42 protein-coding genes (1 of these 42 running past the window's edge) are annotated in these 43,803 nt (G+C 65.3%); 15 read left to right on the top strand and 27 right to left on the bottom strand.

Annotated elements, in window-relative coordinates:
- Positions 1-130: 130 nt before the first annotated feature.
- From V0R62_RS16660 to V0R62_RS16645, 4 genes are all read right to left on the bottom strand, one after another.
- A complete protein-coding gene (locus tag V0R62_RS16660; RefSeq protein WP_330104522.1) occupies positions 131-1,252 on the bottom strand; it encodes a beta-ketoacyl-ACP synthase III in 1,122 nt (373 codons plus the stop codon).
- A gap of 219 nt (positions 1,253-1,471) precedes the next feature.
- On the bottom strand, positions 1,472-5,377 hold the full coding sequence (hrpA, locus tag V0R62_RS16655) for an ATP-dependent RNA helicase HrpA (protein WP_330104521.1): 3,906 nt from the start codon (positions 5,375-5,377) through the stop codon (positions 1,472-1,474).
- 105 nt (positions 5,378-5,482) lie between these two features.
- Entirely contained in the window at positions 5,483-5,731 is a 249-nt protein-coding gene (locus tag V0R62_RS16650; protein WP_203651406.1) for a hypothetical protein, read from the bottom strand.
- A gap of 12 nt (positions 5,732-5,743) precedes the next feature.
- Positions 5,744-6,091, bottom strand: coding sequence for a hypothetical protein (locus V0R62_RS16645; RefSeq protein ID WP_330104520.1), 348 nt, complete (start codon positions 6,089-6,091; stop codon positions 5,744-5,746).
- 27 nt (positions 6,092-6,118) lie between these two features.
- Here V0R62_RS16645 and V0R62_RS16640 point away from each other — a divergent pair, with 27 nt between their 5' ends.
- The 3 genes from V0R62_RS16640 (at position 6,119) to V0R62_RS16630 (ending at position 9,400) form a co-directional block, all read left to right on the top strand.
- Entirely contained in the window at positions 6,119-6,253 is a 135-nt protein-coding gene (locus V0R62_RS16640) for a hypothetical protein (RefSeq protein ID WP_330104519.1), read from the top strand.
- 445 nt (positions 6,254-6,698) lie between these two features.
- On the top strand, positions 6,699-8,063 hold the full coding sequence (locus tag V0R62_RS16635) for a glutamine synthetase family protein (RefSeq protein WP_330104518.1): 1,365 nt from the start codon (positions 6,699-6,701) through the stop codon (positions 8,061-8,063).
- A gap of 29 nt (positions 8,064-8,092) precedes the next feature.
- Positions 8,093-9,400, top strand: coding sequence for an NAD(P)/FAD-dependent oxidoreductase (locus tag V0R62_RS16630; protein ID WP_110739163.1), 1,308 nt, complete (start codon positions 8,093-8,095; stop codon positions 9,398-9,400).
- A 150-nt stretch (positions 9,401-9,550) separates the two neighbouring features.
- On the opposite strand, the gene fadD1 is transcribed toward V0R62_RS16630, so the two are convergent.
- Positions 9,551-11,248 (bottom strand): long-chain-fatty-acid--CoA ligase FadD1, encoded by a 1,698-nt coding sequence (gene fadD1 / locus V0R62_RS16625; protein ID WP_028693064.1) that lies wholly within the window; start codon positions 11,246-11,248, stop codon positions 9,551-9,553.
- A 323-nt stretch (positions 11,249-11,571) separates the two neighbouring features.
- Positions 11,572-13,260, bottom strand: a complete 1,689-nt coding sequence (gene fadD2 / locus V0R62_RS16620; protein WP_330104517.1) for a long-chain-fatty-acid--CoA ligase FadD2 — start codon at positions 13,258-13,260, stop codon at positions 11,572-11,574.
- Between the two features lie 201 nt (positions 13,261-13,461).
- Here fadD2 and V0R62_RS16615 point away from each other — a divergent pair, with 201 nt between their 5' ends.
- Positions 13,462-14,406 (top strand): alpha/beta hydrolase, encoded by a 945-nt coding sequence (locus tag V0R62_RS16615; protein ID WP_203651396.1) that lies wholly within the window; start codon positions 13,462-13,464, stop codon positions 14,404-14,406.
- Positions 14,407-14,441: 35 nt separating this feature from the next.
- A complete protein-coding gene (locus V0R62_RS16610; protein ID WP_062574831.1) occupies positions 14,442-14,912 on the top strand; it encodes a MaoC family dehydratase in 471 nt (156 codons plus the stop codon).
- 141 nt (positions 14,913-15,053) lie between these two features.
- On the opposite strand, the gene V0R62_RS16605 is transcribed toward V0R62_RS16610, so the two are convergent.
- The 5 genes from V0R62_RS16605 to V0R62_RS16585 form a co-directional block, all read right to left on the bottom strand.
- Positions 15,054-16,292, bottom strand: a complete 1,239-nt coding sequence (locus V0R62_RS16605) for an RNA polymerase sigma factor (protein WP_330104516.1) — start codon at positions 16,290-16,292, stop codon at positions 15,054-15,056.
- A gap of 41 nt (positions 16,293-16,333) precedes the next feature.
- Positions 16,334-16,678 (bottom strand): YciI family protein, encoded by a 345-nt coding sequence (locus V0R62_RS16600; protein ID WP_028693059.1) that lies wholly within the window; start codon positions 16,676-16,678, stop codon positions 16,334-16,336.
- A gap of 42 nt (positions 16,679-16,720) precedes the next feature.
- On the bottom strand, positions 16,721-17,146 hold the full coding sequence (locus V0R62_RS16595) for a YybH family protein (protein WP_330104515.1): 426 nt from the start codon (positions 17,144-17,146) through the stop codon (positions 16,721-16,723).
- 111 nt (positions 17,147-17,257) lie between these two features.
- Positions 17,258-17,899 (bottom strand): LysE family translocator, encoded by a 642-nt coding sequence (locus V0R62_RS16590; RefSeq protein WP_330104514.1) that lies wholly within the window; start codon positions 17,897-17,899, stop codon positions 17,258-17,260.
- A 77-nt stretch (positions 17,900-17,976) separates the two neighbouring features.
- Positions 17,977-18,936 carry a threonine dehydratase gene (locus V0R62_RS16585; protein WP_330104513.1) on the bottom strand — a complete coding sequence of 320 codons (960 nt, stop codon included), beginning with the start codon at positions 18,934-18,936 and terminating at the stop codon, positions 17,977-17,979.
- Between the two features lie 75 nt (positions 18,937-19,011).
- Between V0R62_RS16585 and V0R62_RS16580 the strand changes: the two genes are divergently transcribed.
- Positions 19,012-20,373 (top strand): aminotransferase-like domain-containing protein, encoded by a 1,362-nt coding sequence (locus V0R62_RS16580; protein ID WP_330104512.1) that lies wholly within the window; start codon positions 19,012-19,014, stop codon positions 20,371-20,373.
- A 153-nt stretch (positions 20,374-20,526) separates the two neighbouring features.
- Here the strand turns inward: V0R62_RS16580 and V0R62_RS16575 are convergent, their stop codons facing one another.
- Positions 20,527-20,784: a DUF2790 domain-containing protein gene (locus tag V0R62_RS16575; RefSeq protein ID WP_028693053.1), complete on the bottom strand. Its 258-nt coding sequence runs from the start codon at positions 20,782-20,784 to the stop codon at positions 20,527-20,529.
- A gap of 332 nt (positions 20,785-21,116) precedes the next feature.
- Between V0R62_RS16575 and V0R62_RS16570 the strand changes: the two genes are divergently transcribed.
- The gene (locus V0R62_RS16570) at positions 21,117-21,566 is read left to right on the top strand and encodes a GNAT family N-acetyltransferase (protein WP_330104511.1); all 450 of its coding nucleotides are present in this window, start codon (positions 21,117-21,119) and stop codon (positions 21,564-21,566) included.
- Here V0R62_RS16570 and def read toward each other — a convergent pair.
- From def to V0R62_RS16555, 3 genes are all read right to left on the bottom strand, one after another.
- A complete protein-coding gene (gene def / locus V0R62_RS16565) occupies positions 21,521-22,057 on the bottom strand; it encodes a peptide deformylase (RefSeq protein ID WP_186733041.1) in 537 nt (178 codons plus the stop codon). The genes V0R62_RS16570 and def overlap by 46 nt on opposite strands.
- Positions 22,057-23,013 carry a YihY/virulence factor BrkB family protein gene (locus tag V0R62_RS16560; RefSeq protein ID WP_330104510.1) on the bottom strand — a complete coding sequence of 319 codons (957 nt, stop codon included), beginning with the start codon at positions 23,011-23,013 and terminating at the stop codon, positions 22,057-22,059. Before V0R62_RS16560 ends, def begins: the two co-directional genes overlap by 1 nt.
- Before the next feature lie 164 nt (positions 23,014-23,177).
- On the bottom strand, positions 23,178-23,357 hold the full coding sequence (locus V0R62_RS16555) for a CsbD family protein (RefSeq protein WP_186661155.1): 180 nt from the start codon (positions 23,355-23,357) through the stop codon (positions 23,178-23,180).
- Between the two features lie 212 nt (positions 23,358-23,569).
- On the opposite strand from V0R62_RS16555, the gene V0R62_RS16550 reads away from it, so the two are divergent.
- Positions 23,570-23,950, top strand: a complete 381-nt coding sequence (locus V0R62_RS16550) for a hypothetical protein (RefSeq protein WP_050706820.1) — start codon at positions 23,570-23,572, stop codon at positions 23,948-23,950.
- Here the strand turns inward: V0R62_RS16550 and V0R62_RS16545 are convergent, their stop codons facing one another.
- Entirely contained in the window at positions 23,951-24,787 is an 837-nt protein-coding gene (locus tag V0R62_RS16545; RefSeq protein WP_028693048.1) for a CvfB family protein, read from the bottom strand.
- A 130-nt stretch (positions 24,788-24,917) separates the two neighbouring features.
- On the opposite strand from V0R62_RS16545, the gene V0R62_RS16540 reads away from it, so the two are divergent.
- The gene (locus V0R62_RS16540; protein ID WP_330104509.1) at positions 24,918-25,778 is read left to right on the top strand and encodes a DUF6279 family lipoprotein; all 861 of its coding nucleotides are present in this window, start codon (positions 24,918-24,920) and stop codon (positions 25,776-25,778) included.
- A 188-nt stretch (positions 25,779-25,966) separates the two neighbouring features.
- Here the strand turns inward: V0R62_RS16540 and aceK are convergent, their stop codons facing one another.
- Positions 25,967-27,682: a bifunctional isocitrate dehydrogenase kinase/phosphatase gene (gene aceK / locus V0R62_RS16535; RefSeq protein WP_330104508.1), complete on the bottom strand. Its 1,716-nt coding sequence runs from the start codon at positions 27,680-27,682 to the stop codon at positions 25,967-25,969.
- Positions 27,683-27,815: 133 nt separating this feature from the next.
- On the opposite strand from aceK, the gene V0R62_RS16530 reads away from it, so the two are divergent.
- Complete coding sequence (locus tag V0R62_RS16530) at positions 27,816-28,691, top strand: DMT family transporter (RefSeq protein WP_330104507.1); 876 nt, start codon at positions 27,816-27,818, stop codon at positions 28,689-28,691.
- 39 nt (positions 28,692-28,730) lie between these two features.
- Here V0R62_RS16530 and V0R62_RS16525 read toward each other — a convergent pair whose 3' ends face one another.
- The 3 genes from V0R62_RS16525 to cysK form a co-directional block, all read right to left on the bottom strand.
- Entirely contained in the window at positions 28,731-29,612 is an 882-nt protein-coding gene (locus V0R62_RS16525) for a DMT family transporter (RefSeq protein ID WP_330104506.1), read from the bottom strand.
- A 382-nt stretch (positions 29,613-29,994) separates the two neighbouring features.
- The gene (locus V0R62_RS16520; protein ID WP_011535083.1) at positions 29,995-30,930 is read right to left on the bottom strand and encodes an aspartyl/asparaginyl beta-hydroxylase domain-containing protein; all 936 of its coding nucleotides are present in this window, start codon (positions 30,928-30,930) and stop codon (positions 29,995-29,997) included.
- Between the two features lie 261 nt (positions 30,931-31,191).
- Positions 31,192-32,166 carry a cysteine synthase A gene (cysK, locus tag V0R62_RS16515; RefSeq protein WP_186733049.1) on the bottom strand — a complete coding sequence of 325 codons (975 nt, stop codon included), beginning with the start codon at positions 32,164-32,166 and terminating at the stop codon, positions 31,192-31,194.
- A gap of 295 nt (positions 32,167-32,461) precedes the next feature.
- Between cysK and V0R62_RS16510 the strand changes: the two genes are divergently transcribed.
- Positions 32,462-33,307: an AAA family ATPase gene (locus tag V0R62_RS16510; RefSeq protein ID WP_011535085.1), complete on the top strand. Its 846-nt coding sequence runs from the start codon at positions 32,462-32,464 to the stop codon at positions 33,305-33,307.
- A 13-nt stretch (positions 33,308-33,320) separates the two neighbouring features.
- A complete protein-coding gene (locus V0R62_RS16505) occupies positions 33,321-34,499 on the top strand; it encodes a vWA domain-containing protein (RefSeq protein ID WP_050706827.1) in 1,179 nt (392 codons plus the stop codon).
- Between the two features lie 100 nt (positions 34,500-34,599).
- Here the strand turns inward: V0R62_RS16505 and V0R62_RS16500 are convergent, their stop codons facing one another.
- From V0R62_RS16500 to V0R62_RS16485, 4 genes are read right to left on the bottom strand one after another with little or no spacing between them, the layout of a single operon-like run.
- Positions 34,600-35,538, bottom strand: a complete 939-nt coding sequence (locus V0R62_RS16500; RefSeq protein WP_330104505.1) for a 5-oxoprolinase subunit C family protein — start codon at positions 35,536-35,538, stop codon at positions 34,600-34,602.
- Entirely contained in the window at positions 35,535-36,230 is a 696-nt protein-coding gene (pxpB, locus tag V0R62_RS16495) for a 5-oxoprolinase subunit PxpB (protein ID WP_330104504.1), read from the bottom strand. The genes V0R62_RS16500 and pxpB overlap by 4 nt, the downstream gene beginning before the upstream one ends.
- Positions 36,227-37,006: a 5-oxoprolinase subunit PxpA gene (locus V0R62_RS16490; RefSeq protein WP_198745408.1), complete on the bottom strand. Its 780-nt coding sequence runs from the start codon at positions 37,004-37,006 to the stop codon at positions 36,227-36,229. The genes pxpB and V0R62_RS16490 overlap by 4 nt, the downstream gene beginning before the upstream one ends.
- A gap of 10 nt (positions 37,007-37,016) precedes the next feature.
- A complete protein-coding gene (locus V0R62_RS16485) occupies positions 37,017-38,303 on the bottom strand; it encodes an MFS transporter (RefSeq protein ID WP_330104503.1) in 1,287 nt (428 codons plus the stop codon).
- Between the two features lie 129 nt (positions 38,304-38,432).
- On the opposite strand from V0R62_RS16485, the gene V0R62_RS16480 reads away from it, so the two are divergent.
- Positions 38,433-39,344, top strand: a complete 912-nt coding sequence (locus V0R62_RS16480; RefSeq protein ID WP_186733054.1) for a LysR family transcriptional regulator — start codon at positions 38,433-38,435, stop codon at positions 39,342-39,344.
- 26 nt (positions 39,345-39,370) lie between these two features.
- Here V0R62_RS16480 and V0R62_RS16475 read toward each other — a convergent pair whose 3' ends face one another.
- From V0R62_RS16475 to V0R62_RS16465, 3 genes are read right to left on the bottom strand one after another with little or no spacing between them, the layout of a single operon-like run.
- Positions 39,371-39,892 (bottom strand): DUF2937 family protein, encoded by a 522-nt coding sequence (locus V0R62_RS16475; protein WP_330104502.1) that lies wholly within the window; start codon positions 39,890-39,892, stop codon positions 39,371-39,373.
- 9 nt (positions 39,893-39,901) lie between these two features.
- Positions 39,902-40,675: a class II glutamine amidotransferase gene (locus V0R62_RS16470; RefSeq protein WP_110739193.1), complete on the bottom strand. Its 774-nt coding sequence runs from the start codon at positions 40,673-40,675 to the stop codon at positions 39,902-39,904.
- A gap of 15 nt (positions 40,676-40,690) precedes the next feature.
- Positions 40,691-41,200, bottom strand: coding sequence for an MFS transporter (locus tag V0R62_RS16465; RefSeq protein ID WP_069017007.1), 510 nt, complete (start codon positions 41,198-41,200; stop codon positions 40,691-40,693).
- Positions 41,201-41,324: 124 nt separating this feature from the next.
- On the opposite strand from V0R62_RS16465, the gene V0R62_RS16460 reads away from it, so the two are divergent.
- Complete coding sequence (locus V0R62_RS16460) at positions 41,325-43,367, top strand: S9 family peptidase (protein ID WP_330104501.1); 2,043 nt, start codon at positions 41,325-41,327, stop codon at positions 43,365-43,367.
- A gap of 176 nt (positions 43,368-43,543) precedes the next feature.
- On the top strand, positions 43,544-43,803 hold the 5' portion of the coding sequence (locus V0R62_RS16455) for a cyclic nucleotide-binding domain-containing protein (RefSeq protein WP_186735927.1). 214 nt of this gene lie beyond the right edge of the window; 260 of the gene's 474 nt are visible here — the first part of the coding sequence; the start codon lies at positions 43,544-43,546; its stop codon lies beyond the right edge, outside the window.

Below are 43,803 nucleotides of genomic sequence, written 5' to 3'. Positions count from 1 at the left end.
AGCCCTTTCGCGACACAAGGCCGCTCCTACAGGGGAATGCGTTCTCCTGTAGGAGCGGCCTTGCCGAGGCGTCGGACCGGTCGGAAAGGGCCGCAAAGCGGCCCCAGCGAAAGAGAAGTAAAAGTAGGTATCAGCGTTTACGCAGAACCACACTACCAATCGAATATCCAGCACCAAACGAGCTCAGTACCCCCAGCGAACCCTTGGCCAGGTCATCCTGGTACAGGTGGAAGGCAATCACCGAACCCGCCGAACTGGTGTTGGCATAGCGATCCAGGATCACCGGCGCATCTTCCTCGGCCACTTCACGCCCCAGCAGCTTCTTGACGATCAGGTGGTTCATGCTCAGGTTGGCCTGGTGCAGCCAGAAGCGCTTGACGTCCGACGGCTGCAGGTCGTTCTCGGCCAGGTGCTGGCCGATCAGCTCGGCGACCATCGGGCAGACTTCCTTGAATACCTTGCGGCCTTCCTGCACGAACAGCTTGTCGCGGGCACCGATGCCCTCTTCCGCGGCGCGGTTGAGGAAGCCGAAGTTGTTGCGGATGTTGTTGGAGAACGCCGTCAGCAGCTTGGTGCTGACGATGTCGAACTGGTGCTCGGAGGTGGCCAGGTCGGCACGCTCGACCAGCACCGCGGTGGCGGCGTCGCCGAAGATAAAGTGGCTGTCGCGGTCACGGAAGTTCAGGTGGCCGGTGCAGATCTCCGGGTTGACCACCAGCACGGCGCGCGACTGACCCAGCTGCACGCTGTTGGCGGCGGTCTGGATACCGAAGGTGGCCGACGAGCAGGCCACATTCATGTCGAAGGCGAAGCCCTGGATACCCAGTGCCTGCTGCACTTCGATGGCAATGGCCGGATACGGACGCTGCAGGTTGGAACAGGCGACGATCACCCCGTCGACATCGGCGGCGGTGCGGCCGGCACGCTCCAGGGCCTGGCGGGCGGCGGCCACGCCCATTTCGCAGAGGATCGATTGTTCGTCGTTGGTGCGCTCGGGCAGGCGCGGCTTCATGCGCTGCGGATCGAGAATACCGGCCTTGTCCATGACGAAGCGGCTCTTGATGCCCGAAGCCTTCTCGATGAAAGCGGCGTCGGACAGCGGCGCCGCCTCGACCTCGCCACGCTCGATGGCGGCGGCATTGTCACGGTTGAAACGCTGTGCCCAGGCGTTGAAGGATTCCACCAGTTCTTCGTTGGAAATGCTTTGGGCCGGGGTGTACAGGCCGGTGCCGCTGATGACGACGTTGTGCACGGTCGTTCCTCTGGTCTGGGGCCATCGCCACAAGGCGCTGGCCGGAATAAGGGCAACTTAATGGCACCTTGGTACCAATTTTGAGGCGAGGGCTGCGCCCTCGTTCGCGGCACAAGGCCGCTCCTACAACATCGGTGTTCGCCTGTAGGAGCGGCCTTGTGCCGCGATCGACCGCACAGCGGCCGCAAATTCCACCAAGTTTGCCACAACTTGGGGAGCTTAGGCTTCCACCTGACTCCACTGTTTGCTGAGTCGCTTGTCGGAAACCGCCACCTTCGTCCCCAGTTGCTGGGCAAACAACGACACCCGGTACTCCTCCAGCAGCCAGCGGTACAGGGTCAACTGCTCATCGCGCTTGCCTTCCTGGGCATGCTTGTCGGCGCGCGCCTGGTACTGCGCCCAGCAATTGGCCAGCTCGGCGCTCCACACCCGGTCCTTCTGCACCTGCGAACCCAGCTTCTCCAGGCGCAGTTCAATCGCCTTGAGATAACGCGGCAACTCCTTGAACCAGGCCCCCGGCGTTTCCCGCACGAAGCCCGGGTACACCAGGTTGGCCAGCTGCTGCTTGATGTCGTTGAGGGCCACCGCCTGGCTCAGGTCGATCTTGCCCTTGAAGCGCTTCTGCAAGCCATGCCACAGCTTCAGCACCTCCAGGGTCAGGCGGGCCAGGCGTTCGGCGTGCTCGGTCCAGTTGCCGCGCTTGCGTTCCGCCAGCGAGGCCAGGCCCGCGCCATCACGCGGCAGTGGGTCTTCGCCTTCCAGCACACAGCTGTCGAGGCTGGCCAGGAGGATATCCTCGACCAGTGCCTCGACCCGGCCCAGTTCACGGTACAGCAGCCCCAACTCGGTCAGCCCCGGCAGCTTGCCGCGCAGGAACTTGGCCGGTTCCGCCAGCTGTTGCAGCAACAGGCGCTGCAAGGCGCGACGGTGCTGGAACTCGGCTTCGGCCTGGGTCGAGAAGCGTCCCTCGCGCACCGTGCCGTTGTCCTCGACCAGCGCCGGGTAGACGGTCATCGACAGCCCGGCGATCTTCTGCTGGGCGGTCTGCGCCACCTGCGCGAAGGCCTTGGCCTGTACCGGCTGCTCGGCCTTTTCGCTGCGCGGCAGGGCCAGCGCCGCCTGGCTGGCGGCGGCGAAGCGGGCGGTCAGCTCGGCCAGGTCGCGGCCTTCGCCGAGGAACTTGCCCTGGGCGTCGACCACTTCGATGTTCATGCGCAGATGACCTTCCACCAGCCCGGCCGCCTCCGCCCAGGCCTCGTCCGACACCCGCGCCCCGGTCATGCGCAGCAACTCCTGGCCCAGGGCCTGCGGCAATGCCCCCTGGCCGAACGCCAGGCGCGACAGGGCCGCCTTGACGAAGTCGGGCACCGGCACGAAGTTCTTGCGCAGGGCCTTGGGCAGGTTGCGCACCAGGGCGATGCACTTGGCCTCCAGCAGGCCGGGCACCAACCATTCCAGGCGTTCGCCCGGCAGGTTCGGCAGCAACGGCGCCGGCACCCGCACGGTCACGCCGTCACGCGGGTGGTTCGGCTCGAAGTGATAGCTCAGCGACAGGCGCAGCTCGCCCACCTGCAGGTGGTCCGGATACTGCGCGGCGGTGACCTCGCTGGCCTCGCGGGCGAGCACGTCCTCTTCGCGCATGATCAGCAGGTTCGGATCCTTCTGGCTGTTCATCCGGTACCAGCTGTCGAAGGTCGCGGTCTGATGAATCTCTTCGGGCAGGCGCGCCTCGTAGAAGGCGTACAGCGTCTCCTCGTCGGCCAGAATATCGCGCCGACGGGCCTTGGCTTCCAGCTCGTCGAGCTGCTCGAGCAGGCGCTTGTTGGTCGCCAGGCATTTGGCCCGGGACTGGATCTCGCCACCGACCAGGCCATCGCGGATAAACAGCTCGCGGGAAGTGACCGGGTCGATCGGGCCGAAATGCACCGGCCTGCGACCGACCAGGATCAGCCCGTAGAGGGTGATCTGCTCGTAGGCCACCACCTGGCCGCGCTTCTTCTCCCAGTGCGGTTCGAAGTGGTTCTTCTTGATCAGGTGGGTGGCCAGCGGCTCGATCCAGTCCGGCTCGATCTTGGCCACCATGCGCGCATACAGCTTGGTGGTCTCCACCAGCTCCGCGGCCATCACCCACTGCGGCCGCTTGCGGCCGATGCCCGACGACGGGTGAACCCAGAAACGCCGCTGACGCGCACCCTGGTAGTCGCCCTCCTCGGTCTTCTGGCCGATCTGGCTGAGCAGGCCGCTGAGAATCGCCTTGTGCAGGGGCTGGTAGTCGCAGGCGTCCTTGTTGACTGTCAACTGCAGGTCGCGGCAGATCAGCGCCAGCTGGCGATGGGCGTCGCGCCACTCACGCAGGCGCAGGTAGTTGAGGAAGTTCTTGCGGCACCAGTTGCGCAGCGGGCTGGCGGTCAGCGCCTGGCGCTGCTCCTCGAAACCGCGCCACAGGTTGACCAGCGCGGCGAAGTCGGAATCGACATCCTTCCACTGCGCGTGCGCCTGGTCAGCGGCCTGCTGGCGCTCCGGCGGGCGCTCGCGCGGGTCCTGCACCGACAGCGCGCTGGCGACGATCAGCACTTCCTGCAGGCTGCCCTGGCGGGCGCCTTCGAGCAGCATGCGGCCCAAACGAGGATCGATCGGCAGACGCGCCAGCTGGCGGCCCAGGGGCGTCAGCTGGTTCTCGCGGTTGACCGCCGACAGCTCCTGCAACAGGTTGAAGCCGTCGCTGATGGCCTTGCCATCCGGCGGCTCGATGAACGGGAAGGCGTCGATCGCGCCCAGGCGCAGGTGCAGCATCTGCAGGATCACCGCGGCCAGGTTGGTGCGCAGGATCTCCGGGTCGGTGAACGCCGGCCGGCCGTTGAAATCGTCCTCGCTGTACAGGCGGATGCAGATGCCCGGCTCGACCCGGCCGCAGCGGCCTTTACGCTGGTTGGCGCTGGCCTGGGACACCGCCTCGATGGGCAGGCGCTGGACCTTGGCGCGGTAGCTGTAGCGGCTGATGCGCGCGGTGCCGCTGTCGATCACATAGCGGATGCCCGGCACGGTCAGCGAGGTTTCGGCGACGTTGGTCGCCAGCACCACGCGCCGGCCGCTGTGGGACTGGAAGATCCGCTGCTGCTCGGCCGGCGACAGCCGCGCATACAGCGGCAGGATCTCGGTGTGGCGCAGCTGCGCCTTGCGCAGGATCTCGGCGGCGTCGCGAATCTCGCGCTCGCCGGGCAAGAACACCAGCACATCGCCCGGGCCCTTGCCCTGGCTGCGTTCGTGCTGGGCGATCTCGTCGAGGCTGGCGAGGATCGCCTGGTCGACGGAAAGGTCCTCCTCGACCTGGTTGCCCTCCTCGTCGTGCTCGCTGGTCAGCGGCCGGTACCAGGTCTCCACCGGGTAGGTGCGCCCGGACACCTCGATGATCGGCGCGCCGTCAAAGTGCTTGGAGAAGCGCTCCAGGTCGATGGTCGCCGAGGTGATGATCAGCTTCAGGTCCGGGCGGCGGTGCAGCAGGGTCTTGAGGTAGCCGAGCAGGAAGTCGATGTTCAGGCTGCGCTCATGGGCCTCGTCGACGATGATCGTGTCGTAGCGTTCGAGGAAGCGGTCGTGCTGGGTTTCGGCCAGCAGGATACCGTCGGTCATCAGCTTGACCAGGGTGTTCGAATCGCTCTGGTCCTCGAAGCGCACCTGGTAGCCGACCAGCGCCCCCAACGGCGTGCCCAGCTCCTCCGCGACCCGCGCCGCGACGCTGCGCGCGGCGATCCGCCGGGGCTGGGTGTGGGCGATCAGGCCATGGCTGCCGCGGCCCAGCTCCAGGCAGATCTTTGGCAACTGGGTGGTCTTGCCGGAACCGGTCTCGCCAGCGATCACCAGCACCTGGTGCTCGGCCAGGGCCTTCTTGATCTCGTCGCGCTTGGCGGCGATGGGCAAGTTGTCGTCGTAGCGAATGCTCGGCACGCTCTGCTGGCGCGCGGTGACCTGGGCGCAGGAGGCCTGGACCTTTTCCACCCACTGCGCGAGCTTGCCCTCGTCGGGGCGCTTGCGCAGCTCGTGCAATTGCCGGCGCAACCGATGGCGGTCGGCGATCATGGCGTGGTCGAGGTTCTTCAGCAGTTGGTCGATGGCGTGGTCTGTCATGGGGCTTTTTAATGATGCAGGCGAGTGCTGCTTTTTCATGATCGGCAGGCGTAAGAGGCGGGATTGTCGCAGATTTGCGAAATCGATGCTGCCTGTGCCCGCCGTTCAGTCGCGATCACGCTCGAAATAGCGGGAGCGCTTGAACAACAACGGTGTAGCAATTGCCACGAAAAAAGCTGACCAGCCAATACCATCAAGTTGCAGGAACTGCTCTTCACCCAGTTGATTACAGGCGGTAATCCCCGTGACGTTGAAGACGATATAGAGAAGAAACCTGATGCATCTTGACCGGCATGCCCAGTCGACCAACGTGCCGACCACGAGGGCATAGCAAATACCATAAAGCACCCACATATCCGCTCCCCTTCAGATAATCATCATCAGGCTGCTGGATTGGGGACCAATACCGCCTTTCACGGTTGCTGACAGCGATGCCAGTACATCCCCAGCATGAAAAGTAGGAATCTTATTCTGAATCAACCACGCAACAGCTCCGGTGGCGGCGATCCCTGCGACCGCCGCCGCAGGCCCACCTGCCATTGCTAGCGCAACATCCGCCGTCGCTTTACCCGCTGCGGTACTGAAAATGCCCGAAACCCTGTACCTCTGCTGATTGAGGCTGTCCCCCTGCTGGCGAGTTAACGGCCGCGATACCGCCACCGTCATCAGACAAGGCCGCTGCCCTGCCAGCATCCGGTCGTAAAGCTCCGCCATTTTTTCAACGACCCGATAGTGCCCGGCATGAACCCATGGCAGACCCGTTTGCCGGATTTGGCAACATTCTCCTGGCTGGATGATGAACTCGCTGACATCGAAGACGATCGCGTGATGGGCGATTACCTGATAAGTCCTTTGCGCTTGCTTGGCGATCCCTGACCATTCCTACAAAGAAAGGGACTTTCACTGCTGGCGCGCCACCTGCCAACTAGCCTAGGTCCGATAAAACTGTGGGAAGCTTCCTAAGCTGCTGCGACGCGGCGAGCAGACCTTGCCAATGTTTAGCTACCACCGGAATGAACGTCGCCATTCACTGCTTTAATCAACCTTACAGGCCATGTGAGTATCCAGGGATGCTTCCCGACCCAATGATCGCCCGCCCGCTGCCCCACCCTTCGCTGCCGAAGGCCCGGGCCCGTGCCGGTGAAAATCCGCTGGTCCATATCATCCTGGCGTTCTGGGCGCTATGGCATTGCCGCCACGCGCGCCCACCGGACACTTCGCTCACGCACTCCTGACCCGACCCGGCCGCCCCACTGGCCGATTGACTCAGCCTGACCGCTCGCCTGCGCGGCGGTCACGTGTGCCCCAGAGCGAATCCACCATGCACTTTGCCCCCGCAGAGCAAGCCAGGCGTTTCCTGGCCGACAACCCCGATATAGACCTGATCGAGCTGTTCATCCTCGACGCCAACGGCGTCCCCCGCGGCAAGCTGCTGCACCGCGAGGAACTGCTGGCGGTGTTCGAAAGCGGCCGCCCGCTGCCCAGCACCATCCTCGGCCTGACCCTCAACGGCGACGATGTCGAAGACTCCGGCCTGGTCTGGGATGTCGGCGACATCGATTGCCGCGCCTACCCGCTGGACGGCAGCCTGGTGCGCCTGCCCTGGCGCCGGGTGCCGACCGCCGCCGTGCAGGTCAGCATGCACCCCAGCGAAGGCCTGCCGGCCAGCGTGGCCGATCCGCGCCATGTTTTGCTGCGGGTGATCGATGCGCTCAAGGCCGATGGTTTCCACCCGGTGATGGCCTGCGAGCTGGAGTTCTACCTGCTCGACCAGCAGCGCGACGCCCAGGGCCGGCCGCAGCCGGCGCTGGACAGCGACGGCGGGCGTCCGCGTGGGACCCAGGTGTATGGCCTGCGCGAGCTGGAGCAGATCGAACCCTTCCTCGCCGACCTCTATGCCGCCTGCAAGGCCCAGGGCATCCCGGCCCGCACGGCGATCTCCGAGTACGCGCCCGGCCAGGTGGAGATCACCCTGGAACACGGCGACGCACTCGAGGCGATGGACCAGGCCGTGCGCTACAAGCGCCTGGTCAAGGGCATCGCCAACACCCACGGCATGCAGGCCTGCTTCATGGCCAAGCCGTTCGCCCAGCTGGCCGGCACCGGCATGCACATGCACCTGAGCCTGGCGGACGCCGCCGGCAACAACCTGTTCGCCAGCGAGGACAAGGCCGGCACCCCGCTGCTGCATCATGCGGTGGCCGGCATGCTGCGTCACCTGCGTGAATCGCTGCTGCTGTTCTGCCCCAACGCCAACTCGTTCCGCCGCTTCCAGGCCAACAGCTATGCGCCGCTGGCGCCGACCTGGGGCGTGGACAACCGCACCGTCAGCCTCCGCGTGCCCGGCGGCCCGGCAGCCAGCCGGCATATCGAGCACCGCATCTGTGGCGCCGACGCCAACCCCTACCTGGCCGCTGCCGCGATCCTCGCCGCCACCCACCAGGGCATCCGTGAACAACTCGATCCCGGCGCCCCGGTCGAAGGCAACGGCTACGCCCAGGCCAGCGAACACCTGCCCACCGACTGGCTGACCGCCCTCGAGGCCCTGGAGCGTTCGACCTGGGCCCGGGAGGCGCTGGGCGAGGCCTTCCTCGGCGTCTACCTGAAGGTCAAGCGCGCCGAGTACCGCCAGTTCATGGCCGAGGTCGGCGAGCAGGACTGGCGCTGGTACCTGCACCAGGCCTGATGCCCACGAGATTACAAGAAGGAACAAGCATGAACGCAGCAGTGAACAACGGCCCGGCCCAGCGCGCGCCGTCCTATTACAGCGCCACCCTCAACGACACGACCGAATACCCCACGCTCAAGGGCACGGTGCAGGTGGACGTGGCGATCATCGGCGGCGGCTTCACCGGTGTGGCCACCGCGGTGGAACTGGCCGAGCGTGGCCTGAAGGTGGCCATCGTCGAGACCAACCGCATCGGCTGGGGCGCCAGCGGGCGCAACGGCGGCCAGGTCACCGGCAGCCTGTCGGGCGACGAGGCCATGCGCACGCAGATGCGCGACCGGCTGGGGGCCGAGGTGGACGATTTCATCTGGCACCTGCGCTGGCGCGGCCACCAGATCATCGAGCAGCGCGTCGAGCGCTACGGCATCCAGTGCGACCTCAAGCACGGCCACCTGCACGCGGCGATGAAACCGTCGCACATGAACGAGCTGCGCGCCTTCGAGGCCGAGGCCCAGCGCCGTGGCATGGGCGACCAGGTGCAACTGCTCGACCGCAGCGCCATGCAACGCCACCTGCAAAGCCCGCTGTACCTCGGCGCGCTGAAGAACCGCCGCAACCTGCACCTGCACCCGCTCAACCTGTGCCTGGGCGAGGCCCGCGCCGCCCACGGGCTGGGTGCGCTGGTGTTCGAAAACTCCGAGGTGCTGGAGATCGTCCACGGCCCGCGCCCGGCAGTGGTCACCGCCCAGGGACGGATCGAGGCACGCCAGGTGATGCTGGCCGGCGATGTGTATCACAAGCTGGAAAAGCGCCAGCTCAAGGGCAAGATCTTCCCGGCCATGGGCGGCATTGTCACCACCGCGCCGCTGGGCGAGCTGGCCGAGCAGATCAACCCACAGGACCTGGCGGTGTACGACTGCCGTTTCGTCCTCGACTACTACCGCCTGACCGCCGACAAGCGCCTGCTGTTCGGCGGCGGCGCCAACTACTCCGGGCGCGACTCGCGGGACATCGAAGGCGAGCTGCGCCCGTGCATCGAGCGCACCTTCCCGGCGCTCAAGGGCGTGCCGATCGAGTTCCAGTGGAGCTGCGCCATGGGCATCGTGGTCAACCGCATCCCGCAGCTGGGCAAGCTGTCGGACAACGTCTGGTACTGCCAGGGGTATTCCGGGCACGGCATCGCCACCAGCCACATCATGGGCGAGATCATGGCCGAGGCGCTGACCGGGACGCTGGAGAAGTTCGATACCTTTGCCGGGTGCCGGCACATCAAGGTGCCGATGGGCGACCTGCTGGGCAATCCGCTGCTGGCGGCGGGGATGTGGTACTACCAGATGCTGGAAAAGCTGCGCTGAATCGCAACCTCTCTGTAGGAGCGGCCTTGTGCCGCGAAAGGGGTGCGAAGCACCCCCAGGATCTCAGCGACAATGCACCAATCGATGGGGGTGCTTCGCACCCCTTTCGCGGCACAAGGCCGCTCCTACATCGATCGTGCACGCTGGGGATCAGGCGATCTTCTTCAGGCCCTGCTTCTTCAGCTCTTCGTCGCGCAGCTCGCGGCGCAGGATCTTGCCGACGTTGGTGGTCGGCAGCGCGTCGCGGAACTCGATGGCCTTGGGCACCTTGTAGCCGGTGACGTTGGCGCGCATGTGCTCCATCACCTGCTCCTTGGTCAGGGTCATGCCCGGCTTGACCACGATGAACACCTTGATCACCTCGCCGGACTTCTCGTCCGGGATGCCGATGGCCGCGCACTGCAGCACGCCCGGCAGCGCGGCGAGCACGTCTTCGAGCTCGTTGGGGTACACGTTGAAGCCGGACACCAGGATCATGTCCTTCTTGCGGTCGACGATGCGCATGTAGCCGTCCGGCTGGATCAGGGCGATGTCGCCGGTCTTCAGCCAGCCGTTGCTGTCGATGATCTCGGCGGTGGCGTCTTCACGCTGCCAGTAGCCCTTCATCACCTGCGGCCCCTTGATGCACAGCTCGCCCACCTCGCCCAGGGGCAGTTCCTGGCCGTTGTCGTCGATAATCTTGCACAGGGTGGACGGCACCGGGATGCCGATGGTCCCCAGCTGGTTGGCCGAAGTCGGGTTGACCGCCGCCACCGGGCTGGTCTCGGTCATGCCGTAGCCTTCGCAGATAGCGCAGCCGGTCACCGTCTTCCAGCGCTCGGCGACACTCTGTTGCAGGGCCATGCCGCCGGACAGGGTGATCTTCAGCGCCGAGAAGTCGAGGTTGCGGAACGTCTCGTTGTTGCACAGGGCGACGAACAGCGTGTTGAGGCCGACGAAGCCGCTGAACTTCCACTTGCCCAGTTCCTTGACCATGGCCGGCAGGTCGCGCGGGTTGCTGATCAGCACGTTGTGGTTGCCGATGAGCATCATGGCCATGCAATGGAAGGTAAAGGCGTAGATGTGGTACAGCGGCAGCGGGGTGATGAGGATCTCGCAGCCTTCATGCAGGTTAGAGCCCATCAGCGCGCGGCACTGCAGCATGTTGGCGACCAGGTTGCGGTGGGTAAGCATCGCGCCCTTGGCCACGCCGGTGGTACCGCCGGTGTACTGCAGCACGGCGACATCGCCGGACTGCGGGTTGGCCTCGGTCACCGCGCCGCCCTTGCCCAGCGCCAGGGCGTCGTTGAAGCGCACGGCGCCCGGCAGGTGATAGGCCGGCACCATTTTCTTCACGTACTTGATGACGCTGTTGATCAACAGGCGCTTGAGGGGTGGCAGCAGGTCGGCCACTTCGGTCACAATGACGTGTTTGACCTGGGTCTTGGGCACCACCTTTTCCGCCAGGTGCGCCATGTTGGCCAGGCACACCAGGGCCTTGGCCCCGGAGTCGTTGAACTGGTGCTCCAGCTCCCGCGCGGTGTACAGCGGGTTGGTGTTGACCACGATCAGGCCGGCACGCATGGCGCCGAACACGGCAACGGGGTACTGCAGGACGTTGGGCAGCTGGACCGCGATGCGATCACCCGGCTTCAGGTCGGTGTGCTGCTGCAACCAGGCGGCGAAGGCGCCGGACAGGGTGTACAGCTCGCCGTAGGTGATGGTCTTGCCCAGGTTGCTAAAGGCGGGTTTGTCGGCAAAGCGTTGGCAGGATTGCTTGAGTACCGCCTGGATATTGGGGAATTCGTCAGGATTGATGTCCGCCGTGACCCCGGCTGGGTACTTATCCTTCCAAAAATGTTCGATCATGGAAGCCCGCTCCTTCAGCAACAGCGAATTCGGTATGCGTCGATGCGCTTATTATTGATATGAGAGGCCGGCTCATTGCAAACCGGATCCTCTGAAAGCGCGCCGAGAGTAACAGCTTTGCAAGGGGTCGCCTAGAGGCCGAAATGGGCCGACAGGTCACATAAATGACTCAATGAACATTTCAAGTCATTTTTAGAGTAATTATACAAAATGTCGCGAATCCGCCTGAAAACCCTTCCCTAGAGCGGATCTGCGGGAGCAGGCTTGTCGGGCCGCTCCCACAGGGTACAGCTCAGCCTGAAGGGCTGGGCGATTCCCCACAATCAGGCAATATCACGCAATTCCCGGCGCAGGATCTTGCCCACCGGGGTCATCGGCAGCGATTCGCGCAGCACAATGTGCTTGGGCACCTTGTAGCCGGTGAAGTTGGTCTTGCAGAACGCCTTGAGCTCATCGACGCTCACCCCACCCGCCCGCGGCACCACGAACAGCTTCACCGCCTCGCCGGTGCGCTCGTCCGGCACGCCGATTACCGCACAGCTGGCCACCTGCGGATGGCCCATCACCACGTCCTCGATCTCGTTGGGATAAACGTTGAAGCCTGAGACGATGATCATGTCCTTCTTGCGGTCGACGATGCGGGTGAAACCGTCCGGGTCGATGACGGCGATATCGCCGGTCTTCAGCCACCCCTCGGCATCCAACACCTGGTCGGTGGCCTCCGGCTGCTGCCAGTAGCCCTTCATCACCTGCGGCCCCTTGATGCACAGCTCGCCACGCTCGCCCAGCGGCTGCTCGTGGCCCTCGTCGTCGATCACCTTGAACGCCGTGCCGGGCACCGGGATACCTACGGTACCCAGGCGCGCCAGCTGGCCATAGGGGTTGGTGCTGGCCGCCGGCGAGGTTTCGGTCAGGCCGTAGCCTTCGACGATGCGGCAACCGGTAAGGGCCTCCCAGCGTTCGGCGGTGGCCTTGACCAGCGCGGTGCCACCGGAATTGGTGACCTTCAGCGCGGAGAAATCCAGCGACTTGAAGCCCGGGTTGTCCATCAGCGCGACGAACAGCGTATTCAGGCCCACCAGCGCCGAGAACCGCCACTTGCCCAGCTCCTTGATAAAGCCGGGGATATCGCGGGGGTTGGTGATCAGCACGTTGTGGTTGCCGGTCACCATCATGCACATGCAGTTCGCGGTGAAGGCATAGATGTGGTACAGCGGCAGCGGCGCGATCATCACCTCCTGCCCTTCCTTGATCAGCGGCTGGCCGTCGGGGCCGTGCTGGGCGAAGCAGGCCAGCACCTGGAGCATGTTGGCCACCAGGTTACCGTGGGTGAGCATGGCGCCCTTGGCCAGCCCGGTGGTGCCGCCGGTGTATTGCAGCACCGCGACGTTTTCCAGGGTCTGCGCCACCGGCTTGTGGGTAAGCCCGCGTCCCTGGCGCAGCACCTGCTTGAACGACACGGCCTGGGGCAACTGGTAGGCCGGAACCATCTTCTTCAGCTTGTCGACCACGGTGTTGACCAGCCAGCCCTTGGCCGTCGGCAGCAGGTCGCCCATCTTCGCCTCGATCAGGTACTCGATGCCGGTGTCGGGCAGCACCTCCTGCACGCGCTTGCCGAACATGTTCAGGTACACCAGGGCACGGGCGCCGGAGTCCTTGAACTGATGACGCATCTCGCGCTCGGTGTATAGCGGGTTGGTGTTGACCACGATCAGGCCGGCACGCATGGCGCCGAACACCGCGATGGGGTATTGCAGGACATTGGGCATCTGCACCGCGATGCGGTCGCCCGGCACCAGCTCGGTGTGCTGCTGCAGCCAGGCGGCGAAGGCCGCCGAATGGCGCTCGAGGTCGGCATAGCTCAGGGTGACGCCAAGGTTGCTGTACGCCGGGCGGTCGGCGAAGCGCTTGCAGCAGCGCTCGAAGACATCGACGACGGATGTGTAGGCATTCATGTCAATGGTGGAAGGTACGCCCGCCGGGCGCTTGTCGTTCCAGAAATCGGCTTGCATTTATTATTGTTCCTCTGCCGGGACATCCCTGACCTGATCGCCGGCTGGCAAAAAGGTGTTCAGCCGACGTTAGCAGCTCTGTCGATGGTGGCAAATACGCCAAGTGCCGCCATTAACATTGTGAATCTCTTTTCTGCCCTTCCTGCAATCGATGGCTTTGCGCATACACTGTTGGGCAACCTCCGCGCGCAAGGACCCGCCATGCCCCACGACGCCTTCTGGCTCCCCGCCAGCGAGCATTGCAGCCTTTATGTCCACCAATGGCTGCCGGCCACACCGGTCAAGGCCGTGGTGCTGCTGGCCCATGGCATGGCCGAGCATGCCGGGCGCTACCAGCGCCTGGGCCATGCGCTCAACGCGGCCGGCTACGGGCTGCTCGCCCCCGATCTGCGCGGCCACGGTCGCACCGCCGAACTGGGCAGCCTGGGCCTGTTCGCCCGGCAAAATGGCTGGAATGCCGTGCTCAACGACCTGGGCCTGCTGGCCCAGCACATCGGCCAGCAGTTTCCGGGGACCCCGCTGTTCCTGTTCGGCCACAGCATGGGCAGCTACATCGCTCAGGCCTACCTGCTGCACCACAGCGCCAGCCTGCAGGGCGCGATCCTCAGCGGCTCGAACTTCCAGCCGGTGGCGCTGTACCGCGCGGCGCGCCTGATCGCCCGCCTCGAGGCCTGGCGCCAGGGCCCGCTGGGCAAGAGCGCGCTGATCGACTGGCTGTCGTTCGGCTCGTTCAACAAGGCGTTCAAACCCAACCGCACCGCCTTCGACTGGCTCAGCCGCGATGCCGCAGAGGTGGACAAGTACATCGCCGATCCGCTGTGCGGCTTTCGCTGCAGCAACCAGCTGTGGCTCGACCTGCTGCAGGGGCTGGCGCAGATCAGTCAGAAGAAGAACCTGGCACAGATCGATCCAAACCTGCCGATCTTCGTGCTGGGCGGCGAATGTGATCCGGTAAGTGCCGGCAAGCGTCTCACCCATCTGGCCGACGCCCTGCGCGCGACCGGCAACCGTCATGTACAGTTGCGCATCTACCCCGGCGCACGCCACGAAGTGCTCAACGAAACCCATCGCGACGAGGTCACCGCCGAGATCATCGGCTGGCTGGAGCAGGCGCTGGCCCTTGGCCGCCCCGCCCGCAGTGAATGATCGGCAGCCTCGTCCGCCCCACAAGGAAGCCCCTGATGACCCAGGTCACCAACACGCCTTACGAAGCCCTCGAAGTCGGCCAGAAAGCTGAATACAAGAAGTCCGTGGCAGAACGCGACATCCAGCTGTTCGCCGCCATGTCCGGTGACCACAACCCGGTGCACCTGGATGCCGAGTTCGCCGCCAAGAGCATGTTCAAGGAGCGCATCGCCCACGGCATGTTCAGCGGCGCGCTGATCAGCGCCGCGGTGGCCTGCACCCTGCCCGGCCCGGGCACCATCTACCTGGGCCAGCAGATGAGCTTCCAGAAACCGGTGAAGATCGGCGACGAGCTGACCGTGCGCCTGGAAATCCTCGAGAAGCTGCCCAAGTTCAAGGTGCGCATCGCCACCAACGTCTACAACCAGAACGACGAACTGGTGGTCGCCGGCGAAGCCGAGATCCTCGCGCCGCGCAAGCAGCAGACCGTCGAGTTGGTGAGCCCGCCGGAATTCGTTGCCGGCTGAGACTCTCACGGCCACTGTAGGAGCGGCCTTGTGCCGCGAAAGGACTGCGTAGCAGTCCCAGAATTTCAGCGTCCACGCATAGATCGCCGGGGCTGCTACGAAGCCCTTTCGCGGCACGAGGCCGCTCCTACAGTGAGGCGCTCATCCCAGCTCGCGCAAGCGTCGCTCGATATGCCGGCGTTCCGGCCCCTGCCGGGTCAGCGTCAGCGCCTGCTGCCAGGCCTCGCGGGCCTGCACGGTGTTGCCCAGTTGCCGATGCAGTTCGGCCCGCGCGGCATGGGCCAGGTGGTAGTCGCCCAGCTCGCCCCGCTCGAGAATCGCCTCGACCGCGCGCAACCCGACCTGCGCGCCATCGCGTCGGGCCAGCGCCGCCGCCCGGTTCAGCTCCACCACCGGTGACGGCCAGTGACGCTGCAGCACATCGTACAGGCCGACGATCTCGTCCCAGTCGGTGGCCTCGGCGCTGGGCGCTTCGGCATGCAGCGCGGCAATCGCCGCCTGCACGCTGTAGGGGCCGAACTCCCGGCTGCGCAGTGCCTGGCGCACCAACTGACAGCCCTCCTCGATCTGTGCCCGGTCCCACAGGCCGCGGTCCTGCTCATCGAGCAACACCAGCTCACCCTGGGCATCGCTGCGCGCGTTCTGCCGCGAGGCCTGCAACAGCATCAACGCCAGCAGCCCCAGCACTTCGGCATCCGGCAGCAACTGCGCGAGCAACCGGCCCAGGCGGATGGCTTCGTCGGTCAGCGCGCGCGTGGTGACATCCTCGCCCGAAGACGCCGAATAGCCCTCGTTGAACACCAGGTAGATCACCCTCAGCACGCTCTCCAGCCGCTCCGGCAACTCGCCCAGCTCCGGTACCTGATAAGGGATCTGCGCATCGCGGATCTTGGCCTTGGCCCGCACGATGCGCTGGGCGATGGTCGCCGGGCTCTGCAGGAAGGCGCGGGCGATCTGCTCGGTGGTCAGGTCGCAGACCTCGCGCAGCGTCAGCGGCACCTGGGCATCGAAGGCCAGGGCCGGGTGGCAGCAGGTGAAGATCAGGCGTAGCCGGTCATCGACCAGCAGCTCCTGCTCGCCCGGGTCCTGGGCCTGGCCCTCCAGCAGCATGATCAGGTCCGCCTGAGAGCGGTCGAAGCGGGCACGCCGGCGCAAGGCGTCGATGGCCTTGAAACGGCCGGCGGAGACCAGCCAGGCCCTCGGATTGTCCGGGATGCCATCGCGCTGCCAACGTTCGACGGCAATGAAGAAGGCGTCATGCAAGGCCTCCTCGGCCAGGTCGAAGTCTCCCAGCAGGCGGATCAGGGTGGCCAGGATGCGCCGGGAATCGCGGCGGTAGACCGCCGCCACTTCGTCGCGGACGTGCGCTTCGCTGTTCATCAGCCCGGCGACTCCTGGGACATCGTGCATCTCCTTATGGGTCAGGGTTGCAACTCTCGCACCGGGCGCACCTCGACGCTGCCGACCCGCGCCGCAGGAATCCCCTTGGCGATGTTCAACGCTTCATTGAGGTCGCGGGCATCGACCAGGTAGAAACCGGCCAACTGCTCCTTGGTCTCGGCAAACGGGCCGTCGGTCAGGCTCATACGCCCGGCGCGCACGCGCACCGTGGTGGCCGTCTGCACGGGCTTGAGCGCCTCGGCGGCGATCATCCGCCCGGAGCCCTGGATGGACTCGGCGTAGGCCATGCATTCGGCGTCCTCGGGGCTGTCGGGCAGGCTGTGCAACAGCGCTTCATCACAATAGACCAGGCACAGGTATTTCATGATCGTCTCCGGAGCAAGCTGGCGATAGGCGGTCGAGAGCGTTCAGGGTTTGAGATCGAACAGCGCTTTTTGCGTTTCCATGTCGAACGGTGCCGACCAGTGTTCGTGGATGACCTGCCATTGGCCGCCGCTGCGCCGGTAGCCGACAGTGGCGCGCATGAAACCGCACTGGCTCTCATCGTCGGACGGGCCACAGCGGTTGAGCCAGTGGGCCAGGCCCAGGTCGCCGTCGGCGTGCACGGTCAATTGCGCCAATTCGAATACCATCGGCCCGGTGCACATGCCCATGCACATTTCCCAATGGGCGCGGTAGGCGGCCTTGCCCCTGAATTGCAGGGCCTGGATGGCGTCGAAGGCGAGAATGTCGTCGGCGTAGGGGGCGACGATACGGTCCACGTCACGCTCGCGCACCGCTTGCATCCACTGTTCGATAAGTTGCTCCAGCTCACGCTCGGCTGCAGTGTTCATCGGTGTTTCCTCCGAAGATTCATCAGGGTTGGTGGTGACGCTTTCAACACTGGTCGAACGGGAAAACGACAGATCGACAGCCGCCTGGAAATAAATCAGTCGAGGGGCGCGTCAAACGGGTGTAGACAAGATGAACTCACGATAACCCGAGAGAATCACGTACACCGCGAAATAACAGAAAATGGCCGCCGACAGCAGGTAGGACCACGTCAGCAGCCGGTCACCAAGCAAGCGCCCACCATGGCTGGCGATGCCGCAGAGCGACACGCACCAGGCCAATCCGGCGACGAAGAAGCCGCCGAGGAACAGACCCGCGTCGAGCAGGCTGCCGCCACCGGACCTGGAGATCAGCACCCCACCCACCGCCGCGAACCAGAGAATCGCGCTGGGCGATGACATGGCCAGGAAGATCCCGCGCAGGAACTCGCGCCAGCCCGATTCCACCACCACCTGCCCCCGCGACTCCAGATGCCCGCCACGCCAAGCCGCCAGCAGCATCTTCACGGCAAACCACACCAGCAGTGCCGAACCGCCCAGCCACAGGGCCCAGCGCACGCTTTCGAACTGCAGCAGCACGGTCATTCCGGCCAGAGCAGCAATTGCATAGACCAGGTCGCCAACGCAGGTACCCAGGCCCAACCAGAACCCCTGGAGGAATCCGCGCTGTATGGCCAGGGTGATCATGGCGATATTGGCCACCCCGATATCCAGGCAAAGGGACAGACTGAGCAGAAAACCGTTGGAGAAAGGCATGGCGCACTCTGGGCGTATTCAGGGGTGCACATTGAACCCGAGGGTGCGCTTGCCGTACAGAAAGAAAGTTCACTCGCTCAGACAGACCCCGCCAACACCTGCACATAGCGCCCGCGATCCACGTTGGCGCCACTGAGCACCACCGCCACGCGCTTGCCGGCCTGACGCCCACGCTCTTGCATCAGCGCGGCCAAGGCAGCGGCACCGGCACCCTCGGCGGTGTTGTGGGTGGTCTCGTGATAGAGCCGCATGGCCTCGGCGATCTCGTCGTCGCTCACTCGCACGATACGTGCGGCATGCTCGCGCACCAGGGCAAAGGCATCAGGGTGCGGCACGCGGCAAGCCATGCCGTCGGCGAAGGTGTCGGCGCTTGCGGTGGTGACGATGCGCCCCCGCTCGAAGCTCTGGGCATAGGCATCCGCAGCACTGGAGACCACGCCGACGATCTCGGTGTCCAGCCCCAGCAGGTTGCGCGCCTGGATCAGCCCGCAGATGCCCGAGCCCATGCCGATCGGCACATACACGCAATCCAGGTCGGCCACCGCCTCGAACAGCTCCAGCGCATAGGTGGCCACGCCGCGCACCAGTTCCGGGTGAAACGATGGGACCATCTGGTAGCCGCGTTGCTCGGCCAGGCGCGCGGCCTCTTCACGGGCAACGTCGAAGTCCACGCCGTGCTCCACCAGTTCTGCGCCCAAGGCGCGCATGGCGGCGTTCTTCTCTCGCGAGTTGCCTTCAGGCACCACGATCACCAGCGGCAAACCCGCCTGGCGCGCTGCCAGGGCCATGCTCTGGCCATGATTACCGCGGGTTGCGGTGACCAGCCCGTGGGGAACGTCGCCACTGGCCAGCAGGGAACGCACATAGACCAGCCCACCACGCACCTTGAAGGCACCGGTGGGGGCATGGTTCTCGTGCTTGACCCAGAGCTGGCAACCCAGCCGCTCGGCCAGCAGCGGCCAGGCATGCTGCGGGGTCGGCGGAACGTGCTGGTGAACAAAGGCGGCGGCTTCACGCAGGGCGGGCAAGTCGAACATGGCGATCTTCCTTCATCGGTAGGGCTTGATCCGATCCTAAGCGCCGGCCATTGTATGGGTCCAAATATATATTGCATGGGTAGCAATTTCGTGTGGATTCCCTCCCTGCCAGACAACGACCAGCCGCGCTACCTGGCGCTGGTCGAGGCCATCGCCGGCGCCATCGAACAGGGTGAGCTGAAAGCCGGTGAGCGCCTGCCGCCCCAGCGTCGCCTGGCCTGGGCGCTGGGCCTGAACCCGAGCACCACGCAACAGGCTTACCGCGAAGCTGCCGCGCGACACCTGGTGTCCGGGGAGGTGGGACGCGGCACCTATGTGCTGGCCAGCAGCAAGGAGGCGACGCTGTTTCGCCTCAAGCTGCCAGACCGTCGGCATCAGGTGATCGACCTGTCGACCAACGTGCCGGTGGCCGACCCGCACAATCTTGACCTCGAACACAGCCTGCGCAGGTTGCTCGAACAGGGTGAAACCGCCCTGCTCGACCATTACCTGGGGCCGGAGCAACTGCTGCTGGGGCGAATCCAGGGCACTCGCTGGTTGGCCAATCGTGGCCTGGCCCTGAGGCCCGAGGAGGTGCTGCTCTGCGGTGGCGCCCAACAGGCCTTGCTCCTGGTACTGCAGTCGCTATGCCAGGCAGGCGAGCCGGTGATGGTCGAAGCGCTGACCGCCCCGGGCATCAAGGCGGCCTGTCGACAGCTGCGCCTGCCGGTGCAGGGGGTGGCCCTGGATGAACAGGGTTTGCGCCCGGACGAACTGGACCGCGTCGTGCGGGCCAGTGGCGCGCGAGTACTGGTGACCACCCCGACCCTGCACAACCCGACCGGGGCCTGCATGGGTGAGGCCCGGCGCCAGGCGCTGGCGCAAGTCGTCAGGCGCCACGACTTGCTGGTGATCGAGGATGACGTGTATGGCGCCTTGACTGATCGGCCGCCGCTGTACCCTTTGCTCGAAGGCCGCGGCGTGTTGATCAGCAGCTTGTCCAAGACCGTGGCCGCCGGCCTGCGCCTGGGCTGGATCGTGGCGCGGCCAGCGTTGCTGGAGCAGATCGATCCTTATGCCCAGGCCACCCATTGGTCGGTGTCGCCGTTGAACTTGCACATCGCTTGCCAATGGATTTCGGACGGGACCGCCGCACGGCGACTGGCCTGGCAGCGGGAGGAACTGACCGAGCGTTGGCGCCTGGCGCGGGCGTTGCTGGGTAATGCACTGCCGGTGGACGGCGTGCCTTCGCCCCATGCCTGGCTGGCCACGCCTGGAGAGGCCGAGGCGCTGGTTGCCCGGTGTCGGGCGCAAGGGGTGGAGATCGTGCCGGCCAGCGTGTTCGCGGTGGGCACGGAGCGTGTGCGGGCGGTGCGGGTCAGCCTGTCGGCGGCGCAAAGCCGGGCGCAGTTGAAGCGGGGGCTGGAACTCGTCCGGGATCTACACCTGCCCCTGTAGGAGCGGCCTTGCCGAGGCGTCGGACCGGCCGGAAAGGGCCGCAAAGCGGCCCCGCGATCTTTGCGCCAACACTGAAATCTGGGGCTGCTACGCAGCCCTTTCCGGCCGGTCCGACGCCTCGGCAAGGCCGCTCCTACAGGGATTGTGCACGGCTCAATTCAGCCGGCAACCCTCGCCCAGGGCACGGTACTGAAGGGTGTGCACCTGTCCCTGATGGTCCTCGTAGGTCATGGTGGCGGGCACCACTTCACAGACGTTGGGGATCGTCGACAAGCTGATCACGCGCTTGATGTCGAGGTTGGTGGAATAGTCGTACTGCTCGACCACGGGTTGGGTGTCTGCGGTCTTGACCTGGTCCGCGAAGGCGAGCGAGGACATACCGACCAATGCAAGAATCAGTAAGGCTTTCATGGATAACGACCTTGATGGCTATCAAGCTGATCGCGTGACTTCTGATGCCGTCAATGGCGCGGAGAAGTTGTCATCGACTGCGAAGATGACACGAAGTACCGATCCCGCTTTATCGTACTGCCGGGGGGATGAGTGAAAGTCTACTCCGCAGCCGGAATAGTTGAACCCCGGAGTCGGATATTCACCCTTGCCGGATTTGCAACAATCTGCGACAAAGCACCGTCATTTTTCCTGCACAGGCCCTGTCGCGGGACAAGCCCGCTCCTACAGGTTGCATGCGACCTTGTGGGAGCGGGCTTGCCCCGCGATGAGCCACACAGCGTGAGCCACGCATGCCGCCCCTGACCTGCACCCGTCTGCCCCCGATCCAGCGCCGCCTGCTGGACCAGTTCTACCGCCAGCATGGCTCGCGCATGCGCGCCGCCGGTGACGGCGAGCAGTGGGTCGCGCGCAGCGGTGAAATCGTCGGAGGGATGAGCTTGTCACAAGTTGAGGGCGGCCACTGGCTGACCGGCCTGTTCGTCGCCCCGCAATGGCGTGGCCAGCAGATAGCTTCGCAGTTGCTGGAAACCGCGTTGGGCGCTGCCACCACCCCGACCTGGCTGTTCTGCCATCCGGACCTCACACCTTTCTACCAGCGCCTGGCCTTCACCCCGGCCACCACGCTGCCCGAAGCCCTGGCCTCGCGCCTGGCCCGTTACCAGCGCAGCAAGCCCCTGATGGCGCTGGTGCGGGATCAGTCGTCGGCCACATCAAGCCCCGGGAACAGCACATCGGTGTAGCCGAACTTGCTGAAGTCCTGGATGCGCGAGGGGTACAACCGGCCAATCAGGTGATCGCACTCATGCTGGACCACCCGTGCATGAAAACCATCGGCAAAGCGGTTGATCGGGTTGCCCTGCGGGTCGATGCCCGAATAGCTGATGTGCTTGTAGCGCGGCACCACGCCACGCAGGCCCGGCACCGACAGGCAGCCCTCCCAGCCGTCCTCGACCTCCGTGGCCAGCGGCGTGATCACCGGGTTGAGCAGGATGGTCCGCGGCACCGGCTCGGCGTCCGGGTAGCGCTCGCTGCGCTCGAAGCCGAAGATCACCAGTTGCAGGTCGATGCCGATCTGCGGCGCGGCCAGGCCGACGCCACCGACATGGGCCATGGTTTCGAACATGTCGTCGATCAGTTGCTTGAGCTCAGGACTGCCGAGCATGTGCTCCGGCACGGGCGGGGCGATGCGCAGCAGGCGTTCATCACCCATCTTGAGAATGTCGCGGATCATCAGGTATTCGGCTCGCGGGTCTGGGGTTCGGGTGTCACCGGGTGCTCATGGCCGAGCACGGTGATGCTCTGTTGCGGATTGTCCTGGGCGAATGCCTTCTCGCCGGGGTTCTTGCCCTCGGCGGACATATGCTCGATCACCGCGTTCATCTCGGCCCCCAGCAGCAGCACGGCAGCGGAGATGTAGAAGTACAGCAACAGCACGATGATCGCCCCGATACTGCCATACATGGCGTTGTAGTCGGCAAAGGTCTTCACGTAGTAGGCAAAGCCCAGCGACGCGATGATCCACACCACCACCGCCAGCACCGAGCCTGGGGTGATGAAGCGGAACTTCTGCTTCACGTCGGGCATCACGTAGTAGATCAGCGCCACCGCCACCATCATCAGGATGATGATCGCCGGCCAGCGCAGGATAGTCCAGACGACCACCACCGCCTCTTCCAGGCCCACCTGGGAGGCGATCCACTCCATGACCTGCGGCCCCAGCACCATCAGCGCGGCGGCCGCCAGGAGCATGCCGGCGACGCCGACGGTGTAGATGATCGACAGCGGGATACGCTTCCACACCGGTCGCCCTTCAGGCACGTCGTAGGCGGCGTTCATCGCGCTCATCATCAGGCGCACACCCGCCGAGGCGGTCCACAGGGCGATCACGATACCCACCGACAGCAATCCGCCCTTGGACTGCTGCAACTGGTCGATCACCGGGTTGACCTGTTCCAGGGCCTGGGGCGGCAGCACCAGCTCGGACTGCAGGCGCAGCCAGGAGAAGAAGTCCGGCAAGTGCAGGAAACCGATCAGGGCGATCAGGAACAGCAGGAACGGGAACAGCGAGAACAGCATCTGGTAGGCCAGCGCGGAGGCATAGGTGGACATCTCGTCGTCGAGGAACTCCTTGACGGTGCGCACCAGCACGCGGTGCAGGGGCAAGCCGCGCAGGTCGGGGAAAATCATAGCGTCTCCTTTCGCCGCTTGATCGGGGTGGCAATGCAACAAGTCTAATAGACCAGGCGGCGAGCGTGCTGTTCGCTGGCGCGTTGCCGAACGCACAAAGCAATCGCGGGGCAGTGCGCTCCCACCCGGTGAGAGCGCACTGCCCCGCGACAATGCCACTGCGATCAAGGTTTCTTCACGGCATCCTTGACCTTGCCCACGGCCTGCTGCGCCTCGCCCTTCAACTCCTGGGCCTTGCCCTCGGCGCGCAGCTTGTCGTTGCCGGTCACCTTGCCGACGCCCTGCTTGATGTTGCCCACGGCCTCGTTGGCCAGGCCTTTCGCTTTATCCTTGGTGCCGCTCATGGGATGTCTCCTTGCCGAAAAGACACGGGAAATCGTGTCGACACCTGATCGACCCACGGCCATCGGCAGGAGTTTCAATTAGTTTGCCTGGTCCCAGCCCAACGGCCTTGCGTTTTTCCCGTGGGAGCGGCGGCGCGCCGATGCGACTTGCCCCACGATGAGCCCACCCGCACAATATCAGGCCAATCTAGCGTCAACCCGCAGGAACCTGCATGAAACTCGACAAACCCACCGCCATCGCTCGCCGTAACGAAGCGCTGACCCGGCCGGTGCTCAACCGCGACAACACCCTGTTCGCCATCCTCGACAAGAAGCGCAACCTGTGGTGGTTCGAGGTGCCGGTGGCGCTGCTGCGCAAAGGCCAGCCCGACTGGGTCAACCTGCTGCTGCACACCCCGGAAACCGATGAACTGCAGCACCTGAAGGTGCCGACCAACTTCCTGCGCGCTCACCAGGAGCAGATGGAAGTGCGCAACGCCGGCAAACGCCGCTCGACCATCAGCCTGGCCCTGAGCGCCGACCGCGACTCACTGCTGCGCGACAGCCGCCCGGGTGGCGAGCAGCTGGACTTCAGCACCTTCGTGCAGGCCTGATCAGGCCCGCTCGATGCGATCGTCATGGATGACGATCCGGCCCTGCTTGAACAGAGCGCCGATGGCTTTCTTGAAGTTGCCCTTGCTGACATTGAACATCTGGCTGATCAGCGCCGGATCGCTCTTGTCACACACCGCCAGCACGCCGCCATTGGCCTCCAGGCGCTGCATGATCTGCTCGGGCAAGCCGTCGGCCAGGGCCTGGCCCACCGGCTGCAGGCTCAGGGCGATCTTGCCGTCGGCGCGCACTTCCTTGATGAAACCCTTCTCGTGCATGCCCGAACGCAGGAACTTGAACACTTCGTTCTTGTGGATCAGGCCCCAGTGGCGGTTGTTGATGATCGCCTTGAAGCCCATCGGCGTCTCGCCGGCCACCAGCAGTTCGACCGGCTGGCCGACCTGGTAGTCCACCGGGGTGCGGTCGAGGTAGCGGTCCAGCTTGGCGGTGGCGGTGATGCGCCGGGTGCGTTTGTCCAGGTAGGCGTGGACCACGCAGTAATCACCGATTTTCAGTGGCCGGGACTCTTCCGAGTAGGGCATCAGCAGGTCCTTGGACAGGCCCCAGTCGAGGAAGATGCCCGCGCCGTTGATGTCCTTGACCTTGAGGCTGGCGAACTCGCCCACCTGCATCTTCGGCTTTTCGGTAGTGGCGATCAGCTGATCCTCGCTGTCGAGGTAGATGAACACGTTGAGCCAGTCGTCCAGCTCGAGCTCGGCATCCTTGGGGAAGTAGCGCCGTGGCAGGAGGATCTCGCCGTCGGCGCCGCCGTCCAGATACAGGCCGAATTCCACGTGTTTCACGATTTGCAAACTGTTGTAACGCCCAAGCAGAGCCATTTCCGAAGATCCTCAAGACAAGGCGGCTATTCTAACACTTGACCCGCCCGTCCGCCCGAGCGCGCATGCGCCGGAACCCTCGGGCCCACCTTGCGTCCACTGCCTGGCCAGCCTGTGCAAGGATTCGCTGATGCCTCGATGCCTGACCCACGCCCTGCTGCTCGTCATTGGCTTCGCCCTGGCCCTTGTGGCCTGCAGCCGCATCGACCTGGCCTACCGCAACCTCGACCGCCTGGTGCCCTGGTCGCTGGACGATTACCTGGACATGAACCGCGAGCAGAAACAGCTGCTCGACGAACGGCTCAGGCAACAACTGGCTTGGCACTGCAAAACGCAACTGCCCGGCTACCTCGACTGGCTCGACCGGGTGCGGCTGATGGTGGCCGACGACGCGGTCACCGACCAGGCCCTGGAGCAACGTACCCTCGAAGCTCGCCAGGCCATCGGCCGGGTGGCCACGGCGATCACCCCCTCGGCCACCGAACTGCTGCGCGGGATGAGCGACTCCCAGGTCGCCGAGATGCGCCTGGCGTTTCGCGCCGACATCGACAAGCGCCGCAAAACCTATGACGAAACCCCGCTCCCCAAACAAATCGAACAGCGCGCCACGCGCATGCAGAAGCGCCTGGAACCCTGGCTGGGTGAGCTCAGCGCGCAGCAACGCTTGCGGGTGATGAGCTGGTCCCAGGCCCTGGGCGACCAGAACCGCCAGTCGATCGCCAATCGCGCGCACTGGCAGCAACAGCTGGTGCTGGCAATGGACCAGCGCGCCACGCCCGGCTTCGAACCGCGCCTGGCGCAACTGCTGCAGCGCAAGGAAAGCCTGTGGACGGCGGAGTACCGCCAGGCCTATGAGAACAGTGAACAGCAGGCGCGCAGCCTGCTGGTCGATCTGATGAAGCAGAGCAGCCCTGCGCAGAAGCAGTTCCTGCAACAGCGCCTGAGCAAGGTGCGGGCGGATTTCAGTGAGCTCAAGTGCCTGAAAGGTTGAAGTCAGCCAGGCTACTCAAGCCATGCGCATCCCCGTGTAGGAGCGGCCTTGTGTCGCGAAAGGGCCGCAACGCGGCCCCGGCAATGCCTGCTGCGAAGCTAAAATCCTGGGGCCGCTCCGCAGCCCTTTCCGACCGGTCCGACGCCTCGGCAAGGCCGCTCCTACAGGGGTACGTGTTCGAGCGCCAGTCAGCGCCCCTTGCGCCGATACGGAAACACATCGATTACCTTCCCCGCCCGGATCGCCTCTTGCAGGCCTTTCCAGTAATCGGCGTCATACAGCTCGCCATGCAGGCGGCTGAACAAACGGCGCTGGCCGATATCGGCGAACAGGAACGGCGGAAACTCCTCGGGGAACACGTCGTGCGGCCCGATCGAGTACCACGGCTCGCCCGACATCTCGTCTTCCGGGTAGCGAGGCGGCGGAATATGGCGAAAGTTGACCTCGGTGAGGAAGCTGATCTCGTCGTAGTCATAGAACACCACCCGGCCATGGCGGGTGACGCCGAAGTTCTTCAGCAGCATGTCGCCGGGGAAGATGTTGGCCGCCGCCAGCTGCTTGATCGCCAGCCCGTAGTCCTCCAGCGCCTCCAGCACCTGGGCTTCGCTGGCCTGTTCGAGGTAGAGGTTGAGCGGGGTCATGCGCCGCTCGGTCCAACAGTGACGGATGAGTACCGTGTCACCCTCCAGCGCCACGGTGGAGGGCGCCACCTCCAGCAGCTCGGCGAGGCAGTCGGGATCGAACTTGGCGCGGGGGAAGCGAAAATCGGCGAACTCCTGGGTGTCGGCCATGCGCCCGACACGGTCCACGCTCTTCACCAAGCGATATTTCTCGATCACCGTGGCACGATCAACGGTCTTGGATGGCGAGAAACGGTCCTTGATGATCTTGAACACGGTGTTGAAGCCCGGCAGGGTGAACACGCTCATCACCATCCCGCGCACCCCCGGCGCCATGATGAAGCGGTCGTCGCTGTTGGCCAGGTGGTTGATCAGTGCGCGGTAGAACTCCGACTTGCCGTGCTTGTAGAAGCCGATCGAGGTGTACAGCTCGGCGATGTGCTTGCCCGGCAGGATGCGCTTGAGGAAGTTGACGAACTCCGCCGGCACCGGCACATCGACCATGAAGTACGAACGGGTGAAGGAGAAGATGATCGACACCTCCGCCTCGTCGGTGATCAGCGTATCGGCCTCGATGCCATGGCCTTCGCGGTGCAGCAGCGGGATCACCAGCGGCCACTGCTCGTCGGGGGTGTACAGGCGTCCGACCAGGTAGGCGCCTTTGTTGCGGTAGAGCACCGGGGTGAACAGCTCCACCGCCAGCGCCGGGTCCTTGCACACCCAGTCGGGCAGGCATTCACGCAGTTGGTCCTGCAACCGCGACAGGTCGCCTTCCAGGTCCCCGTAGGGCACATCGAAGCGATAATCGGCGAAGATCGCCCGCAGCAATCCCTTCAGTCCGCCATCCAGTGCATAGGTGCGCGTCTGCGCCGCGCGTTCGTGGCCACGCATGGACGGGCGGGTGGTGTGGATGAACATGCAGCCGTCGCTGATCTGGTCATGGCTGAACAGGCTGCAGAACAGCGAGTTGTACCAGGTCTCGGACAGCTCATCGTCCAGCCGCGGGTCGATCAGGCGGATGTAGGCGTTCTTCACCAGCGGCCACTGCTCGACGTCCAACAGTTGGGAGGCCTCGAAGCCCTGGCGCAGCCAGCCGCTGACCTCGGCGACCTTCTCTTCGTAGAGGTTGATCCGCGCCGCCGCGGCGCGCTGGATGTCCTGCCAGCGCGCCTGCTCGAAGCGCTCGCGGGCACCGAGGGTGATGCGGCGAAAATGCTCGCGGTAGTCGTCGAAGCCATCGAGGATCATCCGGGCGATGTCGGCGGCGGGCCAGGGTTGGGTCATGCGCGGGATCTCATGGCGGGTGGAGTTAGACAGCTTAGTCGTCCGCAAGCGGCTCACACAGCAAGAAAGCACAAGAACCCCGCTTGCCCACTGACGTACACTCGCGCCCCTGCCCCACCGCCGGAGACCACCCGTGAGCCCCATCGCCCTTGCCCGCCTGCTGACCCTTGCCGCCGTCTGGGGCGCCAGCTTCCTGTTCATGCGCATCATCGCCCCCGAACTCGGCACCGTGCCGACCGCCTTTTTCCGCGTATCGATCGCCTGTCTGGGGCTGATCGCCATCCTCGCCGCCGCACGCGTGCGCTGGAATTTCGAAGGAAAACTGGGCGCCTGCCTGGTGCTGGGCATGATCAACTCCGGCATTCCGGCCACGTTCTATTCCGTGGCGGCGCAGGTGCTGCCGGCGGGCTACTCGGCCATCTTCAACGCCACCACGCCGCTGATGGGGGTGCTGATCGGCACCTTGTTCTTCCGCGAGGCGATGACCCTGCCCAAGCTCTGCGGGATCTTCCTCGGCCTGTTCGGCGTCGGCATCCTCAGCGGCGCCGGCCCGGTGGCGCTGAACATGGCCCTGGTGCAAGGCGCCCTGGCGTGCCTGGCGGCGACCACCTGCTACGGTTTCGCGGGTTTCCTGGCGCGGCGTTGGGTGGGAACGCTGGACAGCCGTCTGTCTGCCCTGGGCAGCATGCTCGGCGCCACCCTGCTGTTGAGCCCGCTGTTCGCCTGGAGCGCGCTGACCCAGCCGCCGGCCAGCTGGGGCGGCTGGCAGGTGTGGCTGTCGCTGCTGGGCCTGGGGCTGCTGTGCACCGCGTTCGCCTACATCCTGTACTTCCGCCTGCTGAACGAGATCGGCCCGGTCAAGGCCAGTACCGTGACCTTCCTGATCCCGGTGTTCGGCGTGCTGTGGGGCGCGTGGCTGCTGGATGAGCCGCTGTCGATGGCGCACCTGTATGGCGGCCTGCTGATCGCTGCGGCGCTCTGGCTGGTGCTGCGTCCAGCACGGTCGTGATGTGGGAGCGGGCTTGCCCCGCTCCCAGCGTTTCTTTACTCAGGCCTCGGCCGTGCGCAACGCCGGCTTGCGGAACACGAACAGCAACCCGACCACGATCAACCCCATTCCCAGCAGGCTGAGCGGCGCCAGGCGGTTACCGAAGATGACGAAGTCCATCACCGCCGTCACCGCCGGCACCAGGTAAAACAGGCTGGTGACATTGACCAGGTTGCCCCGGGCGATCAGCCGGTACAGCAGCAACGTGGCCAGCAACGAAACCACCAGCCCCATCCACAGCAGCGCGCCGAAGAAGCTGGCGTTCCACTCAACCTGCAACGGCTGGAACGGCGCGAACAGCGCGCACAGGGCAAAACCGGCCAGGTACTGCAGCGGCAAGGTGCCCATCGGGTTGTCGGTGATGCGCTTCTGCAGGATCGAGCCGCAGGTCATGCTGGCCAGCGCCAGCAAGGCGAACAGCATGCCCGCCAGGGATACCCCGCCAAGGTTGATGCCCTGATAGACCACCATCACCAGGCCGCCAAGCCCCAGGCCCAGGCCAAACAGCCGGCTCCAGGAGCGCTGACGCTCCATCAGCACCACGGTAAGGATCGGTTGCACACCCATGACCGTGGCCATGACGCCGGGGGTGACATGGGTATTGAGCGCCAGCAGGTAGAAGATCTGGTAGGCGCCCAGCAGCACGCAGCCGGTCCCCAGGGCGCGAACAATGCCGCCCCGGGTACGTGGCCAGCGCAAGCCGAGTAACGGACCGATCAGCAACAGACCGAAAAGCGCCAAGGCCGAACGCAGCAGCAGGAAGGCGAAAGGGCTGGCCTGGGCCAGGCCAAGCTTGGAAACGATCGCCCCGCTGCTCCACAGCAGGACGAACAGGCTGGTAGTGGCCGCCGAGGCCACGGATGCTTTGTTGAAAACAGACATGTATTGCCACCTGTATACGGGCAAATGAGCCGTACGGAGGGCTTATCGCGACTTGCGGGGATAGCCGACCGTGTTCAGTAGGTTGCGAGTGCGGTGGGGAGCGGCCAGCGGCCGATCAGCCCAGCACCACGACTGCGCAAGGAGGCGGAGCTACGCCGCCTACGACGCCACTGACAGGTGGTGGGTAGTGACTGATCATGGCCGGCTGCTGGCTGCCACGCACGACCACGCCCGCGACAGGCGCGAGAACGTAAGCGGTGGTGGAAGGGATGGCGGGCATGAACAGATCTTCTGGGAAGAGAGTGTTTCGGAATATAGCGGGGGAATCATCGCGGGGCAAGCCCGCTCCCACCAGGAGCGGGAACGAGCTTGCACAACCGGATCAGAACAGCCAGCGGTACAGCGCGTAGGCGACGACAACCGCCAGCACCGGCCGCAGCACGCGGTAGGCCTTGGGGTTGGCGCGCTTGAACTGCTTGACCCGGGTGCTGATGACGTTGCTGAAGCGCTTGCTCCAGGCATAGGCCTGGTTGATCCCGCCGACGCGCTCGTCATCGGTGTTCTGCGGCGCGGTGGCGCGGCCGAGGAAGGCGCTGACCTTGCGGTTGATACGGGTCATCAGCGGGCTGTTGAGCGGGCGCTCGACGTCGCAGAACAGGATCACGCGGGTGACCTCGGTCTCGTTCTTGACCCAATGCACGAAGGTCTCGTCGAACATCACGTCCTCGCCGTCACGCCAGGCATAGGGTTGGCCGTCGACGTAGATGCGGCAGTTGTCCGAGTTCGGCGTGGACAGGCCCAGGTGGTAGCGCAGGGAGCCGGCGAACGGGTCGCGGTGCGGGTTCAGGTGGCTGCCACCGGGCAACAGGGCGAACATCGCGCCCTTGACGTTGGGGATGCCGCTGACCAGCTCGACGGTCTTCGGGCACAGCGCCTCGGCCGAGGGCAGCGGCTTGTCGTACCACTTCAGGTAGAAACGCTTCCAGCCTTTCTTGAAGAACGAACCGAAGCCTGCGTCGTTGTCTTTCTCGGCAGCGCGAATATAACCCTCGTCGAACAGGCGCATGGCCTCTTCGCGGATCACTTCCCAGTTGTCCTTGAGCACATCCAGCTCGGGGAAGCGCTGGCGGTCCAGGTAGGGCTTGGAAGGCACGCCGGAGAACAGGTACATCAGGCTGTTGTAGGGGGCGAACAGCGCCGAATGGTTGACGAACTGGCGCAGTACCGGCAGGCGCGCCTTGCCGCGCAGGTGCACGAACAGCACGCTGCCGAAGAACACCAGCAGGACACCTGCCTTGGCGACGAAGGAAAAGGTCATGCAACACTCCTTGGAGGGGAAATCTGGCCATCCCCAGATAGCCGGACATCATAAACCCATCCGGGCCGGGTAAAAACAACCGGTGCCGGATCGCAGTGTTAAGGATTGTGCAATAACCGAAAGAGGCCGACATTGCGCCGGATCAGCGGTGGCCCGGATATCCCGGGCCCCGTTCGCGGCACAAGGCCGCTCCTACAGGCGATCGCGACCTCCTTGTAGGAGCGGCCTTGTGCCGCGATGGGCTGCGCAGCAGCCCCAGGCTTACTGCTGGTTTTCCTGCTCGGTGAACATGTCGCTGAACAGCATGCTCGACAGGTAGCGCTCGCCCGAGTCCGGCAGGATCACCACGATGGTCTTGCCCTGCATCTCGGGTTTCTCGGCCAGTCGCACCGCCGCCGCCATCGCCGCGCCGCAGGAAATGCCGCAGAGGATGCCCTCCTCCTGCATCAGGCGGATGGCCATGGTCTTGGACTCGTCCTCGGTGACGGTCTCGACCTGGTCGACGATCGACAGGTCGAGGTTCTTCGGCACGAAACCGGCGCCGATGCCCTGGATCTTGTGCGGGCTGGGCTTGAGTTCCTCGCCGGCCAGGGTCTGGCTGATCAGTGGCGAATTCACCGGTTCCACCGCCACCGACAGGATCGACTTGCCCTGGGTGTGCTTGATGTAGCGCGACACGCCGGTGATGGTACCGCCGGTGCCAACACCAGCCACCAGCACATCGACCGCGCCGTCGGTGTCGTTCCAGATTTCCGGGCCGGTGGTCTTCTCGTGGATGGCCGGGTTGGCCGGGTTGTCGAACTGACCCGGCAGGAAGTGCTGGGCAGGGTCCGAGGCGACGATCTCGTTGGCCTTCTCGATGGCGCCCTTCATGCCCTTGGCCTTGTCCGTCAGCACCAGTTCGGCGCCCAGTGCCTTCAATACCTTGCGTCGCTCCAGGCTCATCGAGTCCGGCATGGTCAGCACCAATCGGTAGCCACGGGCGGCGGCTACGAACGCCAGGCCGATGCCGGTGTTGCCCGAGGTGGGTTCGACGATGGTCATGCCCGGTTTGAGTTTGCCGCTGCTCTCGGCGTCCCAGATCATGCTCGCGCCGATCCGGCACTTCACCGAATAACCCGGGTTGCGCCCCTCGATCTTGGCCAGGATGGTCACTCCGCGCGGGGCGATGCGGTTGATCTGCACCAGCGGCGTGTTGCCGATGGAATGTGCGTTGTCGGCGTAGATACGGCTCATGGCAGGGGTCCTTGAATGCAGGGGCTGGCAGGTGGATCTAAAAGGGTAAGCCTGCCGGGGTGGGGCGTAAAGCCCGCTCTGTTACCGGGGGTGACGGACCATTCAGGGACTGAATACCCGGTCTGCGTTTGCAGGCGGCGGGTGCGGGGTTATAGTCGCTGACACATCAATAAACATGCGTTGGCTGTACTGCCCTCATCGCGGGACAAGCCCGCTCCCACAGGTTGCGCTCAAATCCTGTAGGAGCGGGCTTACCCCACGATGAGGCGGGTCTAGCCACCCAGAGGATCGGTTCATGAAGTTCGAAGGCACCCGCGACTACGTCGCCACAGACGACTTGAAGCTGGCGGTCAACGCGGCCATCACCCTGGAGCGCCCGCTGCTGGTCAAGGGCGAGCCGGGCACCGGCAAGACCATGCTTGCCGAGCAGCTCGCCGCCTCCTTCGGCGCCCGCCTGATCACCTGGCACATCAAGTCCACCACCAAGGCCCACCAGGGCCTGTACGAGTACGACGCGGTCAGCCGCCTGCGCGACTCGCAGTTGGGCGTGGACAAGGTCCACGACGTGCGCAACTACCTGAAGAAGGGCAAGCTGTGGGAGGCCTTCGAAGCTGACGAGCGGGTGATCCTGCTGATCGACGAAATCGACAAGGCCGACATCGAGTTCCCCAACGACCTGTTGCAGGAACTCGACAAGATGGAGTTCTACGTCTACGAGATCGACGAGACCATCAAGGCCAAGCAGCGCCCGATCATCATCATCACCTCCAACAACGAGAAGGAACTGCCCGACGCCTTCCTGCGCCGCTGCTTCTTCCACTACATCGCCTTCCCCGACCGCGCCACCCTGCAACAGATCGTCGACGTGCACTACCCCAACATCAGCCAGTCGCTGGTCAGCGAGGCGCTGGACGTGTTCTTCGACGTGCGCAAAGTGCCGGGCCTGAAGAAAAAGCCCTCCACCTCCGAGCTGGTCGACTGGCTCAAGCTGCTGATGGCCGACAACATCGGCGAAGCCGTGCTGCGCGAGCGCGACCCGACCAAGGCCATCCCGCCGCTGGCCGGTGCCCTGGTCAAGAACGAGCAGGACGTGCAGCTGCTCGAGCGCCTGGCCTTCATGAGCCGGCGCGGCAACCGCTGACAGGAGCCGGGCCATGCTGCTCAACCTGTTCAATGAAATGCGCGCGGCCAAGGTACCGGTGTCGGTGCGCGAGCTACTCGACCTGCATCACGCCCTGCAGAAGGGCGTGGTGTTCGCCGACATGGACGCCTTCTACTACCTGGCCAGGGCCATCCTGGTGAAGGACGAGCGTCATTTCGACAAGTTCGACCGGGCATTCGCCGCCTACTTCAAGGGCCTGGAAAACCTCGATCGGCATATCGAAGCCCTGATCCCCGACGACTGGCTGCGCAAGGAGTTCGAGCGTTCGCTGACCGACGAGGAACGGGCGCAGATCCAGTCCCTGGGCGGCCTGGACAAGCTGATCGAGGAGTTCAAGAAACGCCTCGAAGAGCAGAAGGAGCGCCACGCCGGCGGCAACAAGTGGATCGGCACCGGCGGCACCAGCCCGTTCGGCTCCGGCGGCTTCAACCCCGAGGGCATCCGCGTCGGCGAGGCCGGCAAGCGCCAGGGCAAGGCGGTGAAGGTGTGGGACCAGCGCGAGTACAAAAACCTCGACGATCAGGTCGAGCTGGGTACGCGCAACATCAAGCTGGCCCTGCGCCGCCTGCGCAAGTTCGCTCGCGAAGGCGCCGCCGAGGAACTGGACATCGACGGCACCATCGACCACACCGCCCGTGACGCAGGCCTCTTGAACATCCAGATGCGCCCCGAGCGGCGCAACACGGTCAAGCTGCTGTTGCTGTTCGACATCGGCGGTTCGATGGACGCCCATGTGAAGGTCTGCGAGGAACTGTTCTCGGCCTGCAAGACCGAGTTCAAGCACCTGGAGTACTACTACTTCCACAACTTCATCTACGAGTCGGTGTGGAAGAACAACCTGCGCCGCACCTCGGAGCGCTTCTCCACCTTCGACCTGCTGCACAAGTACGGCGACGACTACAAGGTGGTGTTCGTCGGCGACGCGGCCATGGCGCCCTACGAGATCACCCAGCCGGGCGGCAGCGTCGAGCACTGGAACGAAGAGGCCGGGTATGTGTGGATGCAGCGCTTCATGGAGAAATTCAGGAAGATCATCTGGATCAACCCCTATCCGAAGCAGGCCTGGGAGTACACCGCTTCGACCCATCTGGTGCGGGACCTGATCGAGGACAGGATGTTTCCGCTGACCTTGCAGGGGTTGGAGGACGGGATGCGTTACCTGTCCAAGTAGTGTTTTTCAGGGCCACCCCTATCGCGGGGCAAGCCCGCTCCCACACCTGATCGAGGTCTGGACGTGGGAGCGGGCTTGCCCCGCGACAGAGCCGATAGCTTCATCCCCAACGGCTCAGATAAGCCTGCTGCTCCCGCCACGCATCATCCTGCACCACCGCCCGAAACCGCACCACGGCCCCCGGCATGCACTGTGCCAGCTGCGCCAGCGCCAACGGCGTCAACGCCCCCAGCCGTGGATATCCACCGATCGTCTGCCGGTCATTGAGCAGCACGATCGGCTGCCCGTCCGGCGGCACCTGCACGGCGCCGAGCGGGATCCCCTCGGAGATCATCGGCGCGCCTTGGTAGACCAGTTGCGGCCCGAGCAGGCGAATACCCATGCGATCGGCCCGGCTGTCCAGCGTCCAGTCACGGTTGAACGCCTCGAACAGGCTGGTGCCGCCGAAGTCACCGATCTGCGCGCCCATCACCAGGTCCAATACCGGTTTCTCGGCATACACCGGCCGCAGCGCTTCGGCCACGTGGGAGCGGCAGTTCGGCGCCCCGATTTGCCCCGCGATGGCCCCGGCAGCATGCAGTACCTCCCCTTTAACCAATGCCCGGCCCTGGCCGTCTACTCCACCTAGTTCTTCCCGTACCACGGTGGAACAACTCCCCAGCACCGACTCGCCCACGAACCCGCCCGGCACCGCCAGGTAAGCACGTACCCCCTGGCGAGGCTGACGCAGCGTCAGACGCTGGCCCTTGCCCAGGTTGAAACTGGTCCAGGGCGCCACGGTCTGCCCGTCGACCTGCGCATCCAGGTCAGCCCCGGCCAGCGCCAGCACGCAGTCCTGCTCGGCGACCACGCTGAAGCCGCCAAGCGCAATCTCCACCACGGCGCTGTCCAGGGCATTGCCCAGCAGCCAGTTGGCCCAACGCATCGCCACCCAGTCCAGCGCGCCGCCCTGGGTCACGCCCAGGTGCCGCACACCGAAACGCCCGGCATCCTGCAACAGACACAGCGCGGTGCTGGTCTCGACTCTCAATTGGCTCATGCCTGGGCCTCCAGCGGGCTGTCGTCACCGCCCAGGTTGATGAATTCGGCCCGTTCGACGGCCACGAAACGCACCCGATCGCCAGGCTGCAGCAGGCTGTAGCCCTCGCGCTCGCGGTCGAACAGGCGCACCGGCGTGCGACCGATCAGGTTCCAGCCGCCCGGCGACACGGCCGGATAGGCGGCGGTCTGGCGCTCGGCGATGCCGACGCTGCCCGCCGCCACGCGCTTGCGCGGAGTGCTCAGGCGCGGCGTGGCCAGGCGTTCGTCGACCAGGCCCATGAAGCCGAAGCCCGGCGCGAAACCCAGGGCGAACACCGGGTAGTCGCGACCACAATGCAGGCGGATTACCTCGACCTCGCTCATCCCTGCGCGCGTGGCCAGCACCGGCAGCTCGGGGCCGACGCTGGCGTGGTACCACACCGGAATCTCGTGTCGGCGCCCGGCCTGGCCGGCATCCGGCCGCAGGCCCTCCAGCGCCAGCAGGATACGCTGGCGCGCCTCGCCCGGCGCCAGGTCGAACTGCACCATCAGCGTGGTATAGGACGGCACCAGGTCGATCAGCTGTTGGCCAAACGCATCCCGCAAGCGCTGGCTGGCGGCGAGGATCCACGGCATGTTGCCTTCATCGATGGCATCGAACAGCCGCACCATCAGGCTGTCGATGGCCACCACCTCGATACGTGGCGTCATGCTTGCTCCAGGGCATCCAGGGCCTGGCGGATCTGGCGCACGGCGGCCACCGAGCCGTCGTTGTCGCCGTGCACGCACAGGGTGCTGGCGTTCAAGCGCACATCGCTGCCGTCGTCAGCCACCAGGGCCTCGCCCTTGGCCAAGCGCAAGGCCTGCTCGACCACCAGCGCCGGATCATGGTGCACAGCGTTCGGCAGGCGCCGCGACATCAGGTGCCCGCTGGCGGTGTAGCCACGGTCGGCGAAGGCCTCGAACCACAGCGGCACACCGACTTCGTCGCCCAGGGCCTGGGCGGCGCTGTCGTCGGCGGTGGCCATGAGCATCAGCGGCAGGCCGCTGTCGAACGCCGCAACCGCTTCGAGCACGGTGCGCAGGATGTCCGGGTTGGCCATCATGTCGTTGTACAGCGCGCCGTGGGGCTTGACGTAAGCCACACGGCCGCCGAGCACCCGGCAGATGCCGTCCAGGGCGCCGATCTGGTAGTGCAGCAGGTCGCGGATCTCGTCGCTGCTGCAGGCCATGGAACGGCGGCCGAAGCCCATCAAATCCGGGTAGGCCGGGTGCGCGCCGATGGCCACCCGGTGCTCCAGGGCCAGGGCCACGGTGCGGCGCATGGTGCCCGGGTCGCCGGCGTGGTAGCCGCAGGCGATGTTGGCGCAGTCGATGAACGGCATGACCTTGGCGTCCTGGCCCATGCGCCAGTTGCCAAAGCTCTCGCCCATGTCGCAATTGAGTAGCAGGCGTTTCACCTGGCGGACCTCCGTATCAATGTTCATGATGCCTACCTTAGCGCGCCTGGAGCGCTTTGCCGCGGGTTTCCGGCAGGCTCAGGGCCGCCAGGATCACCACACCGTAGGACACCGCGGCGAAGGCGCCAATCCCCAGGCCCAACGGCACTTTCTCGCCGAGCAGGCCGATCAGCAACGGGAACATCGCCGCGACCACCTTGCCGATGTTGTAGCAGAAGCCCTGCCCCGATCCGCGGATCCGGGTCGGGAACAGTTCGGTGAGGAACGAGCCCATGCCGCTGAAGATGCCCGAAGCAAAGAAGCCCAGGGGGAAGCCCAGCCACAGCATCACCCCGTCGCTGACCGGCATCTGTGTGTAGAGCAGGACGATGACGAACGAGCCCACGGCGAACAGGATGAAGTTCTTCCTGCGCCCCAGCAGGTCGCACAGGTAGGCGCTGACCACGTAGCCAATGTAGGAGCCGACGATGACCATCGCCAGATAGCCGCCTGTGCCCAGCACGCTCAGACCGCGCTCGTTCTTGAGGAAGGTCGGCAGCCACGAGGTGATGGCGTAGTAGCCGCCCAGGGCACCGGTGGTCAGCAGCGAGGCGCGGATCGTGATCCAGAGCATGCCGGGGGCGAAGATCTCGTAGAACTGCGCGGGCGCCTCGGCCTGCTCGACGGCCTTGGCCTGACGGTAGATCTCCGGGTCCTTGACCAGGCGCCGGACGAAGATCACGAAGATCGCTGGCAGCAGGCCCAGCAGGAACAGCGCGCGCCAGGCCTGCTCGGCCGGCAGCCAGGAGAACAGCAGGGCATAGAGGATCGCCGTCAGGCCCCAGCCGATGGCCCAGCCCGACTGCACCATGCCCACCGCCTTGCCGCGGTCCTGGGCACGGATCACCTCGCCGATCAGCACCGCGCCGGCGGTCCATTCACCGCCGAAGCCGAAGCCCATCAGGGTACGGGCGATCAGCAGTTGCTCGTAGCTCTGGGCGAAGCCGCAGAGGAAGGTGAAGAAGGCGAACCACAGCACCGTCAGCTGCAGGGTGCGCACCCGCCCGATGCGGTCGGACAGAATGCCGGCGATCCAGCCGCCCAGGGCCGAGGCGATCAAGGTGCTGGTGTGGATCAACCCGGCCTCGGCGGTGCTGATGCCCCACACCATGATCAGGGTGGGGATGACGAAGCTCAGCATCTGGGTGTCCATGCCGTCCAGGCCGTAGCCGATCTTGCAGCTCCAGAAGGTGCGTCGTTGCTGGGAGTCGATGTCGCGGTACCAGGCGAAGGGGCCGCTCGAGGTTCGAGCGGGGGCCTGCTGCTGCACGCCGGTCGGGTTCATGGTTGCCTCGGCTTGTTGGTATTGTTCTATGGGCGACGTCGGGCGTCGCGGCCTGGGCTTCATGTTCAGAGGCCGCGACGCCTGCGTCCAACGAGAAAAACCGCCGGTCTGGAACAAGAAAAACTGATCATGAACCTTCGTTTCCTCGAAACCTTCGTCTGGGTCGCCCGGCTCAGGAGCTTCCGCCTCACCGCCGAGAAGCTGTTCACCACCCAGGCCTCGGTGTCCAGCCGCATCGCCGCGCTGGAGGCCGACCTGGGCGTGAAACTGCTGCTGCGCGACTCCCGCGGGGTCAGCCTGACGCCGGAAGGCGCCAAGGTGCTGGAGTACGCCGAACGCATGCTCGACACCGCCAAGGCCATGAAGCAGTCGCTGGACAGCGACCGGGCCAAGACCGGACGCATCCGCCTGGGGGTGATGGACACGGTCATCCACACCTGGATGAGCGCGCTGGTGGCGGAGCTGGGCGAGCGCTACCCGCAGGTGGAGATCGAGCTGGTGGCCGATACCGCGCTGAACCTGCGCGAGCAGCTGCAGAAGGGCTTTCTCGACGTGATCCTGCAGACCGACCTGCTGCGCGAGCAGTCGATCCGCAGCCACGACCTGGCGCGCTACCCGATGGGCTGGATCGTCGCCGCCGACTCCCCGCACCACCGCACCTACGCCTCGCTGGCGGAACTGGCCCGCGAGCGCATCGTCACCTTTTCGAAGAACTCGCGGCCGCACCAGGAGGTGCTCGGCCTGCTGCAGGCCGCCGGAGCCGAGGCGCCGCGCCTGAACTGCGTGAACTCGGTGGCGGCCATCACCCGCCTGCTGCGCGACGGCTTCGGCATCGGCGCACTGCCGCCGGCATTGGTGGATGGAGAACTGAGCCGCGGCGAGCTGGTGTTGCTGGAAGGCTTGCAGCCACCGCCGAGCCTGGAGCTGGTGGTGGCCTGGCAGACCGGTGTGGCGCTGGTGGACGAGGTGGTGGGCGTGTGTCGGCAGGTGCTGGAGCGTTATGCGCGGGATGTGGGCGGGCAGCGGATCGTGCTGGTCTGAGCAACTCTGCCGCAGGGCCGGAAAAACTAGCGCCAGCTTTCCTTCACCACCTTGCGCCGCCCGCCAAGAATCACCCAACCAATCACCAACAACAGGCTCTCGACCACAAACGCCAGCACGAACCCGCTGCCGATACCCCAGCCAATCGCCTCGGGCACCAGCAGGATCTGATAGCTGTAGCCCTTGAGCGTCTCCTCGCGCAGTGCCGGCTCCGGCTGTACCAGCACATGCCAGGTGCGACTCACCCACGAGCCTTGCAGGGCCTGCCATTCATGTTCGAGCAACTGGTTGCGGATCAGCAGGCTTTCGATGCTGTTGGCATCGCTGGTGAACACTGGATCGTCGCTGCCCCGGTAATGTCGCACCAGCGCCTGCAGGTCACCGCTGAAAAAGCGCTGCGCGGTCTGGCGGAAGCCGTCGAGCGCCTGGCGCGATTCGAGCAGGTGCGCCTCGACGCGTTGGCTGTAGTCCTTGACCAACCCCGGCACCTGGAGACCGGCCAGCAGGCCGAAGGTGAACAACAGCAAACGCAGGTAACTTCTGAACATGCAGCTTCCTTAACTCTGGCCGTGGGCAATGCACTCGCCATGCCGCCAGAGCCCCCATTGGCCCGGCTCGTAGCGGTTCCAGGTCTCATTCTCGGTCAGCGGCTCGGTGGCGATCACCGTGACAACGTCGTTGGGGGTGGTTTGCGTGTGGAAGTCGACGATCAGGTCGACATCCTTCAAACGCGCAGCGCCGAACGGTGCGCGGCGGGTGATGTGCACCAGTTTGGTCGAGCAGAAGCAGAACAGCCAGTCGCCGTCGCTGAGCAGGCAGTTGAACACGCCTTGGCCACGGTACCCGGCGCAGGCTTCGACCAGCACCGGCAGCAGTTGCTCGACCTCGACCGGCTCGGGGAAGGCTTCGCGCACGCGGTTGAGCAGGTCGCAGAAGGCCGCTTCGCTGTCGGTGTCGCCGATCGGCCGGTAGAACGTGCGCTGGCCGGTGAAATCGCCCAGCTGGCCATTGTGTGCGAAACACCAATTGCGGCCCCACAGCTCACGTACAAACGGGTGGGTGTTGGACAGGCAGACCTTGCCGACGTTGGCCTGGCGGATATGGCCGATGACCACTTCGCTCTTGATCGGGTAACGCTGCACCAGGTTGGCCACTTCCGACTCGCTGCTCGCCGCCGGATCCTGGAACAGGCGCAGGCCGCGCCCTTCGTAGAAACCGATGCCCCAGCCATCGCGGTGCGGGCCGGTACGCCCGCCGCGCTGCATCAGGCCGGTGAAGCTGAAGACGATGTCGGTGGGGACGTTGGCACTCATGCCCAGCAGTTCGCACATGTTGCGGCTCCTGGCTTAAAGACGGGGTTCGACGCGGCCCTGCCCAGGGCCGGAGCGGCGCACGGGGGCGGGGGGCGGATCGTCGCGGTAGCGGTCTTGGCGGTTGGCGGCCAGGGACGCTTCGGCCACGACCTCCTCCTCTTCCTTGGCCTGGCGCTGGGCGGCGGCCTCACGCTGGGCGCGGCGCTCGCGGGCACGCTTTTCCAGCGGCCAGCGGATCAGCACGAAGACGATGTACAGGGCAAAGGCGAGCATGCCGTACATGGCCAGGTCGGAGGCGGCGCGCCAGGCGTTGTTGCCGACCTTGAAGGCGACGTCCAGTGCGGTGATGGCGATGGCCGGGGCGAAGCTTTCCTTGACCGGGTCGACGATGGTCGGTGAGAACAGCAGTACGGCGATGATCACCCGCAGCGGCTCGCGCAACCAGCGCCACATCCAGCCGGTCAGCTTGAAGCCCACCAGCAGGCAGCCCAGGGCGGCAACGGCGTACAGGCCCCAGGCGAGGGTATAGTCGTGTTCGGTCATGGTGTGGGTGCAAGCCAGGCAAAGAGATGCCTATGATAAACACTTTTCCCGGCGCAGGCTGCCCCCGCCCCGCAAGGGACCTGCAGCGGCCCCGCGATGGGGTCCACAATCGATGAGATCACCCATGCCCCTACCCCTTCCCGCCCCGATCGCCCATCAAGCCGAAGGCCAAGACCCCTACGCCTGGCTGCAGCAGCGCGACACCCCCGAGGTCCTGGCTTATCTGGAAGCGGAAAACGCCTACCAGCAAGCCGTCCTCGCCGACCAGGCGCCGCTGCGTGAACAGCTGTTCGAAGAGATCAAGGGCCGCATCCTCGAGACCGACCTGTCGCTGCCCTCGCCCTGGGGCCCGTACCTGTACTACACCCGCACCACCGCGGGCGACGAATACCCGCGCCATTACCGCTGCCCACGCCCGGCCGACGACAGCAACACCGTCGATGAAAGCCGCGAGGAGCTGCTGCTCGATCCCAACGCCCTGGCCAATGGCGGCTTTCTTTCCCTCGGCGCCTTCAGCGTCAGCCCCGACCACCGCCTGCTGGCCTACAGCCTGGACACCAGCGGCGACGAGATCTACACCCTGTACGTCAAGGACCTGGCCAGCGGCGCGCTGAGCGCCCTGCCCTTCGACGACTGCGACGGCAGCATGACCTGGGCCAACGACAGCCAGACACTGTTCTTCGCCGAACTGGACGACACCCACCGCCCCTGGCGCCTGCGCCGTCACACCCTGGGCGAGACCGACGCCGCCACGGTGTTCGAGGAGCCGGACGGGCGCTTCTTCCTGCACTGCTACCGCGCCAGCTCCGAGCGCCAGCTGGTGCTGCTGCTCAACAGCAAGACCACCAGCGAGGCCTGGGTGCTTGATGCCGCCACGCCACAGGCTGATTTCACCTGCCTGGCGCCACGGGTCGAAGGCCATGAATACTTCCCCGACCACGGCCAGCTCGACGGCCAGTGGCGCTGGTTCGTGCGCAGCAACCAGGATGGCATCAACTTCGCCCTGTACCACGCGCGGGCCGACAGCGTGCCGACCCGCGCGCAGTGGCAGCTGCTGGTGCCGCACCGCGACGACGTCATGCTCGAAGGGCTCAGCCTCAATGCCACGGCGCTGTCCCTGAGCCTGCGCGAAGGCGGCCTGCCGATAATCGAAGTGCACCCGCAAGGTCTGCCGGCCTACCGCGTCGAGCTGCCGGACGCCGCCTACAGCCTCTACGTGCAGGACAGCCTGGAATTCGCCAGCACACGCATCCGCCTACGCTACGAAGCGCTCAACCGCCCGGCCCAGGTGCGTCAGCTGGAGCTGGCCACGGGTGCCCAGCAGGTGCTCAAGCAGACCCCGGTGCTCGGCGCCTTCGACGCCGACGACTACGTCAGCCAGCGCCTGTGGGCAGTGGCCAAGGATGGCACGCGGGTACCGATCAGCCTGGTGCGCCGCCGCGTCGACGAGGGCAAGTGCGTGCCACTCTACCTCTACGGCTATGGCGCCTACGGCGAGAGCCTCGACCCCTGGTTCTCCCACGCCCGCCTGAGCCTGCTGGAGCGCGGCGTGGCCTTCGCCATCGCCCATGTGCGCGGCGGCGGCGAGCTGGGCGAGGCCTGGTACCGGGCCGGCAAGCAGGAGCACAAGCACAACAGCTTCGACGACTTCATCGCCTGCGCCGAACACCTGATCGCCGAAGGCGTGACCACCCGCGAACGCCTGGCGATCAGCGGCGGCAGTGCCGGTGGCCTGCTGATGGGCGCGGTGCTCAACCTGCGCCCCGAGCTGTTCCGTTGCGCCATCGCCGAAGTGCCGTTCGTCGATGTGCTCAACACCATGCTCGACCCCGAGTTGCCGCTGACCGTCACCGAGTACGACGAATGGGGCAACCCCGAGGAGCCCGAGGTGTATGAGCGGATCAAGGCCTACGCCCCTTACGAGAACGTCAAGGCGCAGGCCTACCCGGCGCTGCTGGTGGTCGCCGGCTACAACGACAGCCGCGTGCAGTACTGGGAGGCGGCCAAGTGGGTGGCGCGCCTGCGCACGCGCAAGACCGACGACAACCTGCTGCTGCTCAAGACCGAGATGGGCGCGGGCCACGGCGGCATGAGCGGGCGCTACCAGGGGCTGCGCGATGTGGCGCTGGAGTATGCGTTCGTCTTCAATGAGCTGGGCGTGGCGTAAAACGCGATTTTCGTTGTCATAGGGTTCGCAACGGCGAGGGCTTTGCCCTCGTTTCGCGACACAAGGCCGCTCCCACAGGCTCCGCGCTATCCGTGTGGGAGCGGCCTCGTGTCGCGAAAGGGCTGCGCAGCGGCCCCCGACAATCCCAGGACAGCGCCCGGTGAGAACAACAACACATGCCCGACACCCAGCACCTGAACGCCGAGATCCGCGACATGCTCATGGACTGCGGCCTGTTCGACACCCTGCAACCCGGTGACTTCCTCGCCGCCGCCGGCTACTTCAGCCTCACCGCCGTCGCCCAGGGCCAGACCCTGTTCAGCGAAGGCGACGCCGGCACCTTCATGTGCATCCTCCACCGTGGCGTGGTCTCGGTGCGCAAGACCGACGGCAACGGCGCCCAGGTGGAGATCGCCACCCTGCGCAAGGGCCGGGC

The sequence above is a fragment of the Pseudomonas carassii genome (assembly GCF_036324045.1).
In the GTDB taxonomy this organism is placed as follows: Bacteria; Pseudomonadota; Gammaproteobacteria; order Pseudomonadales; family Pseudomonadaceae; genus Aquipseudomonas; species Aquipseudomonas peradeniyensis.
The sequence above is the reverse complement of the archived record's forward strand: the minus strand, read 5'-3'. Positions and strand labels throughout refer to the sequence as shown.

Excerpts from the sequence above, each read along its gene's own strand:
- fadD1 (WP_028693064.1), bottom strand. The coding sequence starts at position 11,248 with ATGATCGAACATTTTTGGAAGGATAAGTACCCAGCCGGGGTCACGGCG.
- V0R62_RS16500 (WP_330104505.1), bottom strand. The coding sequence starts at position 35,538 with ATGAGCCAATTGAGAGTCGAGACCAGCACCGCGCTGTGTCTGTTGCAG.
- V0R62_RS16650 (WP_203651406.1), bottom strand. The coding sequence starts at position 5,731 with ATGTGGGTGCTTTATGGTATTTGCTATGCCCTCGTGGTCGGCACGTTG.
- V0R62_RS16630 (WP_110739163.1), top strand. The coding sequence starts at position 8,093 with ATGAACGCAGCAGTGAACAACGGCCCGGCCCAGCGCGCGCCGTCCTAT.
- V0R62_RS16605 (WP_330104516.1), bottom strand. The coding sequence starts at position 16,292 with ATGAACAGCGAAGCGCACGTCCGCGACGAAGTGGCGGCGGTCTACCGC.
- V0R62_RS16640 (WP_330104519.1), top strand. The coding sequence starts at position 6,119 with ATGAACCCATGGCAGACCCGTTTGCCGGATTTGGCAACATTCTCCTGG.
- V0R62_RS16475 (WP_330104502.1), bottom strand. The coding sequence starts at position 39,892 with ATGTTCAGAAGTTACCTGCGTTTGCTGTTGTTCACCTTCGGCCTGCTG.
- V0R62_RS16595 (WP_330104515.1), bottom strand. The coding sequence starts at position 17,146 with ATGAACACTGCAGCCGAGCGTGAGCTGGAGCAACTTATCGAACAGTGG.
- hrpA (WP_330104521.1), bottom strand. The coding sequence starts at position 5,377 with ATGACAGACCACGCCATCGACCAACTGCTGAAGAACCTCGACCACGCC.
- V0R62_RS16575 (WP_028693053.1), bottom strand. The coding sequence starts at position 20,784 with ATGAAAGCCTTACTGATTCTTGCATTGGTCGGTATGTCCTCGCTCGCC.
- V0R62_RS16505 (WP_050706827.1), top strand. The coding sequence starts at position 33,321 with ATGCTGCTCAACCTGTTCAATGAAATGCGCGCGGCCAAGGTACCGGTG.
- V0R62_RS16635 (WP_330104518.1), top strand. The coding sequence starts at position 6,699 with ATGCACTTTGCCCCCGCAGAGCAAGCCAGGCGTTTCCTGGCCGACAAC.
- aceK (WP_330104508.1), bottom strand. The coding sequence starts at position 27,682 with ATGACCCAACCCTGGCCCGCCGCCGACATCGCCCGGATGATCCTCGAT.
- V0R62_RS16525 (WP_330104506.1), bottom strand. The coding sequence starts at position 29,612 with ATGTCTGTTTTCAACAAAGCATCCGTGGCCTCGGCGGCCACTACCAGC.
- V0R62_RS16470 (WP_110739193.1), bottom strand. The coding sequence starts at position 40,675 with ATGTGCGAACTGCTGGGCATGAGTGCCAACGTCCCCACCGACATCGTC.
- V0R62_RS16580 (WP_330104512.1), top strand. The coding sequence starts at position 19,012 with ATGGGTAGCAATTTCGTGTGGATTCCCTCCCTGCCAGACAACGACCAG.
- V0R62_RS16465 (WP_069017007.1), bottom strand. The coding sequence starts at position 41,200 with ATGACCGAACACGACTATACCCTCGCCTGGGGCCTGTACGCCGTTGCC.
- V0R62_RS16585 (WP_330104513.1), bottom strand. The coding sequence starts at position 18,936 with ATGTTCGACTTGCCCGCCCTGCGTGAAGCCGCCGCCTTTGTTCACCAG.
- V0R62_RS16560 (WP_330104510.1), bottom strand. The coding sequence starts at position 23,013 with ATGATTTTCCCCGACCTGCGCGGCTTGCCCCTGCACCGCGTGCTGGTG.
- V0R62_RS16490 (WP_198745408.1), bottom strand. The coding sequence starts at position 37,006 with ATGAACATTGATACGGAGGTCCGCCAGGTGAAACGCCTGCTACTCAAT.
- V0R62_RS16600 (WP_028693059.1), bottom strand. The coding sequence starts at position 16,678 with ATGAAATACCTGTGCCTGGTCTATTGTGATGAAGCGCTGTTGCACAGC.
- pxpB (WP_330104504.1), bottom strand. The coding sequence starts at position 36,230 with ATGACGCCACGTATCGAGGTGGTGGCCATCGACAGCCTGATGGTGCGG.
- V0R62_RS16460 (WP_330104501.1), top strand. The coding sequence starts at position 41,325 with ATGCCCCTACCCCTTCCCGCCCCGATCGCCCATCAAGCCGAAGGCCAA.
- V0R62_RS16555 (WP_186661155.1), bottom strand. The coding sequence starts at position 23,357 with ATGAGCGGCACCAAGGATAAAGCGAAAGGCCTGGCCAACGAGGCCGTG.
- V0R62_RS16480 (WP_186733054.1), top strand. The coding sequence starts at position 38,433 with ATGAACCTTCGTTTCCTCGAAACCTTCGTCTGGGTCGCCCGGCTCAGG.
- V0R62_RS16485 (WP_330104503.1), bottom strand. The coding sequence starts at position 38,303 with ATGAACCCGACCGGCGTGCAGCAGCAGGCCCCCGCTCGAACCTCGAGC.
- V0R62_RS16540 (WP_330104509.1), top strand. The coding sequence starts at position 24,918 with ATGCCTCGATGCCTGACCCACGCCCTGCTGCTCGTCATTGGCTTCGCC.
- V0R62_RS16590 (WP_330104514.1), bottom strand. The coding sequence starts at position 17,899 with ATGCCTTTCTCCAACGGTTTTCTGCTCAGTCTGTCCCTTTGCCTGGAT.
- fadD2 (WP_330104517.1), bottom strand. The coding sequence starts at position 13,260 with ATGCAAGCCGATTTCTGGAACGACAAGCGCCCGGCGGGCGTACCTTCC.
- V0R62_RS16645 (WP_330104520.1), bottom strand. The coding sequence starts at position 6,091 with ATGGCGGAGCTTTACGACCGGATGCTGGCAGGGCAGCGGCCTTGTCTG.
- V0R62_RS16610 (WP_062574831.1), top strand. The coding sequence starts at position 14,442 with ATGACCCAGGTCACCAACACGCCTTACGAAGCCCTCGAAGTCGGCCAG.
- def (WP_186733041.1), bottom strand. The coding sequence starts at position 22,057 with ATGATCCGCGACATTCTCAAGATGGGTGATGAACGCCTGCTGCGCATC.
- V0R62_RS16570 (WP_330104511.1), top strand. The coding sequence starts at position 21,117 with ATGCCGCCCCTGACCTGCACCCGTCTGCCCCCGATCCAGCGCCGCCTG.
- V0R62_RS16615 (WP_203651396.1), top strand. The coding sequence starts at position 13,462 with ATGCCCCACGACGCCTTCTGGCTCCCCGCCAGCGAGCATTGCAGCCTT.
- V0R62_RS16520 (WP_011535083.1), bottom strand. The coding sequence starts at position 30,930 with ATGACCTTTTCCTTCGTCGCCAAGGCAGGTGTCCTGCTGGTGTTCTTC.
- V0R62_RS16545 (WP_028693048.1), bottom strand. The coding sequence starts at position 24,787 with ATGGCTCTGCTTGGGCGTTACAACAGTTTGCAAATCGTGAAACACGTG.
- V0R62_RS16550 (WP_050706820.1), top strand. The coding sequence starts at position 23,570 with ATGAAACTCGACAAACCCACCGCCATCGCTCGCCGTAACGAAGCGCTG.
- V0R62_RS16510 (WP_011535085.1), top strand. The coding sequence starts at position 32,462 with ATGAAGTTCGAAGGCACCCGCGACTACGTCGCCACAGACGACTTGAAG.
- cysK (WP_186733049.1), bottom strand. The coding sequence starts at position 32,166 with ATGAGCCGTATCTACGCCGACAACGCACATTCCATCGGCAACACGCCG.